At 51.6% G+C, this 57,671-nt stretch carries 51 protein-coding genes, 1 tRNA gene and 1 riboswitch (2 of these 53 only partly in view); of the genes, 34 read left to right on the top strand and 18 right to left on the bottom strand.

The annotated features are described in order from the left end of the window. The 5 genes from IE055_RS05060 to IE055_RS05040 form a co-directional block, all read right to left on the bottom strand. A protein-coding gene (locus IE055_RS05060; protein ID WP_189398884.1) for an Ig-like domain-containing protein crosses the window boundary here: on the bottom strand, window positions 1–3,938 show its start. Its footprint begins 34,435 nt before the window's first position; the window shows 3,938 of its 38,373 coding nt (coding positions 1–3,938); its start codon is at window positions 3,936–3,938; its stop codon lies beyond the left edge, outside the window. Between the two features lie 261 nt (window positions 3,939–4,199). After that, window positions 4,200–5,312 carry an NAD(P)/FAD-dependent oxidoreductase gene (locus IE055_RS05055; protein ID WP_189398883.1) on the bottom strand — a complete coding sequence of 371 codons (1,113 nt, stop codon included), beginning with the start codon at window positions 5,310–5,312 and terminating at the stop codon, window positions 4,200–4,202. A 110-nt stretch (window positions 5,313–5,422) separates the two neighbouring features. Beyond that, window positions 5,423–5,866, bottom strand: a complete 444-nt coding sequence (locus tag IE055_RS05050; RefSeq protein WP_189398882.1) for an acyl-CoA thioesterase — start codon at window positions 5,864–5,866, stop codon at window positions 5,423–5,425. Further along, window positions 5,847–7,289, bottom strand: coding sequence for an MFS transporter (locus tag IE055_RS05045; RefSeq protein ID WP_189398881.1), 1,443 nt, complete (start codon window positions 7,287–7,289; stop codon window positions 5,847–5,849). The genes IE055_RS05050 and IE055_RS05045 overlap by 20 nt, the downstream gene beginning before the upstream one ends. Then, a complete protein-coding gene (locus IE055_RS05040) occupies window positions 7,286–8,305 on the bottom strand; it encodes a tRNA dihydrouridine synthase (protein WP_189398880.1) in 1,020 nt (339 codons plus the stop codon). The genes IE055_RS05045 and IE055_RS05040 overlap by 4 nt, the downstream gene beginning before the upstream one ends. Window positions 8,306–8,461: 156 nt before the next feature. Between IE055_RS05040 and IE055_RS05035 the strand changes: the two genes are divergently transcribed. Then, window positions 8,462–9,688 carry an acyl-CoA dehydrogenase family protein gene (locus IE055_RS05035; RefSeq protein WP_189398879.1) on the top strand — a complete coding sequence of 409 codons (1,227 nt, stop codon included), beginning with the start codon at window positions 8,462–8,464 and terminating at the stop codon, window positions 9,686–9,688. Here IE055_RS05035 and IE055_RS05030 read toward each other — a convergent pair. Beyond that, window positions 9,685–10,560 (bottom strand): hypothetical protein, encoded by an 876-nt coding sequence (locus IE055_RS05030; RefSeq protein ID WP_189398878.1) that lies wholly within the window; start codon window positions 10,558–10,560, stop codon window positions 9,685–9,687. The two genes, IE055_RS05035 and IE055_RS05030, sit on opposite strands and share 4 nt — an antisense overlap. An 81-nt stretch (window positions 10,561–10,641) precedes the next feature. Further along, window positions 10,642–12,072, bottom strand: a complete 1,431-nt coding sequence (locus tag IE055_RS05025) for a transglycosylase SLT domain-containing protein (RefSeq protein ID WP_189398877.1) — start codon at window positions 12,070–12,072, stop codon at window positions 10,642–10,644. 175 nt (window positions 12,073–12,247) lie between these two features. On the opposite strand from IE055_RS05025, the gene IE055_RS05020 reads away from it, so the two are divergent. Both IE055_RS05020 and IE055_RS05015 read left to right on the top strand, forming a co-directional pair. Further along, window positions 12,248–12,338 (top strand) — tRNA-Ser (locus IE055_RS05020). A gap of 195 nt (window positions 12,339–12,533) precedes the next feature. Beyond that, complete coding sequence (locus tag IE055_RS05015; RefSeq protein ID WP_229794137.1) at window positions 12,534–13,289, top strand: DUF4846 domain-containing protein; 756 nt, start codon at window positions 12,534–12,536, stop codon at window positions 13,287–13,289. Between the two features lie 100 nt (window positions 13,290–13,389). On the opposite strand, the gene IE055_RS05010 is transcribed toward IE055_RS05015, so the two are convergent. The 4 genes from IE055_RS05010 to IE055_RS04995 all read right to left on the bottom strand — a co-directional run bounded on the left by IE055_RS05010 (window position 13,390) and on the right by IE055_RS04995 (window position 20,584). Next, a complete protein-coding gene (locus IE055_RS05010; RefSeq protein WP_189398875.1) occupies window positions 13,390–15,705 on the bottom strand; it encodes a TonB-dependent receptor in 2,316 nt (771 codons plus the stop codon). Between the two features lie 248 nt (window positions 15,706–15,953). Continuing rightward, complete coding sequence (locus tag IE055_RS05005; protein ID WP_189398874.1) at window positions 15,954–17,663, bottom strand: solute:sodium symporter family transporter; 1,710 nt, start codon at window positions 17,661–17,663, stop codon at window positions 15,954–15,956. A gap of 18 nt (window positions 17,664–17,681) precedes the next feature. Further along, window positions 17,682–19,823, bottom strand: a complete 2,142-nt coding sequence (locus IE055_RS05000) for a glycoside hydrolase family 31 protein (protein ID WP_189398873.1) — start codon at window positions 19,821–19,823, stop codon at window positions 17,682–17,684. A gap of 41 nt (window positions 19,824–19,864) precedes the next feature. Further along, a complete protein-coding gene (locus IE055_RS04995; protein WP_189398872.1) occupies window positions 19,865–20,584 on the bottom strand; it encodes a GntR family transcriptional regulator in 720 nt (239 codons plus the stop codon). A gap of 227 nt (window positions 20,585–20,811) precedes the next feature. Here IE055_RS04995 and IE055_RS04990 point away from each other — a divergent pair, with 227 nt between their 5' ends. Genes IE055_RS04990 through IE055_RS04980 form a run of 3 tightly spaced genes read left to right on the top strand, consistent with a single transcriptional unit; the run spans window position 20,812 to window position 23,788 of the window. After that, complete coding sequence (locus tag IE055_RS04990) at window positions 20,812–21,780, top strand: aldo/keto reductase (protein WP_189398871.1); 969 nt, start codon at window positions 20,812–20,814, stop codon at window positions 21,778–21,780. Between the two features lie 30 nt (window positions 21,781–21,810). Beyond that, window positions 21,811–22,785 (top strand): TauD/TfdA family dioxygenase, encoded by a 975-nt coding sequence (locus IE055_RS04985; RefSeq protein WP_189398870.1) that lies wholly within the window; start codon window positions 21,811–21,813, stop codon window positions 22,783–22,785. Between the two features lie 13 nt (window positions 22,786–22,798). Continuing rightward, entirely contained in the window at window positions 22,799–23,788 is a 990-nt protein-coding gene (locus IE055_RS04980; protein ID WP_189398869.1) for a YeiH family protein, read from the top strand. Window positions 23,789–23,811: 23 nt separating this feature from the next. On the opposite strand, the gene IE055_RS04975 is transcribed toward IE055_RS04980, so the two are convergent. Further along, entirely contained in the window at window positions 23,812–25,104 is a 1,293-nt protein-coding gene (locus IE055_RS04975) for an RsmB/NOP family class I SAM-dependent RNA methyltransferase (RefSeq protein ID WP_189398868.1), read from the bottom strand. An 86-nt stretch (window positions 25,105–25,190) separates the two neighbouring features. Further along, a complete protein-coding gene (locus IE055_RS04970; protein ID WP_189398867.1) occupies window positions 25,191–25,862 on the bottom strand; it encodes an SDR family NAD(P)-dependent oxidoreductase in 672 nt (223 codons plus the stop codon). Between the two features lie 320 nt (window positions 25,863–26,182). Between IE055_RS04970 and IE055_RS04965 the strand changes: the two genes are divergently transcribed. The 14 genes from IE055_RS04965 (at window position 26,183) to IE055_RS04900 (ending at window position 39,759) form a co-directional block, all read left to right on the top strand. Continuing rightward, entirely contained in the window at window positions 26,183–26,650 is a 468-nt protein-coding gene (locus IE055_RS04965; RefSeq protein WP_189398866.1) for an Hsp20 family protein, read from the top strand. A gap of 145 nt (window positions 26,651–26,795) precedes the next feature. Continuing rightward, a riboswitch (cobalamin riboswitch) is annotated at window positions 26,796–26,948 on the top strand. 175 nt (window positions 26,949–27,123) lie between these two features. Beyond that, complete coding sequence (locus IE055_RS04960; RefSeq protein ID WP_189398865.1) at window positions 27,124–28,941, top strand: TonB-dependent receptor domain-containing protein; 1,818 nt, start codon at window positions 27,124–27,126, stop codon at window positions 28,939–28,941. Between the two features lie 74 nt (window positions 28,942–29,015). Further along, complete coding sequence (gene cobO / locus IE055_RS04955) at window positions 29,016–29,633, top strand: cob(I)yrinic acid a,c-diamide adenosyltransferase (protein WP_189398864.1); 618 nt, start codon at window positions 29,016–29,018, stop codon at window positions 29,631–29,633. A gap of 34 nt (window positions 29,634–29,667) precedes the next feature. Further along, the gene (locus IE055_RS04950) at window positions 29,668–31,164 is read left to right on the top strand and encodes a cobyric acid synthase (RefSeq protein ID WP_189398953.1); all 1,497 of its coding nucleotides are present in this window, start codon (window positions 29,668–29,670) and stop codon (window positions 31,162–31,164) included. Then, window positions 31,161–32,198, top strand: a complete 1,038-nt coding sequence (locus IE055_RS04945) for a FecCD family ABC transporter permease (RefSeq protein WP_189398863.1) — start codon at window positions 31,161–31,163, stop codon at window positions 32,196–32,198. The genes IE055_RS04950 and IE055_RS04945 overlap by 4 nt, the downstream gene beginning before the upstream one ends. A 4-nt stretch (window positions 32,199–32,202) precedes the next feature. Next, a complete protein-coding gene (locus IE055_RS04940; RefSeq protein ID WP_189398862.1) occupies window positions 32,203–33,009 on the top strand; it encodes a heme ABC transporter ATP-binding protein in 807 nt (268 codons plus the stop codon). 11 nt (window positions 33,010–33,020) lie between these two features. Further along, on the top strand, window positions 33,021–33,542 hold the full coding sequence (cobU, locus tag IE055_RS04935) for a bifunctional adenosylcobinamide kinase/adenosylcobinamide-phosphate guanylyltransferase (protein ID WP_189398952.1): 522 nt from the start codon (window positions 33,021–33,023) through the stop codon (window positions 33,540–33,542). Beyond that, on the top strand, window positions 33,539–34,492 hold the full coding sequence (gene cbiB / locus IE055_RS04930) for an adenosylcobinamide-phosphate synthase CbiB (protein ID WP_189398861.1): 954 nt from the start codon (window positions 33,539–33,541) through the stop codon (window positions 34,490–34,492). Before cobU ends, cbiB begins: the two co-directional genes overlap by 4 nt. Continuing rightward, complete coding sequence (locus IE055_RS04925) at window positions 34,493–35,557, top strand: threonine-phosphate decarboxylase (RefSeq protein WP_189398860.1); 1,065 nt, start codon at window positions 34,493–34,495, stop codon at window positions 35,555–35,557. A gap of 16 nt (window positions 35,558–35,573) precedes the next feature. After that, window positions 35,574–36,611: a nicotinate-nucleotide--dimethylbenzimidazole phosphoribosyltransferase gene (gene cobT / locus IE055_RS04920; RefSeq protein WP_189398859.1), complete on the top strand. Its 1,038-nt coding sequence runs from the start codon at window positions 35,574–35,576 to the stop codon at window positions 36,609–36,611. Window positions 36,612–36,627: 16 nt separating this feature from the next. Continuing rightward, complete coding sequence (locus IE055_RS04915) at window positions 36,628–37,539, top strand: cobalamin-binding protein (RefSeq protein ID WP_189398858.1); 912 nt, start codon at window positions 36,628–36,630, stop codon at window positions 37,537–37,539. After that, complete coding sequence (gene cobS / locus IE055_RS04910; protein ID WP_189398857.1) at window positions 37,539–38,342, top strand: adenosylcobinamide-GDP ribazoletransferase; 804 nt, start codon at window positions 37,539–37,541, stop codon at window positions 38,340–38,342. Before IE055_RS04915 ends, cobS begins: the two co-directional genes overlap by 1 nt. After that, window positions 38,339–38,908, top strand: a complete 570-nt coding sequence (gene cobC / locus IE055_RS04905; protein WP_189398856.1) for an alpha-ribazole phosphatase — start codon at window positions 38,339–38,341, stop codon at window positions 38,906–38,908. Before cobS ends, cobC begins: the two co-directional genes overlap by 4 nt. A 176-nt stretch (window positions 38,909–39,084) precedes the next feature. Next, the gene (locus IE055_RS04900) at window positions 39,085–39,759 is read left to right on the top strand and encodes a peptidoglycan-binding domain-containing protein (RefSeq protein ID WP_189398855.1); all 675 of its coding nucleotides are present in this window, start codon (window positions 39,085–39,087) and stop codon (window positions 39,757–39,759) included. Window position 39,760: 1 nt separating this feature from the next. Here IE055_RS04900 and IE055_RS04895 read toward each other — a convergent pair whose 3' ends face one another. After that, on the bottom strand, window positions 39,761–41,221 hold the full coding sequence (locus tag IE055_RS04895; protein WP_505603964.1) for an AAA family ATPase: 1,461 nt from the start codon (window positions 41,219–41,221) through the stop codon (window positions 39,761–39,763). A 164-nt stretch (window positions 41,222–41,385) separates the two neighbouring features. On the opposite strand from IE055_RS04895, the gene IE055_RS04890 reads away from it, so the two are divergent. Further along, window positions 41,386–43,131, top strand: a complete 1,746-nt coding sequence (locus tag IE055_RS04890; RefSeq protein ID WP_189398853.1) for a tetratricopeptide repeat protein — start codon at window positions 41,386–41,388, stop codon at window positions 43,129–43,131. Window positions 43,132–43,166: 35 nt separating this feature from the next. On the opposite strand, the gene IE055_RS04885 is transcribed toward IE055_RS04890, so the two are convergent. Continuing rightward, window positions 43,167–43,982 carry a PPK2 family polyphosphate kinase gene (locus tag IE055_RS04885; protein ID WP_189398852.1) on the bottom strand — a complete coding sequence of 272 codons (816 nt, stop codon included), beginning with the start codon at window positions 43,980–43,982 and terminating at the stop codon, window positions 43,167–43,169. 141 nt (window positions 43,983–44,123) lie between these two features. Here IE055_RS04885 and ccmA point away from each other — a divergent pair, with 141 nt between their 5' ends. Genes ccmA through ccmI form a run of 9 tightly spaced genes read left to right on the top strand, consistent with a single transcriptional unit; the run spans window position 44,124 to window position 51,187 of the window. Then, window positions 44,124–44,753 carry a cytochrome c biogenesis heme-transporting ATPase CcmA gene (ccmA, locus tag IE055_RS04880; RefSeq protein ID WP_189398851.1) on the top strand — a complete coding sequence of 210 codons (630 nt, stop codon included), beginning with the start codon at window positions 44,124–44,126 and terminating at the stop codon, window positions 44,751–44,753. Next, complete coding sequence (gene ccmB, locus IE055_RS04875) at window positions 44,750–45,418, top strand: heme exporter protein CcmB (RefSeq protein ID WP_373299172.1); 669 nt, start codon at window positions 44,750–44,752, stop codon at window positions 45,416–45,418. Before ccmA ends, ccmB begins: the two co-directional genes overlap by 4 nt. A gap of 4 nt (window positions 45,419–45,422) precedes the next feature. Next, window positions 45,423–46,217: a heme ABC transporter permease gene (locus tag IE055_RS04870; protein WP_189398849.1), complete on the top strand. Its 795-nt coding sequence runs from the start codon at window positions 45,423–45,425 to the stop codon at window positions 46,215–46,217. Further along, window positions 46,214–46,426: a heme exporter protein CcmD gene (ccmD, locus tag IE055_RS04865; protein ID WP_189398848.1), complete on the top strand. Its 213-nt coding sequence runs from the start codon at window positions 46,214–46,216 to the stop codon at window positions 46,424–46,426. Before IE055_RS04870 ends, ccmD begins: the two co-directional genes overlap by 4 nt. A gap of 26 nt (window positions 46,427–46,452) precedes the next feature. Further along, on the top strand, window positions 46,453–46,917 hold the full coding sequence (gene ccmE, locus IE055_RS04860) for a cytochrome c maturation protein CcmE (protein ID WP_189398847.1): 465 nt from the start codon (window positions 46,453–46,455) through the stop codon (window positions 46,915–46,917). Window positions 46,918–46,966: 49 nt separating this feature from the next. Continuing rightward, entirely contained in the window at window positions 46,967–48,940 is a 1,974-nt protein-coding gene (locus IE055_RS04855) for a heme lyase CcmF/NrfE family subunit (protein ID WP_189398846.1), read from the top strand. Beyond that, window positions 48,940–49,470: a DsbE family thiol:disulfide interchange protein gene (locus tag IE055_RS04850; RefSeq protein WP_189398845.1), complete on the top strand. Its 531-nt coding sequence runs from the start codon at window positions 48,940–48,942 to the stop codon at window positions 49,468–49,470. Before IE055_RS04855 ends, IE055_RS04850 begins: the two co-directional genes overlap by 1 nt. Then, entirely contained in the window at window positions 49,467–49,967 is a 501-nt protein-coding gene (locus tag IE055_RS04845; protein WP_189398844.1) for a cytochrome c-type biogenesis protein, read from the top strand. The genes IE055_RS04850 and IE055_RS04845 overlap by 4 nt, the downstream gene beginning before the upstream one ends. 5 nt (window positions 49,968–49,972) lie before the next feature. Next, the gene (gene ccmI, locus IE055_RS04840; RefSeq protein ID WP_189398843.1) at window positions 49,973–51,187 is read left to right on the top strand and encodes a c-type cytochrome biogenesis protein CcmI; all 1,215 of its coding nucleotides are present in this window, start codon (window positions 49,973–49,975) and stop codon (window positions 51,185–51,187) included. A gap of 14 nt (window positions 51,188–51,201) precedes the next feature. Here the strand turns inward: ccmI and IE055_RS04835 are convergent, their stop codons facing one another. Next, a complete protein-coding gene (locus tag IE055_RS04835; RefSeq protein WP_229794134.1) occupies window positions 51,202–51,687 on the bottom strand; it encodes a flavin reductase family protein in 486 nt (161 codons plus the stop codon). A 117-nt stretch (window positions 51,688–51,804) separates the two neighbouring features. On the opposite strand from IE055_RS04835, the gene IE055_RS04830 reads away from it, so the two are divergent. Then, a complete protein-coding gene (locus IE055_RS04830; RefSeq protein ID WP_189398842.1) occupies window positions 51,805–52,218 on the top strand; it encodes an HIT family protein in 414 nt (137 codons plus the stop codon). A gap of 58 nt (window positions 52,219–52,276) precedes the next feature. Here IE055_RS04830 and tadA read toward each other — a convergent pair whose 3' ends face one another. Together tadA and ppsR are read right to left on the bottom strand one after the other, a co-directional pair. Further along, window positions 52,277–52,723, bottom strand: a complete 447-nt coding sequence (tadA, locus tag IE055_RS04825) for a tRNA adenosine(34) deaminase TadA (protein WP_189398841.1) — start codon at window positions 52,721–52,723, stop codon at window positions 52,277–52,279. Then, the gene (ppsR, locus tag IE055_RS04820) at window positions 52,720–53,559 is read right to left on the bottom strand and encodes a posphoenolpyruvate synthetase regulatory kinase/phosphorylase PpsR (RefSeq protein ID WP_189398840.1); all 840 of its coding nucleotides are present in this window, start codon (window positions 53,557–53,559) and stop codon (window positions 52,720–52,722) included. The genes tadA and ppsR overlap by 4 nt, the downstream gene beginning before the upstream one ends. A gap of 137 nt (window positions 53,560–53,696) precedes the next feature. Here ppsR and ppsA point away from each other — a divergent pair, with 137 nt between their 5' ends. The 3 genes from ppsA to imuA form a co-directional block, all read left to right on the top strand. Beyond that, window positions 53,697–56,081 carry a phosphoenolpyruvate synthase gene (gene ppsA / locus IE055_RS04815; protein WP_189398839.1) on the top strand — a complete coding sequence of 795 codons (2,385 nt, stop codon included), beginning with the start codon at window positions 53,697–53,699 and terminating at the stop codon, window positions 56,079–56,081. A 260-nt stretch (window positions 56,082–56,341) separates the two neighbouring features. Then, a complete protein-coding gene (locus IE055_RS04810; protein ID WP_189398838.1) occupies window positions 56,342–56,752 on the top strand; it encodes a CBS domain-containing protein in 411 nt (136 codons plus the stop codon). A gap of 204 nt (window positions 56,753–56,956) precedes the next feature. Continuing rightward, on the top strand, window positions 56,957–57,671 hold the 5' portion of the coding sequence (imuA, locus tag IE055_RS04805; protein ID WP_189398837.1) for a translesion DNA synthesis-associated protein ImuA. 113 nt of this gene lie beyond the right edge of the window; only the first 715 of its 828 coding nucleotides appear in the window; its start codon is at window positions 56,957–56,959; its stop codon lies off the right edge, out of view.

The following is a 57,671-nucleotide window of genomic DNA, read 5'->3' as shown; positions in this document are numbered from 1 at the left end:
TCTGTTGCTGACATCGAGACCACGATGTTTCCTGCACCTGGAACCGTTGGCGCACGAAAACGGACTGTGAAATAGTTGCCAGCATCCATGAGCGCGTTCGATTCGCTCGCGCTGAACGTTTTAGCGAACACCGTGGTCCCGTTTGAAACCACGTCGAGTTGTACCGAATTCAGCCGTCGGTTATCGCTGACCAACGCATTTACAGTAACCCACTGACCTTCGATGTAGCGACTGCCTGCGGCAGGTTGGCGTATTGAAATTTCAGGTGGTGCGTCACGCTCAATCGTGTAGGTCTGCGTGTGACTCGTGGTGTTACCCTGTACGTCGACCACCTCTAACTCGAACGACAGCTCAGGCTGGACGGGAATGGTGTAACTAAATGTATGTTCGGAATTTTGACCAGTTAAAGCCGATTGAGTGACCACCTCGGCACCGCGCAAGACCCGCAGCGACTGCAGCCCACTTTGATCGGTGGCGCGCACACGAAACTGGACCGTGTCGCCTTGGTACAAAACACCACCGGAAACCGGTTCAAAAATCGTCGCATTCGGGGCGTCGGCGTCTTGCAGAATCCTGACTTGAGTTGTCGCGGTTTCGGACACCGCGGCATTGTTATCGTAGGCACGCACCTCGATTAGCAAGGTTTGATCAAGGTTATTGATTGGTTGAGCCGCACTGAGCAAATCAAATTCGTCGAGGCGCTGTTGCGACGGTTTCGGTGTGAGACCAGTATCGGCGCTGTACACGTTTCCATGTATTTTTTGTCCATCGATCAGGTAGTCGACCTCAATTCGAGACACCGCTTTATCATCGCGAGCGAGAATATCGACCCGCACCGTATCCTGATTAAAATAGAGGGTGTTTTCTGGAACCAAACTGACTATTTCTGGCGCCTGATCGCGGTAAACACCAACCGTGATCGAGGCAGTTGAGCGATTCCCTGCCTCGTCGTCAACCGAGAAACTAACTGGGTAGCGATTAAACTGGCTTCCTTGTGCGGAATCGAAAGATGGCGACTTGACCAATGCTAAAGCACTATAGGCACGTATCGTTCCTGGAATCTCGTTTATCGGAACCTGTTCGCCCTCTAGCACGTCATTCGGGTCACCAGTGAGCAAGTAGCCCTGACTGCCAAGCGAACGGACGCCAGTAATGCGGGCAAATTCGGCACCGACATTATCGAAACCGGACACCTTTAATACAAATTCGCTTTGTTCCAACACACCTGCGATATCGTCGCCCGAATCGGTGCCTGAAATTACAGGTGAACTTATATTCACGACCGGTGGTTCACGGTCTTGCCCGAGCGTCACTTTGACCGTATTGCTTTGCGCTTGCTGCCCGCCAGAATCGTAGGCAGTCGCTGAGACACGCAATACCTGTTCAACGTTGAGGTTTTCTTCTGTTTCGTAGATCACAGCATACGGCGCCACCGAATCAGCACCAACGCTCTGGCCATTGACCAGAAACTCAACATAGTCGATCGCTAAATCATCGGCAGCGGTCGCGCGAAGCTGAATTGGCAATCCTGACACAAACGCGCCACCTTCGGTCGGATTGGTGATCGCAACACTCGGAGACTGATCTGCCTTCACCGGCACTCTCACCACTTCAGAGGTGTTCACCTCCTGATGAAAGTCTGTAATTCGCGCCTGCAGACGTAACGTGCTGCCAATGTCTTCGTTCGTTAACGGCCGCTGAAAACGCACCGTTCGCGTTTGGGTTGACAAGCCGGTTTCGACCAACTCCGGATTACTGATGTCCTGTGATGCGTACACGGTGCCATCGATGAATAGCTCAACCTTACTCCCTAGATGCAGCGCGTCATCGGTGACTTCGACTGCCACATTCAGCTCGCCCCCAGCCGCGGCGCTGCTGTCATTGGACGGTGCCAAAATTTTGATGCGAGGCGGCCCATTTTCGAGAATGCGGAGCAACCGACTTGGCGCGCTTTGCGACCCGCCACGCACCGATACCTGCGCGCCAACCGCGAGCGAGGTTTCGGTGGTGGCAATATTGGGTGTGTTAGTGCGTAGTTGCCACAATTCAAACATCTCCTGTTGCGGCTGACCATTGGCGTCTAAAAATTCACGTATTTCAATCAGTGGATACGTCGACGTGCCCACTTTGTTGCCATCAAAAAAGAAATCCACGCTGGTGATGCCGCTGCGTTGTTTAGGTTCCGGCATCAGACCGAGCGAGGACTCAATCTGCAAGACAGTTGGTGAAGACTCAACCACGCGCTGACCATCCAATGGTCTAGAGAATTCATAGTCTGGAAACGCCACCACGCTTGGCTTACTCACCACCACTTGGTGATCTGTCGACACCGTGCTCTGCCCTGCTGAATCAACCGCCTCGGCTGAAAAAACCAGAGTTCGTCCTTGCAGTTGTTCAGAAATAGGCAGATCGATCTGATACGGCGCTGAATCAATCGCCCCGACCACCGCGCCGTCCATGCGAATCACCACACGCTGAACAGCAACGTCGTCTTCCACCGCAGCCTTAACCCGAAGCTCAGTACCCGAGAGTACGGATACAGGTGCATCAATCGCCACGGTCGGCGGTGCATCACTGGCGGCAATTTTTAAACTGGCCGTCAACTCAGGCACATTCGGCACATAGGCTTGAATGATTGCCGGTGCGGCTGCATCAATCGTGACACTGGCTTTGAGCTGATATTGGTTATTCGCACTCAAGTACGCGTTGTCCGCCGAGGCCACCTGAATAATCGGTTTCCAGATACCCGATAGCGGTGACTTTGAACCATCGTCAAATACCACCTGCAGATCCGGCAACGAGATATACGAATTCAGCCGCGCTAGCGTGAACAAGTCATTACTGGTAACGCCATCAAACTCAAGACCGGCCAATTCCCGCGTAAAGTCCGCAATTACCCGCACCTGCGCACTGGGCAAGCCGGGATACGTCACGGTAATAAAAACGTCTTCCGCGCCCGTTTCTTCTAGTGCATACAGAGTACCAGCCGCAGTCACCGCAATCAGGTGTGGATGCGACGACTGATAACTTACGCCATTACCCGCACCTGATAACGGCACCAAGCCGCGAAACTGAAATTCGACCGAAGGGACAATGACTGGGCGCTGTAGTCGGTCGCTGATATTGATCTCCTGCGTCTGGAGTATCAATGCGCGTGCCTCTTCTTGAATGGAGTCACCGGTGAATGCAACCTTTGACAATGCACGTTGATTGCCCGAGGAGTCCACCACCGACGCATCCACCAACACAACGACATCGAATGCGATTTCTTCGTTTGTGAGCTGTCCATTGATCGGCAAACTCAATGTAAACTGACTTTGACCCTCGGTATCCGGATACACGCGCGTGGACACATCCGTATGAGCAAAAGCCCGTTGCTTGGCTTCAAATATGACGCCGCCAGTTGTGGATAAATCCGATGCACGCAACCCGACCACATCAAAACCAACATGCGAAATATCCGTGTCATCATTTGCCGACACGGTAACCGCCAGCCTTTGCGTTCCTGCATCGCCGACGATGGCGACGTGCTTGAATTCAATTGAAGGTAAGGTGGTTTCGCTCTGAAACTGTTCGGTAAGTGATTCCTGTTCATCATTGCGTCGAACTACCTGCACCGACGGCACATCGCTCGTGCTTAAACCATCTGGAAAATACGCCACACACGCATCACCCTGCTCCGGCAAGGCCACCAGGTCTTCCAGATCAACAGACTGTGTCGCGCCGTCCACACCGACCTGCACCGAGACCAAATCGCTGCAACGTCCAATTTGCGCTAGGTATCTAATTTGACCTGGTTGTGCAGATATCAAACTCGCAGGGTCAGCCACACGGATATCCAACTGTGCAGAAGCCACAGCCGAGAACGTGGAAATCGCCAACAATAACAGCGCAGACCGTGAGTCAAATAAGTGCTTAAGGGATACGAGCAGGTTCATATTCCCTTACATATAAATAAACAATTATGCCTTCCGGGGCGTGTAACCCTGATTCAATATTCAGTTAGAGACCACTTGGTGAGTCAAGCGCGCTCCATTTCCAACCAAAGTAGTAAGATATTCTAAACAATTGTTAATGTCAAAGGCAGGTTAATTTACTTCAAGTTATTTATTTATCTATTTGATTTTATTGACTATAAATTCATCAATACTCACGCACAGTTGGGCACTACTCGACCATTCAAGCATGAAAAAGCATTCTTATGGAGCGAGCCCCTTTGAGAATAAAATCTCGCCCCATGCCCGCTTGGAAAACAGGCCGCGGTTGTGGAAGAATATTAATTGCGCTGCGCGCTGGAATGCGGTGTTGTTGATGACGTGGTTGCTTATGTGATCCGAGAACGACACCAGATTCGCTATTCTGCGCAGTTGACGCTTAACGGGATACGTTTTGACCAGTGCGCGAATCTGCTCTTGCGGGAGTGGTAGATCGTGCCGTAGATGCATGGCGATGGCAGCGCCAAGTTGCTGCCCTACTTCGATGCTGGGATGGATTCCGCCTGCGGTGAGCGGCGACACCATACCGGCGGCGTCACCGAGCAGACAGGCATTGTCTCTGGCCCAGGGATGCACCACACCACCACAGGGAATATAGCCGCCGCGTCCGCTTAGCATCTTGGCGTTCGGATCAAACCGCTGCTTCAGAAGCTCAAAAAATGCGCGTAGGCGTACTCGATGACCGGGCTTAACCGCGATGCCTAACTGCGCACTGTGAACGCCCTTAAATAGCCAACCAATATAGCCCGGCGCGTACTCATTACTGATAAATACATGCAACATGTCGTCCGGCAGGTCATGGAAACCATCGACTTCGTATTCCGCGCCACTTAGCATCACTTTGTTGGTGCCGAGGCCGAGTGCGCGGGCCACCGTGGAGTTAGCACCATCTGCCGCGACGAGATACCGTGCAGCAGTATCCTGCTCTGGCAAGACAACACGATCCGCATACTGGACCACATTTTGCACCTGCTCCGAAGCGGAAATAATCGCGCCAGCCTGTTGCGCTTGCTCTGCCATCCAAGTCAAAAGCTTAGGCGTATCGGTGGCGATGAACTCATAGCCCGGTGATTTAAGGTCGACGTAGTTTAAATTTGGTGCGTACAAACGTACGCCGGTGATACGCCGGATCAAGCGTTCGGGCAAAGCCATTTGCTCGGCGATTTCCTGCACGAATAGACCGGTGCTTTGAGTGTACGCGCCGGGCGCGACCTTGCGCTCAAACACCTGCGTGGCTAATCCATTATGCGCCGCTTCACGTGCACACGAGAGACCGGCAAAGCTGCCACCGACAATTGCTAAATCACACTGTTCCATTCCACACTCCGAGTTAAGGTTGACTCGGTCAGTGTAGAGTTAGATGCTGCGCTTATGCGTTGCCCCACACAATGCACATCGAAATGTCATATGCGGGCGCTGTGTGAGCTTTAAATTTGAATCGGAATATAGTTATCGCGGAATTCGGCGGGCATTCTGGCGGGCTTACCGGACTGAATGTCGATACACACGTAATCGACTTCCGCGGTAACCAGTGTTGCCGCATCGGTTTTGCGCACAATCTGGAATTGCCGGGTTATACGCAGCTTGCGATCGTTGCGCAGAACCCAAGCTCCGACCAACAGCTGCTCGCCCTCAAACGCCGCCGCCAGATAGGTGGCGCGGCTCTCTCGCACCGCCATACCATGACCAAAGCTAACCGCGTGTTCACAGTCAATTCCGGCCGCGAGTGAATGTGCTCTGGCGCAGTCATCAACCCAACGCAGGTACACTGAATTATTGACGTGTTGATAGCTGTCGATCGCGTCGGCTCCGACGGTAACAGGCAGAATAAATGGATCAGAATAGAGCCAGTCAGGGTTTGGGTTTGTCATGATGTTTACGTGTATTGAGACCAGAATATAAGCCTTGTGTGTATCCCCAAACCACCAATGCCAGAGCCAACGACACCAGCACAGTCGAAATTATAAAGTAACTATGCAACATTTGGGTTAATGCCGGGTATAAGGCCGGCACGATCTCCTGCTTGCCCAAATACTGACTCATCAAAAATGACACTAGGCCAACGCCAACAAAACCGCCCATGGTACGCAACCCATTAAGTGTGGCTGAGGCGCTACCCAAATCTTCGGCAGCAACCGAATTCAGTGCGGCATTTATAATTTGCGTGTCCATTACGCCGACCGAGAGCCCGACCAAACTAAGCCCCAGCAACACTACCCAAACGCTCTGATCCGCATCCAGCGCATTAAAACACGCGATACCCAGCACCATGGACGAGGTGCCGAACAGCAACAATTGGTGGACTTTAAACCGTTCACTCAGCCAACCAGAAGCAGGTGCGATCAAGGCGGTCATCAAGGCTTGCGATAACAAAATCCAGCCCGTAGTCAGCGCGTCGATGCCAAGCAGGTACTGAAGATACAAGGTCAGTGTAAATGCCAACGCTAGAATTGCACTGTAGACCAAAAAATAGGTCGATCCCATGACCGTGAATACCGCATTGTGGCGAAACAACGCGACTTGTAGTAAGGGGTCGCGACGATGCGACTGAAACCAGCAAAACCCGATAAATGCCAATAGACCAATCAGTAGGGTCAACCGTCCGATCAATTCATCCATCTTAAACACAGAGACTGCGATCAAGCTCAAGGACAGCACGTATAGGCTGGTGTCGAGTCCGCGCAATCTCGTTTGCCGATTACCGTAACGTTCCCAATCGAGCCCAAACAAACCAACGAGACCGGTTATCAATAACAATATGCCCGGAATTAGGAATACCCAGTGCCAACTGGCGACCGCCAATACCATACCGCCGAAGGGGGGACCGACGACAATCCCTAAGTACGCCACCGCAATATAGATACCCATCACGCGCGCTTTGTGCGCAGGCGGAGGAATGCGGTTCACTAACGCGAGAGCACTCGCAAAAATCAGCGCGCCGCCAACGCCCTGCAAGCATCGCGCGGCAATCAATAATACCGCCGAATTCGCACCAGCACCTAGCATGCAAGCTAACCCGGAAATAATAGTGCCGCAGGCGTACACGCGGCGCCGACCATATTTATCAGACAGTTTACCTGCGGGCAGCACCGTACAGGCGCTGCACAACACGTGGCCAAGCGTTAGTAAACTGACCGCCTCGGCATTCAGGGCCAAATCCACCGCCATGCTCGGAATTGCCAAGGTGGTTGAATGCATCAACAACGGGGCTAAAAAAGACCCAGCCAGGATAACGATCAACGACAATCCAATGCGGGTAATTTCCTCTTCCTGCGGTGGCGCCAGTGATGTCATGGTTTTACCAGTTCCATGGCATGCGGTTCGGGACCTGTTTTCACTGTCGCGTAGCCAGTTGTCTTCGATTCTGCGGCGAAGGCGTCGAACTCGGCCAACACCTCATCAGCGAATCGCAAACGTTTAATTCGATGAAACAGCTCACCAGCCTGAGGATATCGGCGCAATAAAAATCCCAGCCATTGTTTGGCGCGACCACCAACAAAATACTTATGCCGCTTTTGGGTAGAATTTAAATAATCGGTGATTCGACTTTGCAGCCCAAACCAATCGAACTCCTCAAACCCCTGCCCTAAATCATACGCCCGTAACTGTGCTGCCAACTGCGGAAAACGCAATACGCCGCGCCCGAGCATCACACCAGTACAACCACTGACCGCGCGCGCCTGCAATGCATCTTCGACAGACCAGATTTCACCATTGATGGTAATTGGCAAGCAGTGCGTTCGTTGGACAGGCTTAACCAGATGCCAGTATGCAGGCGGTTTGTAGCGGTCTTCCCGCGTACGCGCATGAATGCAGAGTTCGTTTGCGCCGGCGACGGCAATATTATGCGCGATTTCCAGCAGGTGATCGGCATTGCTGAAGCCGAGCCGAATTTTAGCTGTCACGGGTATGGACGGGTCAACAGCGTCTCTAACCGCTTTAACAATATCGAACACGCGCTGTGGCTCTCGAAGCAATATCGAGCCACCATCGCTGCGATTTACGGTTTTGGATGGACAACCAAAATTTAAATCAATGCCCGCCGGCTCGAGTTTCGCCACGCGTTGCGCATTGAAGGCCATGGCACGAGGATTGCCGCCCAAAAGTTGCAAATACACGGGTACGCCCGACGGTGTCACACCACCCTGCTCGAGCTCCGGTGCATACCGCAGAAACACTTTGGCTGGAAGTCGTTGCTCAGTGACTCGAACAAACTCCGTAACGCAGCGATCGAAACCACCCAGACTGGTTAACAACGCACGCATCTCGGCATCAATGACGCCCTCCATCGGCGCGAGAATGGTCTGCATTACTTGTTCTCTTGGGTTCACTCGGTCGCTGATTGTAACGGCATTGCTAAGCTTACGATAGCCTGGAGCAAATAGCCCACATCAAATGGACCGAATATCGTAGAATTGGTGGCAGAATATAATTAGACAAAGTAACCAATAACCAAAGGAATCCGTATGACTATGAACTTAGGGGTCACCGAACGACTGCAACCCATTTTAGACAAAGTAACTAAGCTGATTCAGGAAGAAGTGCTGGACGCCGACATCGAATTTCATCGTGAAGTTGGCAAAGACGGCAATCGCTTCGCCATGACTCAACGTCAGTATGAAATTTTAGAGGGCTTGCAGGCCAAAGCCCGTGAACAAGGTTTGTGGAACTTTTGGCTAACCGATTCGAAGCGCGGCTACGGACTGTCGACGGTCGAGTACGCGTATTTGGCAGAACAAATGGGCTGGTGTGTGTTAGGTCCTCAGGTGTTCAATTGCTCAGCGCCAGACACCGGCAATATGGAAGTCCTGGAGCGATATGGCTCAGAAGATCATAAAAAACAATGGCTTGAACCACTTCTTGAAAGTAAAATACGATCCGCATATTTAATGACTGAGCCCGATGTCGCGTCATCCGATGCAACTAATCTCAAGTTCAGTGCCGTGCGTGATGGCGACGACTGGGTGTTCAACGGCGAGAAGTACTGGTCTTCGGGCGCTGGCGATGAGCGCTGCAAAGTGTACATTCTGATGGCTAAGACGGCCGTCGACGAAGCACCACGACACGCGCAACATTCAATGTTTGTGGTTCCAGCAGACGCGCCCGGTATCAAGATTCTGCGCGCCATGACTGTATTTGGTCATGACGATGCACCACACGGTCATATGCACATTCGATTCGAGAATGTTCGAGTCCCAGCCTCTGCACTGCTCTTGGGTGAAGGACGCGGTTTTGAAGTGAGTCAAGGTCGCTTAGGCCCAGGACGTATCCACCACTGCATGCGTGCGATTGGTCAGGCCGAGCGTGCCTTGAAACTGATGTGTGAACGCGCCACCAGCCGTACTGCCTTTGGCCGCCCGCTGGCGAAGCTAGGCGCGAACTACGACATCATTGCGGATTGTCGAATTGGTATCGAGCAAGCGCGACTGCTCTGCCTAAAAGCCGCCTGGATGATGGATCAGGGTGACCCGCATGCAGCAGCGCCATACATATCACAAATCAAAGTAGTAGCACCAAACATGGCCTTGAAGGTGATTGACGAAGCCATGCAAATGTTTGGCGGCACAGGGGTCTCGCAAGACACGCCGTTGGCGGATATGTACGCGCAGATGCGTACTCTGCGCTTCGCGGATGGTCCAGATTCAGTCCATCGAATGCAAGTTGCCCGTAAGGAACTTGCCGGTTACCGCTAGTACGGCGCAGGTTTACGACGTGTTACGCCGAGCGCCTCGCTTTGGTGCTCGACGTACGCATAGGCTGCCTTCCAATCCTCAGCGAAATACTCACGTACGGCGTCTGCATGCGCCTGATTAATCAGCGGTTCTTGATTTAGCCAAGAGTCCGGCGCGAAGCGAATTAGGCGCATCAGCAGACCCGATACACGGACCATAATTTTTTCTTTCATACGCCGACCAAAGGTATAGTCGTCAATCCCGATGCCCGTTAAACGTGCATGTGACTCCGTTGGCGACAAATACTTTTCCGACATCTGACGTCGCAGGCGTAACTGCTTGTCACTGTATGATTTGTGCACGGCGCGGTGGCTGAGTTTGGATTTGTCCACGCCGCAATCCAACGCCGTACACAGAGTGTCGATGTAGAAATCAGGGTCAGCGATGTAATCTTCAAAGATTAGGACAATCGGCTTTTGACCAGTCACTTTTTCCACATGCTCAAACAGACGCATGTAGGTGAAATCTTCCAGTTTTCGCACACCATTATTGTTTTCTAAATCCAGAAACTGTTCAAATCGGAAGGTCTGACCATTTTTAACATACAGTCGATAGGTTGATGCCGCCAACACATCATGACGACGCAACGAAATTATTATTCGGCTGCCAAATATTTCATGAACGCGCTCAACCCGATCAAAGATAAACTCCCCTGCTTCGCGCGACATTAAAATTTTGTCGGCCTTAAATCGGCGCTTCTCGCGCTCCCGAACGCGAAAATTGTTGCGTGGAATGTATTGCAAGCCAGTGAGCGCCGGAAACACAGTTTTTTGCAAAAACGTTGACGCTGCGCGCGCATAACCAATATGGAAAAAAGTTTCTGGTGCCGACATAGTCCTAAGTTACCGCACAATTTCTGGATTGAAAGCGCGCGATTATAGCGGCTGCGCCCTTACGGATACAGTGTTTGGGGATCATTTCTGTGCTCGTAAATTGCCGATCTCTGCGACACCCGGTTCGAGGGGCGTATCTTCGCGCTGATGCAAATCATAAAACCGCATAATGTCGGTGAAGATTTGGACCCGCTCAACATAACGCTTAGCCTGCACGCCTTTTGAGTAGGGTTCATCGTACAGAGTCGGAAGCATGTCGCTGATGGTCCGCCATTGCGTGTAATCCTTGCCATCGCGCTTGGCCTTTTGGTAAGCATAACGAATGTGTTTCCAGCCAATATTGTATGCACCAACAGCAAACCATGTGCGCTCTGGCTCCTTGATTTCCTTAGGTAATTTAGCCTTGAGCAGGTATAAATAACGGGCTGCAGCATCAATACTTTGAGTCATATCGAGCCGATCTTCGACTCCCAGGTATTCGGCGGTTTGGGTTGTGAGTTGCATAATGCCCCGCACACCCGTGGGCGACGTCGCATCGTTGGACCAACGAGATTCTTGATAGGCCATCGCAGCCAGTAGATGCCAATCGGTTTTACCGCGCCGCGCGGCTTTGCGAAAGGCGAATTCGAAGTCGGGCAAGGCAGATTCAATTTTACGATGTATCGCCAACACATCGTACGTCGAGAGCCGATTCGGTGCTTTGAAATAATCATTCGCCAGTGTCGCTGGCAGCCCTTCATCCAATGCTGCTTGTAGAAACCCGTTGACGCGATTCAACAAGGCCGTATCGACACGTTTAGGCAAGGCCCAGACCACGCCAACTTTCTCTGGCAAAATAAAACTACGGTTTAAGTACGGCATGTAGTGTTTAGCATTTAGGGCGCGATAATTGGTACTCAGCACAAACTGCTCTTTGCCCTTGTCTACCGCGGTAAATAAATCGTATTCGGAGCGGTGATCGTCCACCAAGTTAAGCCCGGCAAGCTCATCGAGCTGATAATAACGTGCACCAGCTAGGATCTTCGCATTCTGCAAGTCCTGTAGATTTTTAGGACGTTGAGTGCCCCGCTTGTAGACAACCGTAGTTTTAGCCTGGTACCACGGAATAGTCGGTTGACTAACTCGGTGAACAAACGGTGACTCGAGAATACCTCCAACGGCAATGTCTGCAATACCACTGTCGAGCAAGGTGAACAGCTCACCATACGGCACCACATCCAACTGTAATTCGACACCAAGGTCTTCCGCCAGCCGTGCCAACAATTCATACTCAAAGCCGTAATGCTGGCGATTGAACATAAACTGCGAATCGGGTTCGTCGGCAATAAGCACTCGCAGCTCTCCACTCGCGAGGACTTGATCCAACGACTGGGACTGTGGACGCAAATAATATTGCACCGCCGCGAGCGTGATTAACCCTAAAATCAGTATTAGCTCTACATGACGGAATAAAAAGCGTACTGCACTCGCCAGCAGTCGATACATTTGAGGGATTACGAGATGAATACGCATGATGCGCAGAATAGCGATTCGCGCCTTACCTCGCAATAAGCAATTGAACCTCACCGCAAACTAGTTTATCCTCCGCATCGTTCTGACTAACGGCCAAACACAGACAGTCAGAACCAACGAAACCGCCAGGTTTCGGTTCAGCTTAGACAACACAAAAGCTGACGGCATTGCAATCGGAGAGGTGGCAGAGTGGTCGAATGCGCACGCCTGGAAAGTGTGTATACGTTTATAGCGTATCGGGGGTTCGAATCCCCCTCTCTCCGCCAGCCCACTATACTATCTCGCAATCCAACGACAACGCATCTGATCAGACACTTTACCGAGCGGTAATGGTTCAGTAGTGCGCAGCAGACTCTCTGCTATAGTGCAGCACAACGCTGCTAGACTCGTCTGTGACTAACGGAGTGTCTAAGTGAAAGTAAGTGAAAGGAAAATTCAACATCGCCCTCCCCTGATACGCTATGTTCAGTCTCAAACACACCTTGGTACTCCTATTGTTCTGGTTTTGCGCCAACCCAATGACTAGTCATGCCGCGAAGCGCATCGGGGACATTTCGCCGCCTGATGGGTATACGCGAACAGAAAACGCTGCTCAGAGCTATCAAGCTTTCTTACGCGGCCTACCGCTCAAACAGACTAAGCAAGTTGCATTGTGGACTGGTGCGTTCCTACCCGAAGACTATTACGACTCAGTTGCGGTCCTTGATCTGCCATTGCTATTTGATGCTGACTTAGAACAGTGCGCCGACTTCAGCATGCGGCTTTGGGCAGATTACCTAAACAGTGTGAATGCATTAGACCAACTTGCACTCTATGATTATCACGGCAACCCCAGACCATTTGCCAACGCAGACAAAGACTTTACCGCGTATTTACGATGGCATATGGCGTATTCAAACTCGTACTCAATTAAAGCTGGTGCAGAAAAGGTGCGCTCGCTCTCCGAGCTAAGGGCGGGCGATATGTTTGTGCAAAATAATAGCGGTGGCATTGGCCATGTATCGGTGGTGGTTGATCAGGCAACAAGTCTGCTGGGCGAGCACGCGTACCTGGTTGGCTATAGTTATATGCCAGCGCAGCAATTCCATATTGAAGACGCAAGTAACCGTGATGGGCTCGGCGCTTGGTTTACTGCAGAGGGTTATAAGCAGTACGCACAAACTGTATTTGGGCACTTTGGCGCACCGGAGGTTATGCGCTTTCAAACACGTCGCTAGGCGACAGGCCATGATGCATTATCCTGCGCACATCCTTGTGCGCCGCCATAAAAAAGCCCCGCGTGTGCGAGGCTTTTGGTGAGTATCGAAGCGCGCTGAATTAGAACTCGGCCTTGAATGAGACGCCAAAATACCGCTCTGCATCGCGCGGAATTTGGTAGCGGAAATTGTCCCCGCTGTAGGTCGTCACATAGGACTCATCGCCTAGATTTTTACCAATCAATGTCAGCACGTATCGCCCCTCGTTAAATGAGAAGGCCACGCTGGCATTCAAAATGTCATAACCAGGCAAGACCGCGGCGGGGTTAACCGTACCGTTGTTGCCAGGCAGATCAGACACTTGTTCGTCCATATGAACGAACGAGCCATTGAGAATGACGTCAAACGATGACATCGGCAGCACGTAGTTCGCACTCAAGGTGTACTTTAAGTCAGGTGAAAATGGCACATCCAGGCCACTTCGATCCGTACAGCTACCCGCCGCCGCATCGCGCGGGCAATTAAATCGGTCAATCTCTGCGTCCACCGAAGCAAAGCCACCCGAAATTTGCAAGTTGTCAGTAGCTTGCCACAGTAAATCGAGCTCGATGCCTTGGGTTGAAACGTCGCCTGCATTCGTCAACCGCGTGATGGTGACACCGCTGGAGTCGTCAAAGTTATTGGCTTGAAACCCTTCGATGTCGGTTTTGAATAAGGTCAGGTTGGCAAACAAAGAATCGGTAGTCAGTTTGTACCCCAACTCATACGCGTCCGACGTTTCCGCACCAATCGGTAAGGTGTCGGTCTCGGCCATATTATAAAAAGTGTTAAAGGCCGGGCCCTTGTAGCCTTGTGAGTAGGTTGCGTACAGCATACCACTGTCCGACACATCCCATTGCAAACCAATCTTTCCTGACGTATTGGTCTCGCTGGTTGAATTTGAAAAGTCAGTGTTATTGCCGGCCCCACGTACACCAACACCGCGTCGGCCAAATGGGTCGTCATTGGTTCGTCGATGGTTAAAGGACACTTCGTCATCGGTGTAACGCAAGCCTAATATCAAATTAAGCGTGTCACTGAGACGCAAATTACCCTGTCCGAAAACCGCAAAGTTCTCGAACTTGGTATCAAATACGGCTGTGGCTGCAACGATATCGTTGGCTAAGCACGTTAAGCCAGGGTTCGCCTCCAAGATTGGGTCATTATTTGGGTGCACTTGGCAACTGGCGTCGCGTCTGAAGCTACGGTCAGACTCCAAATTCCAGTAGAACAAACCGGCTTGCCATGAAAACCGTTCACCGGCTGGCGAGGTAATGCGCAATTCCTGCGAAAACTGTTCCCAGCTTTGAATACCCAGGTCATGAAGCTGGAAGAAGGTGTTCGAAAAGTCCACCGGTTGTGCAACGTCACCAGCATTGGAAGTGAAGTCGCCTTCACGGACTTCAGTGTTATCCCACTCGCGGCCCGCGGTGATTGAGGTCAGTACATAATCACCAATATCCGCATCGATTTGCACCGACAACGCTGAATGGTCGTCTTGCGTACTGGTTTCCAGATCATGATCAATTAAACGTTGAGATAAGTCGATATCGGCAACACCATTGACAATGCCCGCACTGTTAGGAGCGGCAGGCGATGCTGGGTTACGGCCACTCGGCAAACCCTCTAAGTCCGCACAACAATTATCCTCAGCGCTGTAATCCTCGGCAATGACCAAAACGTCGACCGAGTCAGACACATCCCATTCAAGCATACCTCGGAAACCAGTGCGATCGTATCCGTTGGTGTCTTGGCCTGTGAACGTGTTGGTAATGTAACCATCGAAACTGCCATCAAACACCGTCAAGCTGGCTCGCGCAGATTCCGACAACGGCCCAGATATGCGACCTTTCAGACGGGTTTCATTGCCTTCGAAAACAGAGACATCCACACTGCCAGTCAATTCTTCGCTGGGCCGTTTGGTGGTCATATTCACCACGCCAGCGGACGCATTCTTACCAAATAAGGTGCCTTGTGGCCCGCGCAAGACCTCTAGCCTCTCCAGATCATATAGATCGGTGAAAGCCTGCCCAGAGCGCGCAAGTACCACGCCGTCGACGACGGTAGAGACACTTGGCTCAGCGGCGGTACTAAAAGAGATGGTGCCGATCCCTCGGATAACCACTGTCGAGTTGCGGTTGGTATTCCCCTTTCGGACAGATACCGAAGGTATTAGCTGCTGCAAACCCTCGAAGCCCACCGCGTGCGCGGCGTCAATTTTATCTGAGTTTAGTACGGACACTGCGATTGGCACATCGGAGACTCTTTCTTCTCGTTTTTGTGCGGTCACCACGATTTCTTCTAACACGGTCTGCGCGTGTGCAACGGGCATGGATAATCCGGCCGCGACAGTGCCCGACAAAATAAGCCTCGGGATTGCTTTTAACCTTGTATTCATTATTTTTCTCCTCTCAGTGGTTATTGTCAGAGCGACGCTGCTCTAACTGAGTATTGGGCCTCTGATCAACACGGTATGAGTCGCGTTACGCCAAACTTACGCTGAGTTGCGCGTGTCAGATTACACCAATCAAACCAGTCTACCCCAACACTGGTTTATTTTACAATAGATATCTTATATAAGAGTTATATGCGTCCTCGGTCGTGGTGCGCTTGGTTCGAATCAAGACGCAAAAAAAGTGCTTCGTGTTAGGAATGCGTTTGACGCGGTCGTTTAATTGACCAAAGGCATAGCGCAACATTAAGCAATACGCACACGCTAGCGTAAACCCAGAACGCTGGCGTAATTCCGCCAACCAAACCGACCGGAGAAAAAAGCAAATACACCAGGATTATCGCGCTAATCATCGTCATGCTTGCCGCCGGCGCGTAACGCCATGGCCGCATATCCACCTTAGCAGCATGCTTAAAGTGCCAATCCGTGCTGCGGGGCTGCCAGTAACTGATCAACAACATAATGGCAACCTCGATCACAAATAACACCGCGTAGATATGGATGAAATTTAAATCGATATCGATGACAAATTTAAGTAACCCATAAGCCACAACATGGAAACAAATCGCGACTTTAGCGGCAAGTGCGGGTACCCGGCGCGTGAAGAGCCCGACCAAGACAATCGTGATAACGGGAATATTATAGAAACCCGTAAAGATGCGAATAATCTGCCACAAACCCTCGGGGGCAAATTGCAGCAGCGGCGCTACGATAAACGAGAATATGGCGATCACAATACTGGCAATTTTCGCCACTTTGATTAACTCTGAATCAGATACTTCGGTTTTTTTCAGCGGTTGGTAAACGTCCAAACAAAACAGCGTCGCAGCGCTATTCAACAAAGAGTTAAACGAACTAAATACGGCGCCAAGTAACACGGCGAGGAAAAAGCCAGACAAGTAGATGGGCAAGACATCTTTGACCAACTGTGGATAAGCCAGATCGATAGACGGGAGGGTCTCGCCACCGTGATTGTAAAGATGGTAGGCAATAACCCCGGGAATCATCATCATAAACGGCACCAACAGCTTGAAGAAACCCGAGAGCAATACGCCCTTCTGTCCTTCTGCCAAACTTGCCGCACCGAGCGTACGCTGAATAACGTACTGGTTTGTGCCCCAATAAAATAAATTGGCTAAGATCATGCCGGTAAAAATCGTCCCAAAAGGCACTGGATCAGTTGGCGAACCAATTGCGTTTAGCTTATGCGTTTCAGTGGTCGCCACGGTGGTCAGGCCTTGCATAAAACTCCCGTCTCCGAGCAGAATCAAGCCCAGTGTTGGCACCAGCAACCCAATAATGAGCAGCCCGATGCCATTGATAGTGTCGGACACAACAACTGCCTTCAACCCGCCAAACACGGCGTACACTGCGCCGACTGACCCCACAATCAACACGGTAACGACGAGGGCTTGCGAGTAAGGCAGGTTCAACAACGTAGGTACATCGAAGAGTCGCAATACGGCAACCGACCCAGAATAGAGAATCGATGGTATGGTGACTAGGCCATAACCAACCATAAATAGAACCACGGTTAATCGACGTACGCCGTCATCGTACCTGTCTTGCAGAAACGTAGGCAATGTGGCGAAAGCACCTGATAAATATCGAGGTAAAAACACCAATGCCATAATGATCGTCGCAAAGCCCGCTGTGACTTCCCAGGCCATGGCACTCATATTAAAGCCGTACGCCGAGCCATTTAGACCGATCAATTGCTCAGCTGACAAATTCGTGAGCAACATTGACCCCGCGATGAATGTGCCAGTTAAGCCTCGTCCAGCCAAAAAATAGCCGTCCTTGTCATCCACACTTCCTTTGGTTTTTTGATACGACAACCAGCCGACGAGTGCCATAAAGAAGACACACGACAACAGCGTAAATATGAGTTCGTTGGCAAACATGCCTCCCCCTGCTCCAGCCTATTGTGGCCAGAATCGTTCTATTTTGTAGTTATTGTCTTGGTCCATCGGTATGTCCGATGTAACTTGATGTAGCGCATTCAACGGGATTCGTGAGCTGGTTTGAATGAACGCCGGAATCTCGTCGAGCGCAAGCGCCAACCTGTGCACTCGTCCCCCGTCGTAGACAGCTTGCGATGCGCTCGCATTGATATCGAGTCTCACCCATTGCCCGTGTGGAAAATACACGTCAACAACGCCGTCAGGCGAGAAACAAGGTGCAACCAGAATATCTTCACCAAACATGAATTGATTTTCGAACGCCCATGCCTGCTTCTCATTTGGAAATGACAACACCATGGGGCGCTGTACCGGAATACCGCTCTCGGTGGCTTGGCGCATTGTGCGCTGAAGGTAATACTGAAGCTGATACCGTAATAGGATCGCAGATCGCACCGCAGACTCTGCAGCCGCGTCGTAGGACCACGGCTCACGTGCCCCGATACCATGGAGTCGGTAGTGTGCAGAAAACACACCGGCTTGAGCCCAGCGAACATAAAGTGCAGCGTTTCGCGTATCTTTATAAAATCCACCGATATCCGTTGCATAAAATGGTGCGCCAGAGAGCCCCCAAGACAAGCCACCGCGGATATTCCCCATCATGCCTTCCCAGTCTGCCTGTGGATCGCCGCCCCATTGACTGTTGTACCGTTGGCTGCCAGTCCATGCTGAGCGGCTAAATAGGAAAGGTCCAGACTGACAGTACATTTCTGCCGCTTCATAAACGCACCGGTTGTACAGGTGTGCATACACATTATGCAATGCCAAACCATGCTCACCGTTGTGCGCGATCATCTGGTCATCTTCGACCTGCTCACCAAAATCAGCCTTGATCATATCAACACCGAGTTCAAACAAAGGCTTGTGTGCATCTCGCCAAAATGCGTAAGCATCTGGGTGCGTAAAATCCACAATCCCAGAATCGGGCAACGGCGTAAGTACCTTGCCAAAAGCTTGCATGTCCCACGAATAGCGATAGGCCTCGCCCGTGCGCCGATCTTTGAGTAGCCAGCCCTTCTCAGCAAATTCGTCAAACCAAGGATGCTGAACGGAAATAAGCGGATACTCCCAAACGCAGATCTTAAAATTAAGCTGCTTTAAACGGTCGATCACAGGCTTTGGATCTGGATATCTTGACGCATCCCATTCGAACGCAAAGCGTGTATCGGTATCCTGCCAAGCGCGACCATCAAAGGTAATCACATCGCAAGGAAGTTGACGTCGCCGCACATCTTCCGCCACAGCAATAATTTCATCTGCGGTTTTGTAGTAAGCTTTGGACAGAATGGCACCACCCGACCAACTTGGCGGTGGTGGTGCGTAACCGGTGATATCCGAATAGAGCCGAAGCATCGTATGGCCGACGCTTGGCGCAACGACATCGGGATCCGATAACAGCACGAAGATATCGAGCACAGTATCTTCGATGTACGCGCAATAGCTACGCTGCGACCATGCCGGAAAACCTACTGCATGTGTGACGGCGGCTGGTGTATGGATGAACACGCCCCACCCTTCGGGACTCCAGCCAAACGGGGTGTTTTTATAGGATATCTCGCCATTCACACCCAGCGCGTCGTGATTGTATGATCGGACTAACTGACCGCGCTTATCCAGAGCCCCCCATTTTTCGCCTAAGCCGTAAAACCGTTCCCCAGACGCCATAGCCATAGACCAAAGCCATCCATCTTCAGTGCGAGCCAAGGGTGGTATGCGATGTTGACGAACAAAGTGACCGTCATTGGCAGAGGCTGCCAGTACTCGCCCGCGATGATTGACCACCTGAAACGCGAACGGCGCGAAGTCCACTCGCATCACATAATGTGGCGAACTAATTTCTGCATACTCCTCCATCACATTGAGCGACAGCTCGCTGAGTGCCGGTGGATTGAGCACAAGCTGATAATCGTATTGTCGTTGCTTATCGGAAGCGAAGCGCACACCATGTTCGAACATTTCCACCGAGATGGTACCAATAGACAACGGTATCGAAACCCGAGTACTTGAGCAGTGTTCGAGTGTTCCTACCACATGCGCTGCGTCAATGGCGTTCCAGTCGGGGGTATCCAGAGATAGTGATTGGGCCAGTTTGTTTTTAGTCATAAATTACACAATCACGCTGGCCACCTCAGCGCATAGTTGAGTTATTTTATGGTGACCGAATAAACAAAATTGTTACTGCTACAATAAGCCGTGCTCACTTCAATAACACGACCATCGATACTGATACTCGAGCGCGTGTTTTTTAGCGCGGGCGCGCCCGGCTTTAAGTCCAGGTGCTCTGCAATTTCTTCAGACAAAATGACAGCGCTCAGTTCATCACGCACTTCAACTACACTCATGCCATACTTTTCTTGATAAAGCGTGTAGAGCGAGTTCGGTAACTCTTTTTCTTTGTCGATGTCTGGAAACAATGATAAAGGCTGAACAACAATCTCATAAATCGCTGGTAAATCTTTGATAGTTCTTAGCCTTTGCATTTCCACTAACTGCACGTTCGAGCCCAAACCAAATCTCGATTGTTCTTGCTTTGTTGCCTTGCGACGTCGTGTCCCGATCACCGTGGTTTCCGGAATAACCTTCTCGCCACCGGGCTCGCGGTATCGAAAAAATCGATACAAGGAACTCTCTTGAGTGTGCTCAGACACATAGGTGCCCTTACCTTGACGGCGGCGCAACAAGTTTTCCGCCACCATCTGATTCAACGCTTTTCGCACGGTGCCTTGACTGACCCCGAGTTCTTTTGCCAACGCGAATTCACTCGGCAGCGTCTCAGCGGGTTTCCAGTAACCATCGACCAGTCGCTTGACCAAGACGTCGTAAACCTGTTTATAAAGCGGTTGAAAATTTGTTGTAAGGGACATGGCGCACACCCGAATAGTTGAATTTAGTGTGGTTCGAGACATGACAACAACCGCTGCCAGTTTCACGAACTCCACCCTATTCTAACCAAGTCTCAAACAATAAGGACCTCTGCAATGCAAATAATACGCCAAGACCTCATACAAAATAACTTTGATATCTTATATAAGATATAATAATATTGAGCGCAGCATAAATGCAACACCGACAACAAAAAACCAAAGAATTGATGAACACTAAAACCCTCACTCAGATTCCTCCCGTTGGTTTCGGCCTGTGGAAATTGCCACCTGAAACCTGTGCCGATACGGTATATAAAGCCATTGAACTGGGTTACCGACACCTGGATAGCGCCAGCGACTACGGTAACGAGCGCGAGGTCGGCATGGGAATAAAGCGTGCATTAAACGACGGCCTTTGCACCCGGGACGAACTGTGGGTCACGTCGAAGCTTTGGAACACCCATCACGCGCGTGAGCATGTTCTACCGGCGATTGAAAAAAGCCTGAGTGACTTACAATTAGACTATCTTGATTTGTATTTAGTGCATTTTCCGATCGCTCAAACGTATGTTCCAATTGAAACCCGTTACCCTGCAGGCTGGTTTTTTGACCCTGCGGCAGATGCGCCGCGGATGGTCCCAGCCAAAGTGCCATTGAGTGAAACATGGCAAGGAATGGAAGATATTCATGCCGCAGGCCTTGCCCGTCAAATTGGAGTGTGTAATTACAACACTGGACTGTTACATGACCTACTAAGCTACGCGCACGTGAAGCCAGCGATGATGCAAATCGAAGCGCACCCTTACCTCACACAAGAACCACTGCTGCGTTTGTGTGCCATGAACGATATCCCGGTCACTGCCTTTTCGCCCCTCGGCGCGCTGTCTTATCTAGAATTAGACATGGCCACCCAGCAAGAGTCTGTGCTCAGCCAACAGAGTGTATTGGAAGCAGCTAAACGAACTGGAAAGACACCAGCTCAAGTCGTGCTACGCTGGGGGATTCAGCGCGGTACAGCGATCATCCCCAAAACCAGTAAGCCAGAACGAATGATCGAGAATGCCGCGCTCTTCGATTTCGAACTCAGTGACGCGGAAATGCAGTCGATTAGTGCATTAAACCAAAACCGTCGATTTAATGACCCCGGGGTATTTTGTGCTCAGGCATTCAATCGCTTTCACCCAATTTATGATTAATATCAATTGCGCACGTCAAGGAGTCCACTCATGATTAACTATCAGACAAGCAAAGACCAACTCCAGTTCGAATCCGGCGTTTTCCCTTCTATTGTGGTAAACGAGCAAGAGTTTCGCACGCTGGACGAAACACGCGCATGGCTACAGGCCAACCAACAAGAACTGGAAACCGAATTGGCCCAATCTGGAGCCCTGTTATTCCGCGGGTTTCCGGTTGTTGATGCCGAATCCTTCGATACCTTTTCAGATGCGTTTGGCTACCCGAGCTTCACGTATCAGGAATCACTATCAAACGCGGTAAGGATCAATTTCACTAAGCGTGTGTTTACGGCCAATGAGGCGCCCAAAGACGTTGAGATATTTCTTCACCACGAAATGGCACAAACACCCAAATCGCCGCAAAAACTGTTTTTTTTCTGCAAGTCCGCTGCAGATCAAGGTGGCGCGACCCCCCTCTGTCGCTCTGACATGTTGTTCGCAGGGTTGGAAGCAGCCGACGCCGAGCTAGCCGCCAAGTTTGCCTCACTCGGCTTATTGTATACCACGCACATGCCAGCCGAAGACGATCATGCATCAGGTCAGGGCCGCAGTTGGCGCAGTACCATGAGTGCGCAAGACATCACCGAGGCCGAGGCCAAGTTGGCGGGCATGGGCTACACTTGGGAATGGGATTCAAACGGTGGCCTGCGTGCTACCACGCCGGTTCTACCCGCCGTACTGACATTGGAAAACGGCACGCGCGTATTTTACAACCAGCTCATTGCCGCGTACCTTGGGTGGCAAGGCGTGCGTGAAAATCCCTCGCGCGCCATCACCTTCGGTGACGGCTCAGCGATCCCCCGTGAGGGGCTGGATCTCATTGTCGATTTGGCCCAAAAATACACCTTCGATTTGCAGTGGCAGGATGGCGATGTGGCATTGGTGGATAATAAATTAACCATGCACGGTCGCCGTCCATACAGTGGTGAACGAAAACGTGAAGTACTTGTTGCATTAGCCGCATAAGGTTCAGATTTTTATGGGTTTTCTCAACGCTTGGCAGCGATTTTCACCCGGAATTGGTGTGGTGGGGATTACTGGATTGGCGGCCATGTTCTTAAGCGAACATTACGCAACGCCGGTAATGCTGCTGGCGCTCCTGCTGGGCATTGCAGTCTCATTTCTCTATGAAGAAACGAAGTGTCAATATGGCATCGATTTTGCAGCCAGCCACTTGCTCAAGGCTGGCGTTGCGCTGATTGGATTGCGGGTCGCGGTAGCCGATTTACTCGCGCTGGGATGGCAGGCATGCTTGCTGCTTGCTCTGGCAGTCGGCTCCACGATTCTGATCGGTCTGACCATCAGCCGACTTGCTGGTATGTCACGTTATTTCGGTGCACTCAGCGGTGGTGCGGTCGGAATATGTGGCGCTTCGGCAGCACTGGCAATCTCCTCGGTCATGCCAAACTACCCTGGCCGTGAACGTGATACCTTGCTAACGGTGATTGGCGTTACCTTACTTTCTACGGTCGCCATGATTATGTATCCGATTCTCGCTGCGAAACTCGGCTTGTCAACTTATGAAACCAGTTTATTTCTGGGTGGCACTATCCACGATGTAGCCCAGGTGGTTGGTGCCGGTTACTCCGTATCAACCGAAACTGGGGATCTGTCAACCCTGACTAAACTGGTACGCGTTAGTTATCTAGTACCCGTGGTGTTGATGTTCGTGCTTTTTCTTAAAGCCCGTAAAGAGCACACAGAGGCTCACCGAGTTCCGCTTTTACCCTGGTTTCTCACCGCGTTCATCGCCTTGATGATACTGAACAGCCTTGTCACTCTACCCGAAACATTGATTACCGGCGCCAGTGAGGTGTCACGCTTTGCGTTGGTGATGGCCATCGCGGCTATCGGTATGAAAAGCAACCTGCGACAGTTGTTGCATGTTGGCGTGAAACCAATTCTGATTTTGGTCACCGAAACAGCCTGGATTGCGCTGATCATCCTGCTCTACATCAAGCTTATGTAGTGTCGGATTGGATGCCTTTTAAATCACTTCGCTTGGCGTTCAAATGCAGACAAGAAAAAAGCGTCCGTGTCACTCAGTGCAGGCAAAGTCTGAAAGGTATTTGCATTGACGATCACGCTCTCGTGCGCCACACCCAGCGAATCCGGGGATGGTAGTGGTGCCGCGACAAAGTCAGTGAACTCGGCCGCAAACCACGCAGCCTGATCATGGTTTTCCACATTAAGTAGCGAACACGTTGCGTAAACCAGTTTTCCACCTGGCTTCACTAAGCGCTGTGCACTGGTTAATATAGAGCGCTGCAATGCAACCAGCTCGTCGACATCAATGGGTGTCAAGTTCCAGCGACTGTCGGGACTTCGCCGCCAAGTACCGGTTCCTGAGCACGGCGCATCAACTAACACCATATCCGCTCGCCCCGCATGCTGCTTGACCCATTTATCCTGCTCTGAACTCAAGACGTGCGTGCGGATATTATGTACACCAGCTCGATTTTTACGTTTTGCCAATTGACCGAGTCGCTTGGAGTGCACATCGCAAGCATAGAGTGCACCTTTGTTACCCATCATGGCGGCCATGGCCAGCGATTTACCGCCTGCACCAGCACAAAAATCAACGACCGTTTGACCCGCTTGTACCTGGGTCAACCACGCTAATAGCTGTGAACCTTCATCCTGAACTTCAAACCAACCGTCGCGAAAAGCTTGTAAGTTAAATAGCGCAACTCGGCCATCGAACCGCAGCCCCCACGGTGACAGCGGTGTCGGTGTGGCAGATAACCCTTGTTGCGTAAGATTTGCCAGCAATTGATCACGGCTGGCTTTGAGCGTATTGACCCGAATATCCGTACTGGCGCGGTCACTCATCGCCAACATTTCGGTATCCAGTCGATCACCAAGTGACGCCGACAAGCTTGGTTCTAGCCACTCGGGGTAATTTAAGCGCACATGTTGTGGCGCGGTCTCGAGGACCGCCGAGTCGATGCTCGCCAACTTGGCGAGTATGTCCGCGCTAAATGGTACAGGGCTGTACCGATCTCCATTGAAAAGCGCGGCAACCGCCTGCCCCTGCATGTGGTTTAACACCGCCACCAAGCCACGATTATCCACCGGCAAGCTTACACTAGACAGCAAGTACCCCAATGCGTTGCGTTGACGCAGCACGGCGTAAAAGTGCTCTGAAATAGCCGCTTTATCTTTTGATCCTATGTAACGTCGCTGCTTAAAGTACCCGGCCATTAATCGATCGGCTGGGTACTGAGTCTCATCACGCTCGTCGAGAAGCTCAATGGTGGCTTGAATCTGGGCTGCGGGTTTCATCGTATTCGCGTTAGTTAAAGTAGTGTTGCTGAGGCTTTTGTCAATCGAGCGCGACTATAACATGGCTGCGGCATTCAAGCGTACGATTACCACGGCAACGGGTTTCCATCCCAGTTAAAAAAACCACCACTGTCTTGCGCAGTCAGACGGTCGGTGAGCGCCAGCATGCGACGTGCCGATTCACTCGGTGTGTAGTACTTGCCCGGCTTTATGTTACGCGCATACGGAGCCGTGAGTTCACCACGAGTGGTTCCCGGATGCACCGCAACTACGCATGTTTTAGGCTTAATTCGGCGTAGCTCGATCGCCGCCGTGCGGACCACCTGATTCAGCGCTGCCTTTGCGCTGCGGTACCCGTACCAACCTCCGAGCTTATTGTCCTCAATACTGCCGACCATGGCACTTAACACAAGAAAATGACTCGCTGCTTGTTTACGCAATAACGAACTGAACCACCGCAATGTCATGGCAGGTAAAATTGTGTTAACAGCAAAATATTCTGCCAGCACATTGGGGTCGAGGTCAGCCAGTTTCTTCTCTGGTTGAATACGATCGTTATGCAAGGCTCCGATACAGCATATAATACGATCGAACTCACCAATTTTAGCCAATCTGGCGGCATGCATCTGCAGGTGCGAACTGGAATAATCGCAGTTGTCGCGAGACAGTTGATGCAACTCCGTTTCTGGCGCCATCACGTCGCACAAAGCACGTCCTATCGTGCCATTGGCACCGATCACAAGACTGCGTGTTTGCATAATCACCTCCCAAGTCAATTCGAGCGCAGCATTCCATATCTCAGGTGAACCGTACGTGAGACTGCGTCCCCTATCAGCATGCAACAACGCTTGATATATTTTGCTTCAACCCCAAGAACATGTTCGCTAATACGTTGATTTTAATAACCAAAAAAAAATTACTGAATTACTTGAAATCGAATTTTGCATCCCTAATTAATTACTGTCGACGGCTGAAGAAGCGTTGACCAAGCAGCTCAGCACCAGTGCTCTACACGAGGCTTTTGCTGAAAAACTTTAATCATTTATGGCTCACAGAGAGCATGAATAGGAGATTTATTATGAACCGTATTGACCTTACACCTTTATATCGCAGCAGCGTTGGATTTGATCGTTTTGGCTCGTTGTTAGACGCAGCTTTCCAAACCGAGAAGTCATCTGCGGGTTACCCTCCTTACAATATTGAGGTTATTGAGGAGAATAACTACGCAATCACCATTGCTGTTGCGGGCTTTAAGCAAGACGAGCTCGACATCCAAGTCGAAAACGGTGTCCTGACTGTGCGTGGCAAAAAGGAAGCGGAAGAAAACAAAACCACATTCCTGCACCAAGGCATCGCCTCACGTTCGTTTGAGCGCAAGTTTAATCTCGCTGACCACGTCGAAGTTGTCGACGCTGGCTTGGCAGATGGCTTGTTACGAGTCCATCTGGTCAAAGAGATCCCAGAGGCCATGAAGCCAAAATCCATTGCGATCAATTCTGCGGCACCGCGTGCAATCGAGCACGAGAACAAAGACAAAGCCGCATAGCGCAAACTCAGTGGACTAATGCGGCCTGACCGCGTTTAGCCGAAAGCCAGTTGCCAACACGGCAACTGGCTTTTTTTATATCGTTAGCAAATTCATCGCAAGGTTTCGCCACACACGCAATTGACTTTAAGTGACCCCGCCCTATAATCGGCCGCAGAACACAGGTCCGCCTCGCAGTTTGGCGGTTAAACTGGGAAGTTGGTGTAAATCCAACGCTGCCCCCGCAACGGTATTCAGTCCGAGCATCCTCAGATGTCGCGATTGTGAGTCCGGAACCGGCCTGAAATGTCAGTCACCGCGTAACGGTGCTGCACAGGTTCTAGACCGTTGATGGAGCGGAGGGCTACCATCCAAGGGCAAGTTACGTCGCGTATTCCGAGTTCCGTCCCTGTAGTGACTCGACCAGCGTAACCCTCCTTGATTCCTCGCTTTATCACCTTACACAAATTTTATATATAAGGTGTTAAAACCCAATGACTATTCCCGTCAAATCCACACTCGCGGCAGCCTGCCTGCTGGCCGCCAGCAGTGTCCATGCTAATTCAGACATCCCGACTTCACCACGCGACCAGATCGTTGTCACCGCCAAAGGCGGCCAAGCTTGGAACGAAGCACTTCATACGGCCCATATCTTTACCTTGGAAGACATTGAATCAGCACAAGTTGCTGACATTCCAGAATTACTGGCTGCCATCAGCGGTGTTAACGTGATCGAATCCGGTGGTCGAGGCTCCGCAACCAGCGTATTCGTGCGCGGTGTTTCTGGCTCACAAACCATTGTGTTAATCGATGGCGTTCGCGTTGGCAGTGCCACGCTCGGTGAGGCGGCGCTAAACAGCTACCCCATCGAAGCGATTGAGCGTATCGAAGTATTGAAAGGACCTTTCTCGGGGATTTACGGAGCCGATGCGGTTGGTGGTGTCATTCAGATTTTTACCAAGAAAGGTGGCGATGGCTTGGGATCAGTAAGCGCTGCCTTCGGCAGCCACTCATTGCAAGAATACGATGCCAGTTTCAACGGCGGCGGTCAGGGTTACAGCTTCCACGTAGCCGCGCACAGTGAAGATACCGACGGCATCGATCGCACCTCAATCCTTACCGGTGGCAACGACGACATCGACAGCTTTGAAGAGCAAGCGATCAGCGTTGGCGGTCAGCTCGCCATCGGCGAAAACACAGTTGCCAAGCTGTCCGTGCTTGGTACTGACAACGCGGTGGAATTCGATGACACATTCGGTAACGACGGGGGCCGCTATACCGAGACCAAAACGCTCAGCACGGCATTCGCAATCGAATCGAATTTGAGCGCGTCACTCCGTTGGTCAACCACGCTGGGTCTAAACGAAGATGAAGCAGAAACATTTAGCAGCTTCCCCTCGCTATTTGAGACCAGCCGAGAGAGTCTGGGTACCGAGTTGTCTTGGAGTGAAAACGCTAATTTTGTGGTTACCTTGGGAGCCGACTACTACCAAGAGGAAATCGACTCAACGAATACCTACGACCTCACCGAGCGCGACAACGCGGGCGTCTATGGACAAGTCAAGCTAACCGGTTCGCGCACTGGACTTGTTGCCAGCCTGCGTTACGACGATAACTCAGCCTATGAGACCAACACAAATGGCAGTATTGCGGGTAGTTTCAATTTGACCGACGATGTACGTCTCGTTGCCAGTTATGGCACCGCATTCGTTGCGCCTTCGTTTAATTACTTGTATTTCCCAGGCTTCGGCAACCCAGACATTCTACCGGAAGAATCCGCCAGTACGGAGCTCAGCTTAGTTGGGGAACATCGCAATTTAAACTGGCGCGTCTCTGCGTATCAAACGGAGATCGAGAACCTATTTAGCTTTGACTCAAATACGTTCCTTGCTGCCAATATCGGTGAAGCGGAACTGGAAGGGATTGAAGCGGAGCTTGGCACATCCGTTGCCGATTGGCAGCTCAAGTTAAATCTAGACTTATTATCGGCCACCAATAAAGACACTGACGTCGAATTGGATGGTCGCGCCGAACAAAATTTCGCGGCAACGGCAAGCCGGCGATTTGACAAATTAGAAGCCCGATTTGATTTGCGCGCGCAGCGCGGCTTGTATGATCGGAGCGGTACAGAACTACCGAGTTACGGATTATTTGATATTGGTGTGGTGTATCAATTGAATGATCAACTTCGCGTGTCGGCCAAAGTCGAGAACGCGCTAGATAAAGATTACACCTTAAACTTGGTAAACAGTGTCGACCGGTACAATACTGAAGGTCGGACTGCACGCATCAGCGTACGATACAGTTTCTAGATCGGTCGTCCCTTTCCTTGGTTGGACTGTTGCGACAAGGCGCTCAGTCCAACACAGACAAACCCGGAACAACTATGAGTACCAAAAACCAAACAGACGATCAAAAACTGCATCGTAAGAAAATGCAGAAGCAAAAAGAAAAAGTCGACGCAGCCATCGCAGCGGCCAATCAAGAACGCGGTGTGGCTGTCCTGTTAACTGGTAACGGCAAAGGTAAATCCAGCTCAGCGTTTGGTATGGTGTTTCGCGCACTTGGTTACGGCCAAAAAGTGGGCATCGTGCAGTTTATTAAAGGCGCGCAACAGTCTGGCGAGGTCAATTTTATCGCAGCGCACTGCCCCAGTGTCGATCTGGTACAAATGGGCACGGGTTTCACCTGGAACACGCAGGATAAATCGGCCGACATCGCCGCAGCGGAACGAACCTGGCAGGACGCAGCTCGAATGCTGGCCGATGAGCGCTACGACCTCGTGGTTTTAGATGAACTTACCTATATGCTGGGATACAAATACTTACCGCGCGACTTAGTATTGCCGGCAATCGAACATCGCCCTCGCGAGCAAAGCGTGGTCGTAACCGGTCGCGGTGGCGGCAGTGAACTGCGTGACATCATGGACACCGTGTCGGAAGTTAAAAATATTAAACATGCCTACAAAGCCGGCATAAAAGCGCGCCCAGGCGTGGATTGCTGAATTGCTGAGCGGATTCCGACATAGTCAAACACTGATGGTGCAAGGGTGCACCTCGGACGCTGGCAAATCGGTCATAGTGGCTGGACTGTGTCGTGTCCTAGCGCGTGACGGAAAACGCGTAGCCCCATTCAAACCCCAAAACATGGCGCTCAACAGTGCCGTGACAGCTGATGGCGGCGAAATCGGCCGTGCACAAGCGGTGCAAGCGCAGGCTTGCAATGTGCCAGCCCACACGGATTTTAATCCGATATTGCTAAAGCCCAACACAGATATTGGCGCGCAGGTGATTGTACATGGTCACGCTGTTGGCAATATGCAGGCACAGTCGTACCACCAATACAAACAGGTGGCATTGCAGGCGGTACTGGACTCGCACCGTCGGCTCACCACGCAGTATGCACACATTGTGGTTGAAGGCGCTGGCAGCCCAGCAGAGATCAATTTACGAGATCGGGACATAGCCAATATGGGCTTTGCCGAAGCCGTCGACTGCCCGGTGATTTTGGTCGCCGACATTGATCGTGGTGGCGTGTTTGCGCATTTAGTCGGCACGTTGTCGTTATTGTCTGCGACAGAACAGGCGCGAGTCGTAGGCTTTGTGATTAACCGCTTTCGTGGCGATATTGCCTTACTACAATCGGGACTGGATTGGCTGGAACAGCAAACTGGCAAACCGGTGTTGGGTGTTGTGCCCTATTTGCATGATTTTTACTTGGATGCAGAAGACGCGATTTGTGCGCAGCAACCCGACGCGGGCGCTACCAGTAAGCTCAATATTGTGGTTCCGGTGTTGCCTCGGATCAGTAATCACACCGACTTTGATGCACTGAGACTGCATCCCGATGTGCAGTGCCAATTCGTTTCGATTCACGAGCCCTGCCCACCGACAGATTTAATTATTTTCCCAGGTTCTAAGAACGTTATCAGCGACCTGCGTGCCCTAAAGCAGGCTGGCTGGCAAGAGACGCTCGAACGCCACTTACGCTATGGCGGGCGCGTGCTTGGTATTTGTGGCGGCTATCAGATGCTCGGTCAGTCAGTGCAGGACCCGCTAGGTATTGAAAATTCAGAACCCGGCGAGACGGAGACCGGATTTGGCCTATTAGCCTGTGAAACGGTGCTGCAACCGCATAAGCAATTGCGACAATGCCAAGGGCAGATTCAGCTCGGGTCCCTTCGTGCCGCCATCACTGGCTATGAAATTCATTGCGGTACGACCACCTCCGATGAGCGCACGCCCGTGCATCTCAAGGATGGTCGTGGGGATGGGAGCGTTTCGGCCGATAACGCCGTATTGGGCAGTTACTTACACGGTCTATTTGACCACGCCGAGGCGGCTCATGCCCTTTTGACATGGGCCGGTTTGCGATCCGAAAATCACCTCGACCTGAACGCAATTCGCGAACACCAGCTGGATCGTCTGGCAGACTGTTTAATCGAATCCCTGAGTCCTGAATTGTGGCTAGCGCTGGGCGTCGATATTAATAGACATATCCCAGCGCAAACGACTTCGCGGCAGGCACGTTCATGATCGCCGCATCTGTGAATCGAGGGCGGCAACGCATTCTAATTAGCTTAGGGTTAGCGCTACCCGTCAGTTTTGTGCTGGCACTGGCGCTCGGGACCATCTCGATTCCCTGGCATGAAACGCTGGCAGTCTTAAGTGGTAATTCGGATGCAAGCCGAGCGTCATTGGTCATTGAGCAGATCCGTCTTCCCAGAGCGATTCTGGCAGCACTGGTCGGTGCTATATTGGGGGTCACTGGCGCGACAACACAGGGTTTGTTCCGCAATGCGTTAGCAGACCCATCTTTGATTGGGGTCACCAGTGGCGCATCCGCCGGCGCGGCGTTAGCGATCTTCTTTGCCGGCGAGCTCCTGATTCTCACTGGATTATCGGGGCTCGGTCTGGTTTCACTCGGTGCCTTTATTGGCGGCGCGCTCGCGGTGATCATCGTCTACACATTGGCGACAAATCAGCATGGCACTTCCGTCGCGACTATGTTGCTGGCCGGTATCGCCATTACCGCCCTTGCCACTAGCCTGACCAGCTTGTTGGAATTCTTTGGTGATGATGAAATGTTGCGGCGTATCACGATTTGGCGCATGGGCGGATTAGACGGTGCAAACTATCAGCGTGTGTGGGCTGCCATTGTTGGTGGCGGGCTAGTATTACTAAGCTTACCCCGTTTTGCCACTGCCTTAAACGCGTTGTTGCTGGGCGAATCTGAAGCTCGCCACCTTGGTTTGTCCGTGCAGAAGATCAAGATCCAGTTGATTTTACTCGTCGCCCTAGGTGTTGGCGTGTCGGTTGCCTTAGCTGGCACAATCGCCTTTATTGGCCTGGTGGTGCCGCACATAGTTCGTCTTCTGATTGGGCCAGATCATCGCTATCTGTTGCCCGCATCGGCCATTGGTGGCGCGACGCTGCTTTTATTATCGGACACCGTAGCGCGCACCGTTCTATCGCCAATCGAACTACCGGTAGGCTTGATCACTGCATTGCTTGGCGCGCCCTTTTTTATCTCGTTGCTGCGGCACCGTCGCGACTATGGGATGCGCTAGCCATATGCGAGTTCTCGACCTTAAAAATGTGTCAATCGCCAAACCCGGCTCGCCGTTAAGTCCGACCTCGGATGCCGCACCACACCGCTTGGTCGATTCCGTCAGCGCTGCCGTCGACGGCGGCGACATTCTCAGCATTATTGGCCCGAATGGCGCCGGAAAATCGACCTTACTCAAAGCCATTGCCGGTGACATTGCGTACACCGGACAATTAAAATTCAACGGCATTGAGTCAGATCCACGCCTGCGCGCTCGCCAGATCAGCGTCTTACCGCAGCTAAGTTTGCTTAATTTCCCATACCGCGTCACTGAAGTGGTCGGCCTCGCTCGGATTCCTCATCAAACCGGAGCCAAACGAGATCACGAAATAATCCAGCAAGCACTGCGCTTAATGGATATCGACTATTTAGCACAGCGTTTATATACTGAGCTGTCCGGCGGTGAAAAGCAACGCGTGCAGTTAGCGCGCGTATTGGCGCAAATTTGGGACGCGCAAGACGCTACCAATGGCACTCGCCTACTATTGCTTGACGAACCAACCGCGGCGTTGGATTTGGGGCACCAACAACAGTTGATGCATGCCATAAAAACCTTTGCCCAACAGGGTGTGGCGGTGGTCATGGTACTGCACGATATTAACCTAGCCGCACACTATTCGGACAAATTACTGGCCATGTTATGCAGTCAGCGGATCGCGTTCGGTAGTCCGCATGACGTTGTGCAACCACACATTATTAATCGTCTATTCAATATGGATGCGACCGTGATCAACCATCCAGAATCCAACTCGCCGATTGTGGTCGGCTGGTAACGATGCGCGCGATCAAACACCTAATTCTGGGCGGTGCACGCAGCGGTAAAAGTCGGTATGCCGAAGGGGTTTGTTCAGCCTTGCACCAGCAGCATCCTGAGACTGAACTCATTTATATTGCTACCGCGACTGCCGATGACAGTGAAATGGCCAAACGAATTGAGCAACATCAGCGTCGTCGCGGTTCGGAGTGGCAGCTACGGGAATGCGCGGTCGAGCTTGGCACAGCGTTAAGCGCGTGTCATGACCAAAGTATTGTGCTGATCGACTGTCTGACCCTTTGGCTTAGTAATTGCCTACACCGGGATTGTTGGCCGCATCAACGTGCGGCTCTTCTGAACGCAGTGCATGCTTTTGAGGGCACAGTGATCATGGTCAGCAACGAAGTTGGCGGCGGAATTGTGCCACTGGGACAATTATCACGCGAATTTGTCGATCAGAGCGGCTGGTTACATCAATCACTAGCAGCGCAATGCAGTGAAGTGAGCCTCGTGGTGGCTGGACTCCCCCTTAGCTTAAAACAACCGATATGATCACTACCTTTCTCATCCTTGCCTCCGCATTGCTATTGGACGCCCTACTGGGAGAACCAAAGCGTTGGCACCCGTTGGTCGGGTTCGGGCACGTTGCGCATTGGCTGGAGCGACGAGTTAATCGAACCAGCGTGCAGCCTGCGCGTGCCTTTCTCGGTGGGCTTGGCTGCGTAGTCATCTTACTCATCGTGCCGATAACCTTAATACAGGTCATGGCAGTTCAAGTGAACGACTACGCCACCTTGGCGCGAACCGTATTCGATGTATCGCTCGTCTATTGGGCCATCGGTTATCAAAGCTTACGACAGCATGTACTGGCTGTTTACGATGCGCTAAATGCCGAGCAACTTCAACGTGCACGTCTAGCACTGAGCATGATCGTAAGCCGTGACACCGAGCAACTCGACGCCCAAAAAATCAGTGCCGCGACCATCGAAACGACCTTGGAAAACGGCAATGATGCGGTTTTCGGGGTTTTATTCTGGTATCTGCTAGGCGGCGCTCCCATGGTCATTGCCTATCGTCTGAGTAATACCTTGGATGCCATGTGGGGCTACCGGACAGCCCAATTTGAATGGTTTGGTAAACCTGCGGCGTTACTGGACGATGCATTGAACTTTTTGCCTGCTCGACTGGTGGCAAGCAGCTACGCATTACTGGGAGACTACCGAACCGCAATTACCAGCTGGCGAGCGTTCGCGCCTTTGCTTGCGAGCCCCAATGCCGGCCCGGTGATGGCTGCCGGCGCGGGCAGTCTGAATTTGCAATTAGGTGGCACGGCGCAGTATCACAACACATCGGTGTTAAAACCGCAGTTCGGTGGCAACAAATCGCCTGACTCGGACGACATTCCACGTGCACTCTCTTTAGTCTCCGGAACCATCAAATTATGGCTCGCGGTAATCGCAGCGCTTGCTGTTGCCACTGCGTGGCCTCGGGTGTATTACTAGATGACAATCGCATCCAACAATAACGCCCTAATGCGTGCGCCAAAACACGGTGGTGATGTTGGTCGCGCCATCTTGCAATATGGCGGGTCAGCTCAAGATTGGCTTGACCTTTCCACTGGGATTAGCCCGTGGTCTTATCCCCTACCCAACATCGACGATGCGCTGTGGCATCAATTGCCTACTGAACCTACATCACTCAGCCTTGCCGCCGCCGATTACTATGGGTGCACTCGCGCGCATGTAGTGGCGACGCCAGGTTCACAACTCGCGATCAGGTTATTACCAACACTGTTACATGCGCAGTCCCACGTTGCCATTCCTCAGGTCGGATACCAAGAACATCGTTACGGCTGGCAACGGGCGGGACACCACATCCACTTTTATAAGGATTCAACAGAACTCAATACATTAGTGGCGACTCAGCAGGTGGAGCATGCGGTGGTTATAAACCCCAACAACCCAACCACAGAACGTTACACCGCAGAAGAACTGCGCGCCTTGGGCGACACACTTCGCGGCCTGCTGTTGGTTGACGAGGCATTTGCAGACACGGAGACCAGCTCTATGGTCGGCCAACTTGACGCGATGCCGAACCTTTTGATCCTAAGGTCGCCGGGTAAATTTTTCGGCTTGGCCGGTGCCAGAATCGGCTTCTTGTTGAGTCGGCATCGTATCGCCGATGCGCTTAAAACTCTGTTGATGCCGTGGTCCCTGAGTGCTCCGGCGTGTTATGTGGTGGAATCGGCCTTGCGTGACAAGGCATGGCAGGTCGCTCAACAACGGCGCATTCGACAAAGCCGCGACCACCAAGAACGACATTTAAGCCAGTTCCTCGCGAGCCGCAGCCCGACACTCGAACTACGCGTGGAATCACTTTATTGCTGTCTCTTAGGCGCAGCACAGCCCCTGTATGAGTTGCATCGCGCTCTCGCCCAGCAAAAAATCTGGACCCGCATAAACACGCCGCAAGAACCGGCACCCTGGCTACGGTTAGGATTGGCCGGACCGGCACGGGCACGCCTCAAAAGCGCGCTCGATAATGTGCTAAACCAACAATTAGACTGAACGAACCCGCTACCACATGAACACACACGCCGACTGGTTTTACACTGACTGCCCCACGATAGAACAACACTGGGTCGACCAGGGTCGCTCACACCAAGACACACTCACGAAACCCCCTGGTTCGCTGGGACGATTGGAACAAATCGCCATTGAGTTTTGTGGCTGGCAATCCACTCTTAGTCCTGAATGTGAACGGGTACAAATTAGCGTGTTCGCTGCCGACCACGGCATCGCTCAGCAAGGCGTCTCTGCGTTTCCTCCGGCGGTCACCGCGCAAATGGTGCAGAACTTTCTGGCTGGTGGTGCCGCCATCAGTGTCCTGTCCAGACACCTCAATGCTGAATTCCACGTCGTCAATTGCGGTGTTGCCACCGCATTGGCCGATGCGCCAACACTGGTCAACAAGCCCATCGCGCAGGGCACACAAGATTTTTCGTTTGAACCAGCCATGACGGAACTCCAATGCCATGCAGCACTCGCACTTGGTGCCCAGCAGATCTGTAACAGCCAACTATTTATTGGTGGTGAAATGGGTATCGGCAACACCAGCGCCGCATCGGCGATTTTGAGCTTGCTGCTAAACCAGCCCAGCGGCGTGACTGTTGGTCCCGGCACCGGACTGCAGCACGAAGGCATAACACATAAACAAGACCTAATTGGGAGAGCGATTGAGCATCATAAGCCCAACATTCGTGGCGCGCTCGATGTGCTACGCTGTGTTGGGGGATTTGAAATTGCAGCCCTGGTCGGCGCGTATATTCAAAGCGCGCAGCGCGGCATTCCCGTGCTAGTCGACGGCTTTATCACCACGGCTGCAGCACTCGTCGCGGTGAGACTCAACCCGAGTACTCGACCTTGGTTAATGTTTAGCCATCAGTCCGCAGAACCCGCTCACCAGCTTGCTTTATCGGCGATGGACGCAGTGCCAATACTGTCGTTGGAAATGCGACTCGGTGAAGGCAGCGGTGCCGCAATGGCTGTTCCGGTGATTCAAAATGCATTACGCCTGCATAACGGCATGGCGACCTTCCAACAAGCTGGTGTGAGCCAGTAATTCGAGAGATTTCCCAATGCGTCGATTAATTGTATTTAGCCTGCTACTTCTCGTTGCCTGTCAGCAGGAAACACAGACTACCAAGCAGATCGCATCCGACACCAGCGTCAGTGTGGTGGACTTTAGTGGCGCGACTGTCACGCTGAAGAAACCAGCTGAGCGAATTGTCTCGCTTGCGCCGCATATTACCGAAAATATCTATTCCGCTGGTGCTGGCAACAAATTGATTGGTGTCGTGTCCTACAGCGACTACCCTGCTGCAGTGACTGACTTGCCTCTGGTTGGCGGTTACGCCAGCATCAATGTGGAAAAAATAATTGAACTACAGCCCGATTTAATTATCAGCTGGGAGTCGGGGAATTCAACTGCCAGCATTCAGCAACTTCAGGCTTTAGGGTACCCCGTTTACATTGATCAACCAGACACACTGGCGGATGTGGCACACTCCATCAAGGACATTGGTGTGCTCAGCGGCACTACCGCAGAGGCGGCTAGAGTTGCGGAGAATTTTCTAATTAGTATCAAAGAGATAGAAGAACAATATAAATCAAAACCGACGCTAAAAACCTTTTATCAGGTATGGAATGACCCGTTGCAAACAATCAACGGAACACACATCATCAGCGACGCGATCGCGCTGTGTGGTGGGGTCAATATTTATGCAGACGAAGCAGTGATCGCCCCAGTGATCAATATTGAGTCGATTCTGGAGCGTAACCCCGATGCAATTATCGCCAGCGGTATGTCAAGCGCACGCCCTGACTGGCTCGATGAATGGTACGCTTGGCCAAGCATCAACGCGGTGCAAAATGACCACTTGTTCTTCGTGGACCCGGATCATATACAGCGTCACACGGTTCGAATTCTTCTGGGTATTAATACGATCTGCAAACAGCTGGATGCGGCACGCACACCATCCGAACTATAATGACCTTGAACTCGCCCCCCGATTGGCAACGTATTCTGGCCGCATTCATGTTCGCCACGCGACTCAGGCTGACTTGGTTCGACCGACTTACACCTGAGTCACATCAACAGTTTCGCCCTTTTATGCCACTGGTCGGTGGATTCGTTGGTGCCCTTGGAGCATTGGTATTCGCACTCTCAGATACACTACTGAATAACATTCCCATTGCCGTCGTGCTCTCGATGGCCGCCACGATTTTGCTAACCGGCGCCCTGCATGAAGACGGCCTGGCCGATTCCTGCGACGCCTTTGGTGGCCATGTTTCACGAGGCAAAGCACTGACCATCATGAAGGACAGTCGACTCGGCACCTACGGTGTGTGTGGATTATTCGTAGTCCTGCTTCTGAAGTGCCTTGCGTTGGTAGCGGTTGCCCAGACCCATTCAGTCTGGCTGTTCACCTTGATGTATATTGCCGCACATGCATTTAGCAGAAGTCTGGCTATTCGAACTAGCTGGCGATTGAACTATGCCTCGACGCTGGACGCCAGCAAATCTGAACCCGTGGTACGCGATGCCGTTACACAGCGAGATAAAGTGCTGTGCTTGGCCTTGGGGGCCACGCCATTAGCGATGCTTGCCACTACACAATTTTACCTTACACTCGGCGCTTTGGGACTGGCCGTGCTCGGCGCTTGGCGGGTCGAGGCCTTGAGTGAGCAACGAATTCAAGGGTATACCGGCGATGTTCTAGGCGCCGTTCAACAGGTTTCCGAACTCGGGTTTTATCTGGGTGTGTTGATCCTGATGGTACCCGCGACATGAGTCTGTATCTCGTTCGGCACACCACACCGGCGATCAAACCGGGTATCTGTTATGGTCGAACAGACCTATGTTTGTCGGCCACCGCCGAGCAAGAAATGGAAAATGTGCGACGTCGATTACCAAATCAGATTGACCTCGTTTTCAGCAGCCCTTTGCGTCGCTGCAATATCCTGGCACACCGATTAGCGAGTACGCCGATCCGGCAAATGGCCGGCTTATGCGAGCTTGATTTCGGGGATTGGGAAATGCAAGCCTGGGATACGCTTTCGCGTGACGCACTGGATCGTTGGGCCAATAATGTGTTCGAGTACGCACCACCGAACGGCGAAGCCCTCAAATCAATGCAACAGCGTGTGCTGCATAGTTGGCAGCATATCTGCGCGATACACCGAGGCATCAACGGCCACACCGCGGTGATCACTCACGCTGGTGTTATTCGAATAATCCATGCCTTTGAATTTGACTGGCCAATCGAACGGATGTTCGAGTTCGAAATCCCCTACGGAGGGATTGTGCAGTTCTCACACGGAGATACGGCGCTAAAACCGACGTTGAAAATTTTGTAACCTATCCAATTTCAAAATGCCGAAGTTTGTCAAACTTTTATCTTCACTGTAAATGCGCTATAACTCTCTATGGGTAGGATAAAATCTGACGCTTATTGCGGCTGCACGCTGTGCTGCTTCGCCAGTTGCTATACGGTCAGAACTTAGGCAATACAACAAACGATAATAATAGCTGTATGAATTCTACGCCCCAGAACAGTAATCCGTGCCTTGATGACGTGTCAGCCCCCCCGATACACCTGCGGCAACGATCACGCTACGCGTTCGTGGTCGCTGTGTTGGTAGTCCTTAGCGGTTGTGAGACAGGCCGTAAAGCCCTACCTGTGGAAGCACCGCCACCCGTGGTCGAACCGGAGATCAAGCCGGAGATATTTAGCGCTACGCCGATTAGAGCCGCACCGCGTACTTTGATCCGATTCGCCCAAACCGCATTGAAAAAACTAGGCTATAACATCGGTCGTGTGGATGGCCAGTGGGGACCGCGTTCTGCCCAAGCGATTCGTCAATTTGAGACTGACCGAGATTTATGGAGCGCAAACGGACATTTGTCGGAGCTGAACCTACACCACCTCACTGAGGAATCCGAACTTAGCTTGGCTAACTTCGAACGCGAAGAGAAACCGGCGCCAAAATCCATCGCCAACCAGCTGCGAGGTACCGCCCCACTCTCCAAGGGTGCGCAACTGATTATTATAGAACGCGAATACCAGGTGTTCGCCAAACCCAATCCGTACTCGGCTAAGTTAGCCCGCTTGGAACCCGGAACCGGAATTTATGTAGTCGCGAAGCAAGAGGGATGGTACGAAATCGAGTCGATCAATCGCATGAAGGGCTTCGTCAAAGCTGATTAGGTTAAACCGGTGTCGCACGATCCGCGGCCCAGTTTCTCAGCCCCTCAACGTGCTCTGCCATCAACACAGAGAGTGGCCTAGTGCTCGCCGCCAAGGCCAACAGCATCGCCGTGTCCATGGAGGCTGATTGCGCGTAACTCTGATACATCGCCGACACCACCAACTGCTCAAGCTCTGCACCTGAAAAGCCCGCCGTTGCCTCCGCCAGCGCGTCGGTGTCAAACGATTGAGCATCCTGCTCGCGAAGCGTTAGGTGTAGCTTAAGAACCTGAACACGCTCCGAAAAATCCGGTAGGTCAACAAAAAACACTTCGTCGAAACGCCCTTTGCGTAGTAGCTCGGGCGGCAGCGCCGATACATCGTTCGCCGTGGCTACCACAAACACACGATCCGTATTCTCGGATAACCAGTTTAAAAAGGTCCCTAACAGGCGACGCGAAGTATCGTCGGAGTTTGATACCGCAGAAAGGCCTTTCTCAATTTCGTCCAACCACAAGACACAAGGACTCATACCTGAAGCAGTGTCGAGTGCTGTGCGCAAATTTTCTTCGGTTTGACCGTGAAATCGATTGTAGAGCACGGCAAAATCCAAATACAACAAAGGGAGATTCCAAGCGCTGGCAACCGCTTTTGCCGCCATACTTTTGCCACAACCCTGCACACCAAGCAGCAACACTCCCTTGGGTATGTCTTGCCCTGGCAGGCTCACCTTACCCAAAAAGACGTCGCGGCGAAGCGCCAACCATTCTTTAAACTGCGTAAACCCAGCAATATCTTCCAAAGACTTATGCTCGAAACGTAATGCCAAAATACCGCCGCGATTCAACTCGTTGAACTTTTTACGCAGCGCCATGAGCAAATCCTGTCGATCCAATACACCATCATTCCAAATGGCTTCGCGCAACACTGATTCTGCATCTTGACGCGGCAGTCCGTTCACACTATCCAGCAAGGCTGCGGTAATTTTGCGTTCAGATAACTTCAGCTTTTCGCCACGCTCTGATTGCCATTCATTGGCGAGATCGGTCAACAGTGACTGTAATTGCTGCCGATTGGGAACCGGCAGACTCATCAGGGCAGCGCGGGATTTCAGTTCTGCCGGCATCGAAATCGCGGGCGACAAAAACACCAACGAATGTTGCGGCGAAGAAATCATGACGTCTTTAATAAATCGGATAGAGACGGGTTCATTGATGTAGTGATGAAAATCGACCAACACATAGACGCTGGGTTGAGAAGTACTCAAAATCTGACCAAACAATTGATTTATATCTCGATTTACCGATTGAGCTTGATAGCCTTCAGCCAGTCGTAGCAGGCCCTGCGTTACAGTCCATTGAAAGTACGCCTTGCTCGACCTCAGCGAAATTCGACGTAACTGTTCCATTACTTGCGCTTCCCGATCCGTCTCTAGCACGATCAACGGACGATTAGAGTCAATTAAGACCTCTAAATCATGCAAACTATCCAACAAAAACCCCTGTAACGCGTTTTGGAATGCAGTCCAGCTACATTCATTTATCTCATGACCTTATGGTACTATAGTAGGTCGTTCCTGAGGGATGAGATTTGCTTGGTCAGCTCATCCATTTTGCTATTTTAACTGGCCAGCATATGAACACGAAAATGCCGTCAAAACCTTCCAGACTTGAAATTGAATCGGCGCTCAAGGGTCCCAAACAACCGAAGCGAAGAAAAGCCCGGCCTGTGGATCAGGGCAAGCTAGATCTAGATACGCCACCAAGACGGCAACAGGTCATTGGCGGCGACCTCACCGGGGTCGCAGGTTCGCAACGCTCTGGTCTGTTTAATCGCTTTGCTGATATCGGCCTGAGCTATTGGATCGCCGGTGGTATGGTAGCCGTAATCTTGTTGGCATTTTTTTGGCCTAAGGCGACCGATTCAACGCGCGAAGTGACGCAGGCCGAAGCCATGATGCGCGACCAATTGGTGAGTAGCATCGAACCCATTCCCGGTGCGGAAGCCACTGTGCTACCTGACGAACCCAACTTTACCCGTGAAAGCGACCTAAACCGAGCTGAAGAGTTTCGTCGTCAGGAAGAGCAACAACGCCAGATATCAGCCTTGATTGCCAAAGCCGAAGAGCACATCGCCAATAACCGACTCACTGTCCCAAAAACAAGCAATGCGGTACAAAGTTACTTGGCGGCACTGGCAATTGACCCAACTAATAACGCGGCAAAGAGTGGGCTCGACGATTTAAAAGATCGCTTTCTAACATCGGGGTTCAATGCACTGGAACAAGATAATGAGGCGCCCGCCCGTCAGGCATTGCAGCAGTTAGCAGCGATTGATAAGGATGCCGAACAGTACGCCGATCTCGCTCAGGCGATTGAAGATTGGCGCGCAGACAAGAAAGTCCAGACATTCTTGAGCAAAGCGAATGCGGCGTTCAAAAAAGACAATCTGATTTTACCAGCGCAAGCAAACGCACTGTACTTCTTCCGTGAAGCATTGGCCGTCGATGCCAACAATAAGGCGGCTCAAGCAGGCATCCAAGACATTGCGGATTCATTTATTGCAAAAGCAAATGAGGCGGTGATCGAAGGTAAATACCAGGCCGCCGCCGCGCACTTGGCCACAGTTAGCGTGATTGATCCAACACACAGCTCCATTGCCTTGATCGAAGCAATGATTACCAACGCCATACCCCTCAATGCGGCGAGCAATGAAACGACGCAGATCGCTGGTATACCAGCGGAGACGGCAAATCAATCCACAGAATCAGCGCAATCCAGCAACGACACTGACGCGTCGAACCCAGTATCAAATGCCGATCCAGTAGATTTAGACTCCCCTTTTCAAGCGCCAGATCGCCCAAGCATAGAACGTACCCCAGCGCTGCAAGCGAGTGAACAAGCCGACTTTGATCGACAGTATCTTAAACAGGGGCTGGATGCCTACTACAAAGGGGACTACGAGACCGCAGCGGCGTTGTTACAACCTCTGGCGGACAAAGGTGTGGCTCGCGCACAGTTTCGCTTGGCGTATATGCACTTTTTAGGGCGCGGATTCTCGGCCAATCGCCAAGAAGCAGACCGTCGAATTCGTGCTGCCCTGCCCGCGATTCGTAAATTTGCTGAAGAAGGCCGAGCCTGGGCGCAATCTGATTTGGGCAGCTTATACGAAGATGGGCTGGTGCTGGCACGCGATTACAGTGAAGCCGTGCGCTGGTATCGACTCGCTGCCGAGCAAGGTTACCCGGGTGCGCAAACCAACCTGGGCATGATGTACGCACGCGGTCGTGGCGTGACCAACAGTCGGCGAACGGCCATTGAGTGGTTTCAGCGTGCGGCCAAACAAGGCGACAGTGTTGCCAAGCACAATTTAGAAGCACTCGGCGTCAATTAAATCAAGTAGATACAAAGATTATCTACGCTAAAAGATTAAGAGATGGAGTCGACCGTGTACTTGGTAGGGTCAAACTCTGGAGCTGGATACTCTGGATTCATATCTCGCAGCGTATCGCGAATGACACTGGCCACCATGAGATCCCGGAATTTGCGGTTTTCGGCCGGCACTACATACCACGGCGCTTCTGGACTGGCACAGCGTTGTATCGCCGCTTCGAAGGCTGACATGTATTGGCTCCAATGCTCGCGCTCGTACAAATCACCTGGATTAAACTTCCAGTGCTTCTCAGGATTCTCAAGCCGGTTCTTAAAACGGTTAAGCTGATAGTCCTTCGAAATATTTAGCATAAACTTGATCACTCGAGTTCCGCGATCGGCCAGCAAACCCTCGAAGTTATTAATATGATTGTAGCGGCGATCAATAATTGCCTCGTCCGCCCAGCCGTGTACCTTAACCACCAGAACGTCTTCGTAGTGCGAACGGTTGAACAAAGCGATGTCTCCAGCCCTTGGTGCTGCCTGATGAACTCGCCAGAGAAAATCGTGTGACAACTCCACTTTACTCGGCTTTTTGAAGGCTTTAACGTAGCACCCATGCGCGCTTAGCGCCGAGGTAAGTTTGCCGATAGAACTGTCTTTACCGGCGGCATCCATTGCTTGAAACACAATGAGCAACGACTGTTTTCCTTCAGCGTACAAGCGCTCATGCCATTCATCGACTTCTTGCCAGACCTCTCGACAAGCGTCTTTCAGGTCGTCATTTTTCATTCCACCGTCGTACTCGGTCGGCATATCGCTGAGGCTAAAATCGCCACCAGTGCAGCGAAACTGATCAAAATTAATGGTCATGTGGTGTCCTGCTCTGTCGTTAAAGAACGCCCGAATCAATGTAGGCGCCGCTTGAGTTAATTTTGCATGCAAGTACACCATGGTATTGGTAAACTCCATGCTTTGCAAAGACCCGGCCACAACTAATTAGACTGACTCACCATGAGCCACGAAATCTCCTTAATCGCCAATAACTTAAGTTGTATTCGTGGTGAGCGTGCATTGTTTTCAGCACTCAACTTCGAAGTACACCCAGGCCAATGTTTGCATGTGATTGGCGCCAATGGCAGCGGCAAATCTAGTCTTCTGCGCATCGTGTGTGGCATCCGACAACCAGATACTGGCGATGTCCAGTGGTCACGATCATCGATCAACGCAAATGCCGATTACCTCTGCCACAGCGCGTTTATTGGCCATAGCGACGCACTCAAAGGTGAGTTTACTGCAATAGAAAATTTACGCTGGTATCAACGTTTAGACAGCCAGGCGGATGAGACGCAACTCGATGACCTGCTCGCCAAGATGGGGATTCTTCATTGCGCGGACGTGCCAGCGGCCCAGCTATCGTTTGGACAACGGCGACGCTTGGCGTTTGCGCGCCTACTGCTGCGGCCGTACAACCTGTGGATTCTCGACGAACCTTTTACGGGTATTGATGCCGATGGACGCGCCATTATCGAGCAACTCTGCGTTGAGCATTTACGTGGCGGTAAGATGATCGTTATGACACATCACCGAAGCCTCAATGAAGGTCCGCTGCGTGACTATCACTCTGAGCTGCGATTGAACTGATGCACACGTTCTTCTTGTATTTTGGGCGGGAATGGTCCCTGATGTTCCGCAACACCAGCTCTCTGATCCAGCCATTGGTCTTCTTTATCATCATCGCCCTACTTTTTCCATTCAGCCTGCCAGCGGAAAACGGACTACTGCAAAGCATTGGTGGCGGTGTGATATGGGTGGCAGCCGTCCTCGCGACGGTACTGAGCTTGGAAACGATGTTTTACACCGATTACTTGGATGGTACCTTAGAGCAATCACTCATCCATCCACGTTCACTGAGCATCGCCATGTTGGGTAAAATACTCGCACACTGGAGCGGCACCGGCCTGATATTGTCATTATTCTCACCCGTACTCTGTCTGACTTTCAATATACCCAGCGAGCAAATTTGGGTATTATTCACAGGGTTGTTACTAGGGACCCCGAGCCTGAGCTTAATTGGTGCTATCGGCGCTGCACTCACAGTCACCCTGCGACGTGGCGGTGTATTGATTGCAATCATCATTTTACCGTTGTATATCCCAATTTTAATCTTTGGCGCAGGCATGCTGACCCAATCCGCTCAGGGACTGCCAATTGCCAGCCAGCTTTACGCACTCGCGGCAATTTTGGTGCTCGCCCTGACCCTTGCTCCGTTTGCCATCGCCGGTGCACTACGAGCCACAATCGACTAAATTTATGTTTGCTGTGATACCAAAACTTGCCTTTTTAAGCACCACATGGAACGTTGTGTCGAAGTTCTATCATAGACTCGGATCACCACGCGAGTTCTACAAGATCAGCAACGTTGCAACCCCCATATTTGGCTGTCTATTTCTTATCCTCACCCTGATCGGCACCTACTTTGGCTTGTTCGTAGCGCCTGCGGATTATCAGCAAGGTGACAGCTTTCGAATACTCTACGTTCATGTGCCGGTGGCATGGATGTCTTTATTTGTCTATGTCACGATGGCCGTCGCCGGGGCGATTGGTTTGATCTGGCGGATGAAAATGGCCTTCACTGTGACTATTTGTTCCGCACCGATTGGTGCGGCGTTTACCGCACTGGCACTTTTAACTGGATCGATTTGGGGCAAGCCGATCTGGGGAACTTGGTGGGTTTGGGATGCACGCCTGACCTCCGAACTGATTCTGCTGTTCCTTTACTTCGGAATCATGGCAACCTACTATGCCTTTGAGGAGCGTAAAACAGCGGAACGTGCAGCCGCGCTATTATCGGTCGTTGGCGTGGTAATTGTGCCCATCATCCATTACTCCGTCGAATGGTGGAGCAGTCTGCACCAAGGCGCTACGGTATTCGTCGAAGGTGGCCCCAGAATGCCGGCGTCTATGTTGTTTCCGCTCGCTATGATGGCATTGGGTTTCATGTTCTACTACGGCTATGCACTCTTTCTCAGTATGCGAGCCATGGTATTGCGCCAACAACAATCCAATCAATGGGTCAAAGAGATTGCTGAGCGAGGTCGATCATGAACTGGGCCGAGTTTTTTGCCATGGGTGGCTACGCATTTGAGGTCTGGTTATCGTGGGGACTCACACTGATTACCGTGATCGCGTTTATCATTTGGCCTAAATTACGTATGCGTCAAACACTAAAACAAGTCGCGCGCCAGGCGCAACGCCAAGCCCGGCACAACGCAGAGTCTACTACCGACCGCGATAACGCGAATATCGTGTCATAACGCAATACAAACAGAATCCAGATACCATGAGTCCATCGCAGAAAAAACGTTTAATCGTCGTCGCGCTCGTACTTGGCGGCGTCGCGCTCGCTTCGTTTTTGGCCATTATGGCCATGCAAACCAGCTTCGAGTATTTTAAAACGCCGTCCGAAATCAACTCTGAAGGCGTGGAGCAAAATCAAACGTACAGGTTGGCTGGACTGGTACGCAAAGGTTCTCTGGTGCGCATGGATGACGGCATTACACAACAATTCAAAATCACGGATTGTGTGGCGGATGTGGTTGTGCAGTACACTGGGTTGCTGCCGGATCTATTTCGCGAAGGACAAGCGATCGTCAGCGTCGGTAAGTTTACCAACGACTCCGTGCTCATTGCATCTCAGGTTTTGGCAAAACACGATGAGAACTACGTGCCCAATGAAGCCGCAGATGCCATCATGCTGCAACAAGCCAGCAAGTGTGATAACGCAGATGGGCCCGTTGAATACTAATTCAACGTAAACCTGATCAAACGCTAGGCCCCCAACAACAGAGAGCAATATGCTAGGTGAACTTGGAACTTACTGTCTTATTTTGGCGATGTGCGTGTCGATTGCACAAGGCATCATCCCATTAATCGGCACCGCCAATAATCATGCCAGCTGGCTGCATTTCAGTCGTTCAGCCACTTACGCGCAATGGGCATTGGTCGCTGGCGCTTACGGCATCTTAACCTATGCGTTTTATCTAAACGACTTTTCGATCGCCTACGTGGCAAAAACCTCAAACCTACAACAACCGTTGATGTACCGCCTATCGGGCGTGTGGGGCGGTCATGAAGGCTCGCTTCTACTGTGGATATTCATGCTTAGCAGCTGGACCGCCTTGGTAGCGCGATTCAGCCGCGGCATTCCGGTGATCATGGTTGCCCGCGTATTGGCGGTGCTGGGGTTGATCAATGTGGGCTTTATAAGCTTTACCCTATTCACATCCAGCCCGTTCGAGCGTTTGTTACCGGCACCAGCAGATGGACAAGAATTAAACCCGTTACTGCAAGACCCAGGATTTTTGATTCATCCCCCGATGTTATACATGGGCTACGTCGGGTTTTCAGTCGTCTTTGCCTTTGCGATAGCGGCGATGCTAAGCGGCAAGTTAGACACCGCCTGGGCGCGTTGGTCACGACCTTGGACTACCGTGGCGTGGCTCTTTCTGACGATTGGCATCGTGTTAGGTAGCTGGTGGGCATATTACGAGCTCGGTTGGGGCGGTTGGTGGTTCTGGGACCCAGTAGAAAATGCGTCGTTTATGCCTTGGTTGGTCGGCACCGCACTGATTCATTCGCTGGCGGTAACTGAGAAACGTGGTGCGCTTAAAGCGTGGACCGTGTTATTGGCAATATTAGCTTTTTCACTTAGCTTATTAGGGACATTCCTAGTACGTTCCGGGGTTCTAACCTCTGTGCATTCCTTTGCTTCCGACCCCACCCGAGGCCTGTATATTTTATGCTTTCTGCTGGTGGTCGTCGGCGGCTCACTACTGCTATACGCCTTACGCGCCCATCGGCTCACCAGCGACGTGCACTACAGCATGATGTCAAAAGAAACTGCTCTATTGTTGAATAACATCCTGCTGGTGGTTACCGCATTTATGGTGTTACTCGGCACGTTGGCACCGATCCTCATGGACGCACTAGGCAAAAAAATCTCAGTCGGGGCACCCTACTTCGACTTCTGGTTCGTGCTGCTAACGGTGCCATTAGCGGTTATCGTTGGCATTGGCTCGATAAGTCGCTGGAAACGCGATGACATTGGTCGTTTTACACGCCTAATCGTTGTAATCGTCGCCCTGAGCGCGGTACTTAGCGCAATAATCACAACAACCTTGAGCATTGACGGTTTCAGTGTCGGCGCGTTTGCCGGTTTAGCACTCGCGATCTGGGTTATGCTTTGGGCGGCATACAGCTTGATCGAGCGCTTAAAGAATCAGAAATCACTGGTGGCTGGATTGGGTAAAATACCCGCTTCGATCTGGGGTATGGCAATCGCCCATTTCGGTATCGCCGTGTTTATCGTCGGTGTGACGCACGTCAACAGCTACAGCGTAGAGAAGGACTTGCGACTGGCACCCGGTCAGACTTATGAAGTCGGCGGGTTCACCTTCACTTTCAACGGCGTGCATAAAGTATCAGCACAAAACTACGTGGCCAATGAAGGTCTGTTCGATGTAACCCAACCCGACGGCCAGCAGTTTGAATTGAAACCACAAAAACGGTTTTACACCTCTGGCAACCCAATGACCGAAGCCGCGATTGACACCACACTTGAACGCGACGTTTATATCTCGCTCGGCGACCATCTGGGTGATGGCGTGTGGACTGTGCGAGTCTACCTTCGCGCATTCGTCGCCTGCATCTGGTTGGGCGGCTTCCTAATGGCCCTTGGCGGCATCGTTGCAACTATGGATCGCCGCTATCGTCGCCCATTAAAAAAGCGCACACAAACGGCCGGGGCAATAACCGGGAGCACCAAGTAATGTCAAATAAGTTCCTGATTCCACTCATAATATTCATTGCGATTACGATTTTGTTGGGTATTGGGCTAACCATGAATCCGCGTGCGATACCGTCTACGCTTATTGCCAAACCAGCGCCCAACTTCACCTTGCCGCTACTCCATGATCAAGCTACGACGTTCAACCCGGACCAATTAAAAGGGCAACGCTGGGTTCTCAACGTATGGGCATCCTGGTGCGTATCATGTCGCTACGAGCACCCATTACTCAACACTATGGCGAACAACGGTGCGACCATCATCGGGCTCAACTACAAAGACAAAGCGGACGCAGCCAAGCAATGGTTAAACGAACGCGGCAACCCGTACACCCATTCCCCATTTGATGAGTCTGGACGAGTCGGAATTGAATGGGGCGTTATCGCAGTACCAGAAACCTTCGTGATTGATGAGAACGGCGTGATTGTCTACAAATACACCGGCCCCTTAACCGCAGACGTCATTCAGCAGGAACTAATGCCAGTATTAACTTACACCGAGGCATCACAATGAAAAGGATATTACTGTCACTGCTAACCGGCATCATGATGGTCATTACGCCCGCCGTATTCGGTGTGATTGAAGCCATCGAATTTGACAGCCCGCAACAGGAGCAGCGGTACAAACAGCTAATCGAAGAACTCCGCTGCGTGGTGTGCCAAAATCAAAATATTGCCGATTCTGACGCGGACCTTGCCAAAGACCTGCGTGCGATTGCGGCGGACATGATTCGTGACGGCAAGTCCGATACCCAAGTGAAAACGTTTATGCGTGAACGTTATGGTGATTTCGTGCTGTATCGCACGCCATTCAACAGCTACACCGCACTGATTTGGCTTGGCCCAATTCTGGTTTTACTGGTGGTACTTATTGGTGTATTTCTGACCCTTCGACGACGCCAGCAGGACGAACTGGTTAAACCCGCGCACTCGGATAACGATCGAGAACGAATCAAGGTTCGTAACCTTCTGCGCGACGCACCCAACTTAAACGACACCAGCAGGGACTAGCGGCAATGACTGCATTTATTCTCACCGCCATCGGCATTACCCTCGCCGCCTTACTTCTGGCGTTTATGCCGTTGTTACGCCCGCGTAGGTCAATTTCCTATCAGCGACAGGCTCAGAACATCCACTTTGCGCGAGAGCGAATCGCCGAACTCGAAGAACAGTTAAAAAATGCCAGCATCTCGGCGACCGACTACGAGGCACTCAAACTCGAAATCGAAACCACGCTCGCGAATGATATTGATATTGATAACGCCAGCCAAGAAGACGACTTACCTTCACAAACTGGCTCAAACCGGGGTCTGATTGCACTGCTCTCAGTGTCGATTCCGTTGGCGGCTTTCGCTGTCTACATGCTGATCGGCACGCCAGATGCGACCCAACAAACGGCGCAATTTGAGCGACCCGAGCAAGCTGAAATTGATGCACTGATTGAAGGCATTGAACAGCGTCTACAGGAGTCACCAGATGACCTTGAAGGCTGGACGCTGATCTCGCGCACCTATTTATCACTCGGTCGATACCGTGAAGCTCATGACGCCTACCTTAGAGTACTTGCTTTAGGCGGCGAACAAGCGAGTACTTACGCCGCGCTGGCGGATGCGACCGCCCTGATGTCCAACGGTGAAATCACACCAGAAGCAGCACGCTATGTTGAACGAGCTCTGGAATTGGATGCCGACAACCAACAAGCCTTATGGTTGGCTGGCGTTGCGTCGTTGCAGCAAGGCAACCAATCGCAAGCCCGAGTCTATTGGCAGAAACTTTTGCAACGCCTTGACGGGATGCCGGAACAACAACAGGAGCTGCGAGACATTATGGCGCAGAGCCTCGGTACCCAAGAATCGGTCACCGCTGACGTTGTTACAGACAATGGACCAGCGCTTACACTGAGGGTTTCACTCGATGCGTCTCTGGCGGATTCGGTATCACCCAATGATTTGGTTTTTGTTATTGCACGCGCTCAGAACGGACCGCCTGCCCCACTCGCAGTAAAACGCCTGCGTGTCTCAGACTTGCCGCTGGAGCTTACTTTGAGTGACGCTGATGCAATGCTGGAACAGCTCAAACTATCTAAGTTTGCTAATGTGGTGGTACGGGCTCGGATTTCAAAGTCGGGACAGCCGATAGCCTCGTCCGGTGACCTACAGTCGGGTGAACAAGCCGTTCAGACGACGCACGCGGAACGCATCGACTTAACCATTTCTGAACTCGTCGAATAAGCGCGACTAAGCCGCTACTTTAGGGCGTTGTACTCACCCTGAAAGAACAGCAATGGGGCTTTAGGAGTGGATTCAAACTCAAGTACCGTGCCCACGATGATCAGATGATCGCCACCGGCATAACGGTGCGTAGTCTGGCAGTGGAAGCGGGCGCTCACATCCGGCAGTTGAGGCACGTCATTCGGTCCGGTAAACCACTCTGTGTCATCAAACACCGTGTCGTCCCAACTACGCATCGCAAATAGATTAGAAATAGCTTGCTGCTCCGCAGTTAATACACTGATCGTGTAGTGATCCGCTCGTTCAAACTCGGCGAATCGATTGGAAGATTTATCGATACACCAGGACACCATGGGCGGCTCCAGCGAGACAGAGGCAAAACTGTTCGCTGTTAAGCCAATTGGCTGACCCTGTTGACCGCGGCTTGTGACCACGGTCACGCCGGTCGCAAACTGACCGAAGGCATCACGCAATGAGCGATGCTGATTGATTTGTGTCATTAACTTATAAAATCTCTCTTGGAATAGGCGTCATTATCGTCTTTTTCGAAGGCGATTGAAACCGCTCAACGAATTCGCTATGTTTTGTCCCCTATCAACCAACTGTGTATCAACCGGATGACTTACGACAGCAACAATATTTTTGCCAAAATCCTGCGTGGCGAGATCCCCTGTATCAAAGTGTATGAGGATGACCAAACGCTCGCCTTTATGGACATCATGCCACAGGCCACTGGCCACACACTGGTCATTCCAAAGGAAGAAGCCGTGACTTTGCATGATTTATCCGACCAGGGCGCAGCCAATCTAATTAAGCAGGTCAAACGAATCGCCAATGCCGTAAAAGAAGGCATGCAGGCAGATGGGATTACGCTGTTTCAGCTCAATGGCGAAGCCGCCGGACAAACGGTGCCGCACATTCATTTTCACATTCTTCCAGGGTCGATATTGGCCGCACGCGCACACGCGTCAACACCCAGCGATCAAGCTAGCTTGGAAGCCTCCGCTGAGAAAATTCGTGCCGCTTTATAAACCTTAGAGTTCAAATACCACAGGCTGCACTCCCGGGTGACATGCAGCCTGCGCTAACTCACCGTCGAGATCGAAAAAACTGCCGTAGCAAATCGGCGCTTTCCTGCTCAAACAAGCCGAACTCGACCGTGCAACGATGGTTTAGCTGCGGATTGGAGAGCACATTCAGCACCGATCCACCTGCACCGGCACGCGGCTCAGGCGCGGCGATTACCACCCGTTCGACGCGCGCATGCACCAGCGCGCCAGCACACATCGCACAAGGCTCCAAGGTTACATACAAGGTTGAACCTGGCAAGCGATAGTTCTCGCTAACGCGCGTGGCAGCACGCAGTGCAATGATCTCCGCGTGTGCGGTCGCGTCGTGTGATGAAATCGGCTGATTAAAGCCCTCTCCGAGCACCGCCTCATCACGAACTAACACCGCGCCAACAGGCACTTCACCGCGAGTCTCTGCGTGCTGTGCCAATGCCAAGGCACGGCGCATCCAGTGTTCGTCGCTCATAAGCTTGCTACACGTCGTTCGATACCAGCACGTTGCAGCATCCGGGCGGCGATTTCTTCAATCGACAGCTGGGTGGTATCAATGTATGGCACACGATACTGGCGATACAAAGTTTCGGCCTGCCGAATTTCATCCACACAAGTACGCAAGTTGGCATAATGACTATTCGGTTTTCGCTCATGACGAATTTCCGATAAACGCCCAGCGCGAATCGTCAGACCAAATAGTTTCCGTTGGTGATCTGCGAGTGCCGCAGGTAATTTACGGGTTTCAAGGTCGTCGGGGATTAACGGATAGTTCGCCGCCTTAATGCCATATTGCATGCCCAAGTAGACACTCGTCGGCGTTTTCCCTGTGCGGGATACACCGATAAGAATGATGTCGGCTTCGGCATAACGATGCAGATGCATTCCATCGTCATTCGCCAGTGCAAAATGCACTGCGTCGATGCGCTGCATGTACGCCTGATCCACAGTGCGGCTATCCTCTTTGAAGATCGCGGGATGCCCAACATTGTGCGCCGAGCGAACGCCGAGCTCCGCTTCCAGAGGCGACAGAAACGTCGAAAATACATCAATGTAAAAGCAGCTCGACTTTTCAATCACCTTACTGACCTCCTGGTCAATAATGGTGTCAATCACAATCGGGCGGGCCGCCGTTTCGTGCGCTTCCTTATTAATTTCAGCGGCGATTCGTTGCGCTTTCTCAGGTGTGTCCACAAAGGGTTTAGTCACGCTTTCAAACTGAATCTGCGGAAACTGTACCAGTAGACTTCGCCCTAGATTCTCAGCCGTCATACCGGTGCTGTCTGACAGAAAAAAAACCTTTCGTTTCATAGTGCTCTTGCAAGGTGTTTAATTTCAACGAGACACGGATTGAACAATACTCAGTATTCAGTTCACGATTTGTTCTCGCTATCACGCGTGGTAAACTCTGGTTCCACGAATTTTTCAATCCAGATGGGGATTTTCCATTGAACACGAACAGCTCTAATGAGTACATCATCGCGTTCGATCATCTTACTATAAACGATGTAGAACGCGTCGGGGGCAAGAATGCCTCATTAGGCGAGATGATCGCGAATTTAACGTCACTTGGTGTCTCCGTTCCAAACGGTTTTGCAACCACTGCACACGCGTATCGCGAGTTTCTCGCCACGGATGGCCTGGATAAAAAAATCAATGCGCGTTTGGATGCACTGGATGTCGACAATATCGAAGATCTAACTAAAGCAGGTAGCGATATTCGCCGTTGGATTATCGAAACCCCCTTCCCTGCCGCATTTGATAAAGCGCTGGAAGCGGCGTTTATCGAAATGCAAGCGGGCAACGAGAACTTGAAAGTGGCGGTACGCTCGTCAGCCACAGCCGAAGACTTACCGGACGCATCTTTTGCGGGTCAACAGGAAACTTTCCTAAATATTGAAGGCTTGGCCGCAGTTAAATATGCGGTACACGAAGTCTTCGCCTCGCTGTTTAATGATCGTGCTATCTCGTATCGCGTGCATCAGGGCTATGCGCACGAAAATGTCGCGCTGTCCGCGGGTATCCAGCGTATGGTTCGAAGCGAAACCGGTGCGGCGGGCGTCATGTTTACATTGGACACCGAATCGGGCTTTGATGACGTGGTGTTTGTCACCTCATCGTATGGCTTGGGCGAAACGGTCGTTCAAGGTTCGGTGAACCCTGACGAATTCTACGTGCATAAGCCAACGTTGCGTGCCGAGCGTCCTGCGGTAGTACGCCGTAACCTGGGCAGCAAACTGATCAAAATGGTGTACTCGAATGACACCACCGCTGGGCGTTCGGTTAATACTGTGGACGTCGACTCAACGGACCGCCAGCGGTTTTCCATCTCCGACGCCGACGTCGAATCGCTGGCGCGGCAAGCGCTGATCATCGAACAGCATTACGGTCGTCCGATGGATATCGAATGGGCTAAAGATGGCGATGATCAACAGCTGTACATCGTTCAGGCTCGTCCTGAAACCGTGGCCAGTCAATCGGATGCGACTAAAAAGGTGAATTACATTCTCAAAGACCACAGCGCCATCTTAGCCGAGGGCCGCGCCATTGGTCAGCGCATTGCTTCTGGCAAAGTACGTAAAGTACTGAATATTGATCAGATGGACATCGTTCAGGAAGGTGACATCCTAGTCACCGACATGACCGACCCAGACTGGGAACCCGTCATGAAACGTGCCGCAGCGATCGTCACCAATCGCGGTGGTCGTACCTGCCATGCTGCCATTATTGCACGTGAACTTGGCGTTGCAGCAGTGGTCGGCTGTGGCGATGCCACTGAAAAGTTGGATGATGGCGCTGAAGTGACTGTGTCTTGCGCTGAAGGCGACACCGGCTATATCTATGCTGGCGAACTTGAGTTTGAAGAGCAAGTCACCGAGCTGGATAAAATGCCGGAGATTCCGTTCAAAATCATGCAGAACGTCGGCAACCCAGATCGCGCCTTCACGTTTGCACAACTGCCACACGAAGGCATTGGTCTCGCGCGCCTTGAATTCATTATTAACCGTATGATCGGTGTGCATCCAAAAGCACTGATTGAGTATGATCGTCAGTCTGCGGATGTTAAAGCCATTATCGATGAATACATGGCTGGCTACGATTCACCAACCGACTTTTTCGTGAAGAAGCTGGCGGAAGGCATCGCAACCCTCGGCTGCGCATTCAGCCCAAAACGCGTCATCGTGCGCCTGTCGGACTTCAAATCAAATGAATACGCGCACATGGTTGGTGGTCACGACTATGAGCCAAACGAAGAAAACCCGATGCTGGGCTTTCGTGGCGCATCACGTTACATTGCACCGAGCATGCAGGATTGCTTTGAGCTGGAATGTCAGGCCGTGAAATACGTACGAGATGAAATGGGTCTGACTAATATTGAGATCATGATCCCATTTGTTCGCACCACTGACGAAGCTGCTCAAGTCATTGAATTACTGGCTAAAAATGGTCTCAAACGTGGCGAAAATGGTCTTAAAATCATCATGATGTGCGAGCTACCAGCCAATGCAGTACTGGCGGATGAGTTCCTTGAGTATTTTGATGGCTTCTCAATTGGCTCAAACGATATGACGCAGCTTACTTTGGGCCTAGACCGTGACTCAGGCATTGTGTCGCATTTGTTTGACGAACGGAATCCGGCGGTTAAGAAAATGCTGTCGATGGCCATTGACGCGTGTAACAAAGCGAACAAATACATCGGCATCTGTGGCCAAGGCCCAAGCGATCACCCAGACCTAGCTGAGTGGCTATTCCAACAAGGTATCGACTCTGTGTCGCTGAACCCGGACTCTGTGGTTGAAACCTGGGAACGGCTAGCCAAGCTCGGAAAATAGACACACTCAGCGCCTTGTTTATACCGTGTTCAGGGACGAACGCGGGCGCTTTGCGCTTCATTCCCCTCTTCCGACGCTGGCACGCTCATATGGCCATTAGTGCGTCCCAATAGCGCTTTTTCTAAATTATGGTATGTTTGTACTGTAGGTTCATCGCAGCCCCAAGCCAATTTAGATGGCCGCGAACTTGAGACTACTTAACGTCAGCGTGTGGCGCACCGCATTCCGTGCGTGATTGAAATTTGTGTTAGGAGAGAGCAATGTTACGTTCTGTAGAAATGAAAGATTACATGTCTACCGACCCGGTAAAGGTCAAACCGGAAGACGATATTTTTGAGGCCATTCATCAACTGCTGGTATACCGCGTGTCCGGCGCATGTGTGGTCAATGATGGCGGCTACTTGGTTGGCATTCTCTCCGAACTCGATTGCCTGCGCGCGATTCTTGGCGCCACGTACAATAAAAGCCCGGTTGGCAAGGTCTCGGAATACATGACGCGTGAAGTCATTTCAGTCAAGTTAAGTGATAATATCGTGGATGTTGCCACCGACATGATGCTGCACAAACATCGTCGCCGACCGGTGATACAAGATGACGGCATGTTGATTGGTCAAGTCACTTGCCGCCAACTCCTGCGCGGCGTTAAGGACTTTGCTACTGACACCGAATAATTTCTCTGTTCGACTCACGCTCTTTCGATCTGGCTAAGCGTTTCAGGCTTAGCCAGTTTCTACCCTGTATTTCAGTTCAAAAAATTAACTTAAGCTACTGATTATAAACAATTTAAAATATCCATTCTGCGGACTTGCTTGCCGCAGTACAATAAACTTCTGCGCCATTTGAATTTTGTACATTATTCATACTATACTTTGGGTATGCCGAACCATGACAGCAAATCAACTGATTCAAAACCCAGCCTTAATGCCATTCAGCGCAGCGGCAAACTGTGGCGTGGCACGCAAAAACCCCAAACTAGGCAGTCACGCACTCTGGACACTGGGTTTACCGCACTCAACCAGCAATTACATGGGCAAGGCTGGCCAACCAACAGCATCACCGAGCTGGGCTTGTCGCAAGCCGGACTGGGGGAATTACGATTACTCATGCCCGCCCTGCGCGCCTTACAACAGCGCCATCCTCAACAAACCATTATGTGGATTGCCCCACCCTTCCTACCTTTTGCGCCCGCATTTGAAAAAGCAAAGGTCAACGTCAGCCAATTAACCATTTTACAGCTCAACAATATTCAGGACATTCTATGGTCTGCGGAGCAGAGTCTCCTTGCGGATTGCTGTGCCGCCGTTTTCTGCTGGACTGGGAATTATAATTTAAACACGCGAGAATTACGGCGCTTGCAGCTAGCGGCCGAAAGCACCAATACTTGGCATGTTTTATTCCGACACAGCGATTGTCTTAAACAATCCTCAGCCGCCGGTCTGCGTGTGCGCCTGCAGTCAGATTCTTTCAGCAGGCTCAAATTACACATCCTGAAACAACCCAATGGCTGGGGCGGGCAACAATGCACATTATTGCTGCCACCACATTACGAGAACTGGCAACGTCTGCCAGCACACCTGTTGCCACAGAAGA

The organism is Arenicella chitinivorans (genome assembly GCF_014651515.1).
GTDB classification, from domain to species: domain Bacteria; phylum Pseudomonadota; class Gammaproteobacteria; order Arenicellales; family Arenicellaceae; genus Arenicella; species Arenicella chitinivorans.
Note: the sequence above shows the minus strand (reverse complement) of the source record. Positions and strands in the feature narration are given on the sequence as shown.

Bases quoted from the DNA above. Each gene is read 5' to 3' on its own strand.
- IE055_RS05055 (WP_189398883.1), bottom strand. From the start codon at position 5,312: ATGGAACAGTGTGATTTAGCAATTGTCGGTGGCAGCTTTGCCGGTCTC.
- IE055_RS05050 (WP_189398882.1), bottom strand. From the start codon at position 5,866: ATGACAAACCCAAACCCTGACTGGCTCTATTCTGATCCATTTATTCTG.
- IE055_RS05045 (WP_189398881.1), bottom strand. From the start codon at position 7,289: ATGACATCACTGGCGCCACCGCAGGAAGAGGAAATTACCCGCATTGGA.
- IE055_RS05040 (WP_189398880.1), bottom strand. From the start codon at position 8,305: ATGCAGACCATTCTCGCGCCGATGGAGGGCGTCATTGATGCCGAGATG.
- IE055_RS05035 (WP_189398879.1), top strand. From the start codon at position 8,462: ATGACTATGAACTTAGGGGTCACCGAACGACTGCAACCCATTTTAGAC.
- IE055_RS05030 (WP_189398878.1), bottom strand. From the start codon at position 10,560: ATGTCGGCACCAGAAACTTTTTTCCATATTGGTTATGCGCGCGCAGCG.
- IE055_RS05025 (WP_189398877.1), bottom strand. From the start codon at position 12,072: ATGCGTATTCATCTCGTAATCCCTCAAATGTATCGACTGCTGGCGAGT.
- IE055_RS05015 (WP_229794137.1), top strand. From the start codon at position 12,534: ATGTTCAGTCTCAAACACACCTTGGTACTCCTATTGTTCTGGTTTTGC.
- IE055_RS05010 (WP_189398875.1), bottom strand. From the start codon at position 15,705: ATGAATACAAGGTTAAAAGCAATCCCGAGGCTTATTTTGTCGGGCACT.
- IE055_RS05005 (WP_189398874.1), bottom strand. From the start codon at position 17,663: ATGTTTGCCAACGAACTCATATTTACGCTGTTGTCGTGTGTCTTCTTT.
- IE055_RS05000 (WP_189398873.1), bottom strand. From the start codon at position 19,823: ATGACTAAAAACAAACTGGCCCAATCACTATCTCTGGATACCCCCGAC.
- IE055_RS04995 (WP_189398872.1), bottom strand. From the start codon at position 20,584: ATGTCCCTTACAACAAATTTTCAACCGCTTTATAAACAGGTTTACGAC.
- IE055_RS04990 (WP_189398871.1), top strand. From the start codon at position 20,812: ATGAACACTAAAACCCTCACTCAGATTCCTCCCGTTGGTTTCGGCCTG.
- IE055_RS04985 (WP_189398870.1), top strand. From the start codon at position 21,811: ATGATTAACTATCAGACAAGCAAAGACCAACTCCAGTTCGAATCCGGC.
- IE055_RS04980 (WP_189398869.1), top strand. From the start codon at position 22,799: ATGGGTTTTCTCAACGCTTGGCAGCGATTTTCACCCGGAATTGGTGTG.
- IE055_RS04975 (WP_189398868.1), bottom strand. From the start codon at position 25,104: ATGAAACCCGCAGCCCAGATTCAAGCCACCATTGAGCTTCTCGACGAG.
- IE055_RS04970 (WP_189398867.1), bottom strand. From the start codon at position 25,862: ATGCAAACACGCAGTCTTGTGATCGGTGCCAATGGCACGATAGGACGT.
- IE055_RS04965 (WP_189398866.1), top strand. From the start codon at position 26,183: ATGAACCGTATTGACCTTACACCTTTATATCGCAGCAGCGTTGGATTT.
- IE055_RS04960 (WP_189398865.1), top strand. From the start codon at position 27,124: ATGACTATTCCCGTCAAATCCACACTCGCGGCAGCCTGCCTGCTGGCC.
- cobO (WP_189398864.1), top strand. From the start codon at position 29,016: ATGAGTACCAAAAACCAAACAGACGATCAAAAACTGCATCGTAAGAAA.
- IE055_RS04950 (WP_189398953.1), top strand. From the start codon at position 29,668: ATGGTGCAAGGGTGCACCTCGGACGCTGGCAAATCGGTCATAGTGGCT.
- IE055_RS04945 (WP_189398863.1), top strand. From the start codon at position 31,161: ATGATCGCCGCATCTGTGAATCGAGGGCGGCAACGCATTCTAATTAGC.
- IE055_RS04940 (WP_189398862.1), top strand. From the start codon at position 32,203: ATGCGAGTTCTCGACCTTAAAAATGTGTCAATCGCCAAACCCGGCTCG.
- cbiB (WP_189398861.1), top strand. From the start codon at position 33,539: ATGATCACTACCTTTCTCATCCTTGCCTCCGCATTGCTATTGGACGCC.
- IE055_RS04925 (WP_189398860.1), top strand. From the start codon at position 34,493: ATGACAATCGCATCCAACAATAACGCCCTAATGCGTGCGCCAAAACAC.
- cobT (WP_189398859.1), top strand. From the start codon at position 35,574: ATGAACACACACGCCGACTGGTTTTACACTGACTGCCCCACGATAGAA.
- IE055_RS04915 (WP_189398858.1), top strand. From the start codon at position 36,628: ATGCGTCGATTAATTGTATTTAGCCTGCTACTTCTCGTTGCCTGTCAG.
- cobS (WP_189398857.1), top strand. From the start codon at position 37,539: ATGACCTTGAACTCGCCCCCCGATTGGCAACGTATTCTGGCCGCATTC.
- cobC (WP_189398856.1), top strand. From the start codon at position 38,339: ATGAGTCTGTATCTCGTTCGGCACACCACACCGGCGATCAAACCGGGT.
- IE055_RS04900 (WP_189398855.1), top strand. From the start codon at position 39,085: ATGAATTCTACGCCCCAGAACAGTAATCCGTGCCTTGATGACGTGTCA.
- IE055_RS04890 (WP_189398853.1), top strand. From the start codon at position 41,386: ATGCCGTCAAAACCTTCCAGACTTGAAATTGAATCGGCGCTCAAGGGT.
- IE055_RS04885 (WP_189398852.1), bottom strand. From the start codon at position 43,982: ATGACCATTAATTTTGATCAGTTTCGCTGCACTGGTGGCGATTTTAGC.
- ccmA (WP_189398851.1), top strand. From the start codon at position 44,124: ATGAGCCACGAAATCTCCTTAATCGCCAATAACTTAAGTTGTATTCGT.
- IE055_RS04870 (WP_189398849.1), top strand. From the start codon at position 45,423: ATGTTTGCTGTGATACCAAAACTTGCCTTTTTAAGCACCACATGGAAC.
- ccmD (WP_189398848.1), top strand. From the start codon at position 46,214: ATGAACTGGGCCGAGTTTTTTGCCATGGGTGGCTACGCATTTGAGGTC.
- ccmE (WP_189398847.1), top strand. From the start codon at position 46,453: ATGAGTCCATCGCAGAAAAAACGTTTAATCGTCGTCGCGCTCGTACTT.
- IE055_RS04855 (WP_189398846.1), top strand. From the start codon at position 46,967: ATGCTAGGTGAACTTGGAACTTACTGTCTTATTTTGGCGATGTGCGTG.
- IE055_RS04850 (WP_189398845.1), top strand. From the start codon at position 48,940: ATGTCAAATAAGTTCCTGATTCCACTCATAATATTCATTGCGATTACG.
- IE055_RS04845 (WP_189398844.1), top strand. From the start codon at position 49,467: ATGAAAAGGATATTACTGTCACTGCTAACCGGCATCATGATGGTCATT.
- ccmI (WP_189398843.1), top strand. From the start codon at position 49,973: ATGACTGCATTTATTCTCACCGCCATCGGCATTACCCTCGCCGCCTTA.
- IE055_RS04835 (WP_229794134.1), bottom strand. From the start codon at position 51,687: ATGACACAAATCAATCAGCATCGCTCATTGCGTGATGCCTTCGGTCAG.
- IE055_RS04830 (WP_189398842.1), top strand. From the start codon at position 51,805: ATGACTTACGACAGCAACAATATTTTTGCCAAAATCCTGCGTGGCGAG.
- tadA (WP_189398841.1), bottom strand. From the start codon at position 52,723: ATGAGCGACGAACACTGGATGCGCCGTGCCTTGGCATTGGCACAGCAC.
- ppsR (WP_189398840.1), bottom strand. From the start codon at position 53,559: ATGAAACGAAAGGTTTTTTTTCTGTCAGACAGCACCGGTATGACGGCT.
- IE055_RS04810 (WP_189398838.1), top strand. From the start codon at position 56,342: ATGTTACGTTCTGTAGAAATGAAAGATTACATGTCTACCGACCCGGTA.